This is a genomic window from Occallatibacter sp. (genome assembly GCF_036502485.1).
GTDB lineage: Bacteria > Acidobacteriota > Terriglobia > Terriglobales > Acidobacteriaceae > Telmatobacter.
This window is the reverse complement of the sequence record NZ_DASXYM010000066.1, coordinates 1-47,214: the sequence shown is the minus strand read 5'-3', so window position 1 is coordinate 47,214 and position 47,214 is coordinate 1. Positions and strand designations below refer to the sequence as shown.

Genomic DNA, 47,214 nt, shown 5'->3' with positions numbered 1-47,214 from the left:
CTTACGGGCGAGTAGCTCAATTGGATAGAGCACCGGCCTTCTAAGCCGGGGGTTGTGGGTTCAAGCCCCGCCTCGCCCACCATTGAAAACAAAAGATTGCGAGTTGCGGCAAACTTTTTCTCACACTGTCTTTCGATTGACTGTGGGGAATTTTGTGTACCCTCTCCGCCAATCCGGAGTAAAGACGACTAAATTCGATCTCCTGCGCGGGCGCTTGTTCATCGCATCCTGTCGGGCCCCATGGCTGGCGTGCGAATGGCGCTCTAGTATCTCCCTCGATATTGACCCAAAACAGCCGGCGGGAAGTTGAGAGTCCGAAACTCCATAGTTCTCTGGATAGAGACCGGGAGTCGTGGGTCTTTCCTATTCGCCTCTTGCTAATCCCCGGCTGTTGGAGGTCCTCAAGTGTCGGGGGTGCTGAGCTTCAAGTAGCCCCACTTTTGAAATGTTTCAAGGAGAGTTCTAGCTACTAGGCAGTAGCCGCTTATTTGTACCAAAGTTTTGCTCCCGGGGCAGAGGCTCGGGGGATTCTTTTCAGCGTTCAAGCTCGAGTGACCGCCCTAACGGCGCTCTCCAGAGCGCGGACAGTGGTCTCGCGCATCTCGCTTGAGTATCTGATAATCGCCATACGTCGATGGCGGTTCACGCGCCAGCAATCCATCAGTCGGCACTAGGTTAGCGACTTCGTTCAGTCCTGTGGACGAACAAAGGTAGCCGTCTTCGGATCGTAGAGTTGCAGAATTGGGGTGGGGCCGCTGAAGTAGTCCCGTCTCAAATGAACGTCGGACGACTCCTCGACCAGAAAGATGATTCCGAGGCCTTTGGATGCGGAGCCCAGCAGCGTGGATGGCGCATGGGAGCTCTTCATGACGATTCTACCGTGAAAGGTGCCGAAGCCTGTCTGGCGGTCCCCAATACCGGCGTTGGCTGCCTGAAGAAACCGGCATGCTTTATCGAGTTGGATTGAGGACTCATTCATCCAGAAGAGATGGTGCTCATCTGCCCAAACTTGGGCGCGGACTTCAATCGTTTTCCCGATGAAATCGGCTGGATGGTTCACAATATTGCAGAGAGTTGTTCGCTCCACTTTTGTATCCGCCGACTGACCATAGGTTCGGTTCCCCAGCGTTGTTGACAAAAGCACGATCATGAGTGCCTGGAACTTCACGCGACCAGTATAGGCGCGAACCTGGTCGGATTGTCAGCGTACTCTCTACATACCTTCTGTTCTCTCCGAAATCCGTGCTCTTGCACCAATTGTGTGGCATTCGGGCTCGGTGTGCACACGCTGCCCAGCACCACCAGATCAAGTCCCACATCAGCGGAATCGCTGCCCACTTGGCCGTAATGCCTGCCCACATCAAACGGAATCCAGCATCGTCCTCGCAGAAGAGAAAGAAACGAAACGATACTGATGACTAAATCATCTACTCTTTTCTTGACCTCATGTGGGCACCATGGCTACTGTAAAAGGCAACCAGCGTCGCTCCGCTCCGACGTCCTGCCCACATCACCGTATCAGGTGCCCACATCACTGGAATATGCATTGACACATCGCATTACGCACCCTCAGTGCGGGCATGCTTGGCTTTGAACCGCACGCCTCTGCGGCCAGTCGAGCTGGGCGAAGCCACCGTATTTTCACCTGAATTTCCAAGGTAAAGGTATTCTCGCAAAAATCTGTTGACAATCGCCGAGAGCACAAAATACGATTCGACTCGATTTTGAAAGCTTTCAAAATAGCCAGACTAATCGGCTGGCGCTGTAAAGAGTCGGCTACAAATTGAAGTCCAGGGTTCAATACCCGGAGGTGATGAATGCGTCGAGGCCAAGCGCTACTGATCACCATGCTGCTGCTCTTCCTCTGGTCAGGATCAGCGCAGGTGGTGATTACAAGTACAGTCCTTGGGACGGTCTCTGATTCCCAGGGAGCTCTCATATCAAACGCCAGCGTGGTGTTGCTGAATACCGACACTGGCGCACATTGGACCGCCACCAGCGGTTCCAGCGGGGGATACCAATTCTCGAATCTGATCGCGGGCCACTACCGCCTTGAAGTTACGAGGGCGGGGTTTGCCAAAGCGACTTCAACGGTGATGACACTGGAAAACGGTCAAACCCAGCGCATCAACTTCACCATGAACGTGGGCGGAACGGAAGAGGTTGTGCAAGTATCTTCCGCGGCCCCTCTCATCGACACCGAAAATGCGGACGTGGCTGGGGTGATCGAAAACAGCTTTGCACAGAATCTTCCCATCCAGGGCCGGAACTACCTGAATTACGCGCAACTTCTCCCCTCCTTTAACAGCGGTACCGGCGACTCCTCGCGCATGTCGTGGGGTCTGGCATCGGCGACCATGCCCGGCGCAATGCAGTTGAATGTGGGCGGAACCGAGTACGGCGTCGGCTACTATGTGGACGGTCTGAACAATAACGACAACTGGGTGGAGGGTCCGGTCATGAATGTGAACCAGGACACGATCCAGGAGGTCAAGGCGGAGGTGTCGAATTATTCAGCCGAATATGGGCGCGATGTGGGCCAGATGAACGTGACCACAAAGTCGGGCACCAACAGCATTCACGGAACCATATTTGATTCCTTTCAAAACGCGGGATTGAATGCGATCGACCCGTACAGCAAATACCAGGGAATTCCTCGCAGCGCCTATCATCAGAACCAGTATGGCTTCACGGTGGGCGGTCCGGTTTTCGTTCCTAAGGTGTTTGACGGTCGCAACAAGCTGTTCTTTTTCGGATCTCTGGAGCAACTTCGCAATCGAGGCCAGAGCCAGTTCACGACGTACGTTCCTACCGAGGCGGAGCGTACCGGTGATTTCAGCGCGTGGCTGCAGCGGTTCCCGGTGTCTCCGGCGCAGTGCGATGGGTCCGCCTCAGCACCGTCCAACTGCCGCTACATTATCTACGATCCGGCTTCGTACGACCCGTCAACTCAGCTCCGCCAGCCCTACGCGAACGATGTCATCACCGATCCGTCGCCTATTGCGCTGGCATATCTGTCGCACTTTCCCAAGCCGAACGGATATACGTCGCCGGCACAGGGCAATTTTGATAACTACTCCGGCACGACCACGTCGGGCCTGGACAACAACAACTATTCCCTGCGGTTTGACTACAGTCTCTCGAGCAAGGACAGCATCTATTTTCGCTGGCTGCATGACAGCGGCGCGGTCATCAACGAGGGCGGGCTGGTTCCTGAACTCTCCATGGGAGACGGGCCGGCTCACCGCGTGAACACCTATCAGGTTCATTATGTGCACGCTTTCACGTCGACCTTCAACAACGAGTTCAATATCAGCTGGACGAAGGGCTATAACCTGAGCGACAGCCAGGCACAGGCGAACAACTTCTCGAAGGCTGATTGGATCCACAGCCTCTTCCAGAACTCGTCAACAGGCATGGCTGGCTTTACTCCGTATGACAAAAGCCTGTTTGGGATTCCGAATGACGCCACCTTCAGCGTGAACCTGGGCTGGGACAGCAGTTACTTTGCGCACGGCCTGAGTGTGGGAGCCACGGAGTACTGGTACCAGTACGTTCCCATCTTCCAATTGACCGACAATGTCGAGAAGGTCTGGGGTAAGCACACCCTCAAGTTCGGCTACTACATGGCCCGCCGCCAGGAGCGCGACAACGATATAGTGCGGTCGGTCACGATTGCCGGAAATTACACCAGCAAGGGCCCGAACATCGGAGACGGCTCCGGTTTCAACACTCTGGCGGAGTTCGAAACAGGCTACGTGACGGATATGGGACAGCGCACGCCGGTGGAGAGCGGAGACGCCAGCCTGTGGTTCGGAATGCCCGAATACGCGGCATTTGTGAACGACTCGTGGCAGGTGCAGCCGTCGCTGACTCTGAGCGCGGGTCTGCGGTACGACTTGCCGATTCCGGCCTACTCTGAGAACAGCTATTGGGGAGTTCTCGATACCACCTACCCTGGCTGGCGAATGGTAATGCCCGGTCTCACGCCGGGAACAAAGTCTCACCCATTTTCGCCAGAGAAGAAGGATCTGGCTCCGCGCATTGGCGTTGCCTACCGCATGAACGAGAAGACAACTATTCGTGGAGGATATGGGCTTTTCTATGAGTCTGGTCGATTCAAATTCCTTGACCAGATGTTCTGGAATTCGCCGGGTTATGGCGGTGCGGACTACAACTCCACTTACATGGTGGATGACCCTGCTCAGACCTATTACACACTGAACGATGTATTCCCCGCGGCCACACAGGTCCCCCGTGGCGCCTGGCCAAACCCGCTCGGCACTAACGGCGGCACTCTTTGTTACCGCTGCGACACCGCAACCACTGATCAGCAAAGCTGGAAGAACTCCTACATGCAGCGATTCAGCCTCGATGTTCAGCGCGAAATTGGCAAGTCCATGGTCGCGTCGCTCGGGTACGTAGGGTCGGTCGGATCGAACCTGCCTGTCCAGTACGATCTCAACCTTCCCAAAGAGGGTGTCTACCTGAACAGCGATGCTTATTATGCGGCTCGTCCGATGACCTCCTCGGCTCCTGATCGCTGGGGAGCGATCAACACCGTGCGTAAGATCAGAAGCAACAACTATCACGCCATGGATGCGGAGCTGAGGATTCGTGAGTGGCACGCGCTCACGGGGCAACTCTCCTACACGTGGTCGAAGCAGATGGACGACTTGTTTGGCGAGAGCGGCGAGAGCGGCACGCACGCCATTGGCGGACAATGGCATCCCGAATGGTCATATGGCCCGTCTGACGCGAACCATACGCACCGCTTCACTGGAGGCCTGACCTATGGACTTCCCAGCCTCCATAAAGGCAACTTCATCCTACGCAGCGCGTTAAACTCATGGCAGTTGAGTACCATCACGACCTTCGAGTCCGGTGCGCCGGTGACGGTGTGGAACGGATACACCAGTTCCTACGACTATATGGGCGATGTTCCGAACCGCACCTGTAATGGGAATCTCTCCCGCAGCAAGCGGAGCTTCGACCACTACTTCGACACGTCCTGCTATGTCGCACCGGCGGCGAGCACGGACCCCAATCTGCTGGCGCAAGGAATCACGAACTTCGCTGTCCACCGTGGGAACGAGCGCCGCAACAGCCTGACTGGGCCGGGAATCAACAATTGGGATCTGGGGCTGCAGAAGACGCTTCCGCTCTGGAGAGAGTCGCGCCAGCTCGTGGTTCGCGCCAACGCGTTCAATGCATTCAACCACTCTCAGTGGTCTTCGATCAACACGTACGACGATCGTGAGATCAACGACCAGAGCCAGTTTGGTTGGGTAACGGGGGCACGCGCCGGGCGCCGCATCCAGATCGACATGCGCCTCGTGTTCTAAACCAATCCGCGCGGACGGATTGCTCCGTCCGCGCGGCGCTATTCTCGCTACTTGCCGGACTATCGCTTGCCCCAGGAGCTCAGGAATGTATCAACCCGAAGCCTATGTTCCTTCACTGCTGTTCATGCTATCGAGCATGATCTGCTGGGGATCGTGGGCCAACACACTCAAACTTTGCCCGCAATTCAGGTTTCAGCTCTTCTACTGGGATTACGTTCTGGGCATGATCGGAGGCGCCGTGCTTTGGGCGGTGACCCTGGGAAGCATGGGGAGCACCGGCGCCAGCGCGTTTGCCGATCTGGCGCACGCCAGCGGCGGAGCAGTCCTTTTCGCGCTGGGCGGAGGCGCCATCTTCAACGTGGCGAATCTCCTCCTGGTTGCCGCCATCGATATCGCAGGGCTCGCGGTAGCATTTCCAATCGGGATCGGTCTTGCGCTCGTGATCGGGGCAGTCAGCAACTACTTCGTCTCTCCGAACGGCAATCCGTTCCTGCTGTTCGGCGGGATCGCTCTTGTGGCTGCAGCCATCGTTCTCGATGCGATTGCATATCGCCTGCGAGAGGCGACACACCGCGCGACGAGCCGGCGGGGCATCGTAATCAGCCTGATTTCAGGTGTTCTGATGGGTACGTTCTATCCATTGGTGTCGAAATCGATGACAGGTCCGCACGCGCTTGGCCCTTATGCTGCATTGATCCTGTTCTCGCTGGGAGTTGCCGCGTGCTCCCTTCCAGCTAACTATCTGCTGATGCGCTCGCCACTCGACGCGAGTGCCCCGGCCCGCATGAACGGGTACTTCCATGCAAAGGCGTCGTGGCATCTGAGCGGCCTGCTGGGGGGAGCCATCTGGGGGACGGGCGCCATGGCCAATTTCGTAGCCTCGCGCGTTCACATCGTCGGGCCTGCCGTGTCCTATTCCATCGGGCAGGGCGCAACCATGGTTTCAGCTTGCTGGGGGGTCTTCGTATGGAAAGAGTTCGCCTCGGCGCCTCGTGTCTCGAAGGTAAGTCTTGCCTGGATGTTTCTCTTTTTCGTCATAGGACTGTTGCTCATCGCTCTCGCGCCGGTCTTTCAGGGGTAATGATTCAGCGCAGCATCAATTAAGGGGGATTGCTTGTCTCTTCATAAACCTATCGTGGTGGTGGGAAGCATCAACATTGACCTGGTTGCAACGTCGTCGCACATCCCATTTGTGGGCGAGACCATCATCGGCACAGATTTTCAGATTCATCCGGGCGGCAAAGGCGCCAACCAGGCTGTTGCTGTTGGTCGCCTGGGATACCCGGTCCATATGATTGGCAGGATCGGTAGCGATGCCTTCGGTTCACAGCTGGTCGCCAATCTGCACTCGGCGGGTGTGGACTGCAGCGGCGTCGCCATTTCAGAAGGAGCGTCGGGTGTTGCAGTGATCCTTGTTTCTGAGCAGGGCGAAAACTGCATCGTGGTCGCTCCTGGCGCGAACGCGAAGGTCACACCTCGAGACGTGGACGCGAACCTCGCAGTGATCCGGCAGGCGGGCATCGTGCTTGCTCAACTAGAAATCCCCGTCGAAACAGTTGAGCATCTTGCGGAGGTATGTGATCGGGAACGCATTCCGCTGATTCTTGATCCCGCGCCAGCCCGTCCTCTTAGTGGAAAGCTGCTTCAGAGCGTCACATGGTTGACCCCGAACGAAAGCGAAGCAGCCCTCTACTGCGGCGCGAACGGCTCTATCGAAGCTTGGGAAGATCCGGAAACCGCGGCTCAAAGGATAAAGAGTGGGGGCAGCAATGGAGTGGTGCTGAAGCTCGGCGCCCGCGGAGCATTCGTCGCCTCGACCAAGCAGAAGGGAGAGCTGGTGCCTGCATTCCAGGTGCGTGCAGTCGACACTACAGCGGCAGGTGACGCTTTCAATGGAGCCTTCGCGACAGCCCTGATGCTCGGACAGTCACCAGGCGAAAGTGCCAGGTTCGGCGCCGCCGCGGCGGCGATTTCGGTCACTCGGCCGGGTGCTCAACCTTCGATGCCGACATTCGACGAAGTGCAGGAACTGATCAACTCGCACTCGGTGCAGGCAAAGTCGGCATAAAACCGCGACCGATCGCCTTTGGTTGTCGGAGCGTTTGAGATTCACTGAACGGAGATCAACACACGTGAAGATGTTTACTGGCAAGATCAACCGGGCGCTGAGCATCGCAGCCTTCAGCATCGGTTTTGGCTTCACCTCGGCAGCCCAGGACACGCACAACGCTCCGAAGGGGCAACAGATTCCCGCGCCCAACTGCTTCACGATGAGGGGTGCGTGGGAAGGCGGCTACGTTCCGTGTACTGCAAAGAGCCATGAGGAATGGCTGAAAGACGTAACGCACTGGCGCATGGAGCGCCGCATTCGCATCGGTTATGACCCGGCGCGGTATGAGATGCAGGCGCTCAACTGGGCACAGTCGAGCTTCATCCAACCCCAGATGATGGTCCATGACCGCTACTTCTACGATCCGGTCGCGAACAAGTACACCGTCGATCGCTACGTGGATGATCTGAAGGCGCGCTATGGCGGCATCGACGCCGTGTTGGTCTGGGCCACGTACCCGAACATGGGCATCGACGATCGCAACCAGCTCGACATGGTTCGCTCCATGCCAGGCGGGATCGAGGGGCTGCGCAAGATGGTGGACGATTTTCACCGTCGGGGCGTGCGCGTGCTGTTTCCCATGATGATGTGGGACCAGGGAACGCAGCAGCCCGACAAGCCTTGGCCTGACGCGATTGCTGAACTCATGAAATCAATCGGGGCCGATGGTATCAACGGCGACACGCAAGACGGTGTCCCGCTGGCGTTTTCGGCGGCCGCCGAAAAAATCGGCCATCCCCTGGCGTTCGAGCCCGAAGGCGGACCGCACGACGAGGGCATCTCGTGGAACGTGCTCACGTGGGGTCAGTACGCGTTTCAGTTCGTACCAACGGTGGATCGCTACCGCTGGCTTGAACCTCGTCACCAGGTCAACATCCAGGGCCGCTGGGTGCGCGATAAGACCGATGACCTGCAATTCGCATTCTTCAACGGCGAAGGATGGGAAAGCTGGGAAAACGTTTGGGGCATCTGGAATGGTGTCACGCCGCGTGACGGTGAAGCGACAAGGCGCATGGCCACAATCGAGCGCGGCATCGCTCCGTTCCTCAATAGCCAGGATTGGGAACCGTTCTATCCGATGCACCTCTATGGCGTCTTTGCAAGCCGCTGGCCGCTCGGTGACCGCACCGTGTGGACAATCGTGAACCGCAACGAATATGACGTCAATGCACGCCAGATGTCGGTCCCTCACAAGGACGGTATGCGCTACTTCGATCTCTATCATGGGACAGAGATCAAGCCCGATGCCGAGAACGGCGAGGACGTGCTGTCGTTTGCAACGGAGGCACACGGCTACAGCGCCATTCTCGCGCAGCCAGGCGAGCCCGACGGTCATCTCCGTGAACTGCTCGGCAGCATGAAGCAGATGACAGCCAAGCCATTGTCGGACTACTCGCATGAATGGAAGGCGCTCCCGCAGCAGCTCGTTCAGATCCAGCCGACCGCGCCGGCATCGTCCGCGCCTGAAGGTATGGTTCGGATACCTGGCGGCGATTATCTGTTCCGGATTGAAGGCATCGAGATCGAGGGGTCGGACGATATTGGAGTCGATGTGCAATATCCATGGGAGACTTCGGCACGCCGCTTCCATGAGCATCGTATGGACATCAAACCCTTCTACATGGACAAGTACCCGGTCACCAATGCCGAGTTCAAGACGTTTCTGGACGCGACGCATTACCACCCTGCGGATGACAGGAATTTCCTGAAGGACTGGAAGAGCGGCAGCTATCCGGATGGCGCAGAGAAGAAGCCGGTAACGTGGGTGTCGATTGAAGATGCGCGGGCTTACGCCAGGTGGGCCGGCAAGCGTCTTCCGCATGAATGGGAGTGGCAGTTTGCGGCGCAGGGTACGGACCATCGCATTTTCCCATGGGGCGACTGCGACTGGCTCGCGCCTGTCATCGCCGGAGGACCGTACGCCTGCCCCTGGCAGAAGGATCCGGCTGATGCCCCGGCTCCCATCCCCGACAGGGGCAAAGTGATGGCAGCCGCAAGTGATGTCAACGCGCATCCGCACGGGGCAAGCCCCTTCGGCGTGGAAGACATGGTTGGCAACGTGTGGCAGTGGACCGATGAGTACCAGGACGACCACACTCGCGCGGCCATTGTGCGCGGCGGCAACCACTATCAGCCTCAGGGCTCGATCTGGTACTTCCCGCAGGCGTTCCGGAACGAGCAGCACGGCAAGCTTTTGCTGATGGCGCCCAGCTATGATCGCTCCGCCGGTCTTGGGTTCCGTTGCGTGAAGGACGCGCAATAGTCGAAGGAATCTCCTGAACTCATATTCAGGCATAGACACAGTCGAACCTGACGGTGTCCGTGCCTGACCTTTTTGAGATCCGCGCAATTGCTCAACGAGCAACTTAGCTGGCGTTTGCAGCAAAGCCTCGCCACACAAACAGAAAGAGATGAAGCAGTCCAGCTCGAGTTAAGTCATGCTCGCTTCGTAAAGGCGTCATCAACCGCCGCATGCGGATATGGCTTCGGCCTCCGACTCGTACACGCCGAACAATCCAAGGATGCCGCACATCTTGAACATCTTTTCCGCATACGCGCTGAGCTTGACCAGTTGAACGCTTCCGCCCATCTTCGTCGAGGTCTTCAAAGCCTTAACGATGGCCCCGATGCCGCACGAATCGATGGAGGACGAGGCTTCAAGGTCAAGAATGAGAAAGCTGCACCCATTAGCCTGGGCGGATCGGACTGCGGCTTCGAACTGGTCAACGGCCTCCCGCACCAGGCGGCCTTTCAGCCTGATCGTGCAGATGTGCCCACTCTCCCTTACGTCCATGTCCACGGCTTTACTCCATTCCCACAGGCGTTTACTATTCACACTAATCTGTTCGCAAGTTAAGCATTAACTACCTCAGAATCAGTGTTCCGACTTTTCTTGTCAATCGCTGATTCCATGGAGCGGCCTGGGACGCTTGATATCGGACATCCATAACGCGGCTCTTGAGCTCAGCGCACAGGTTCTGGCTGCTCCGAACACGGCCGCGCGCGCAGCCCTGCTGGCGGCGGCCGTGGTTGAGCAGTTGCCCGACACTGCCTGCGTCATCCATCGATTTGTCCCGGACGAAAACGGGGGAGAGTGGACTGCTCTGGCCATCGCCGGATATGCAACCCTCGAACTTGCATCGTTTCCAGCCCCCGATCGTCTCATCTCCTCGTTGCTCACGGAAGCGAGGGCGGTCATTTTTGACGGCCCGGCACTGCGCCGCGAAGACTATGCACACCTGCACATTACCCGCTCGCTGGAGTCGCTGGCCTATGTGCCTCTCCTGCACCAGGATGAGGTACTGGGAACCATAGAAATTGTTTCCTTCTCCGAGCCGCTTGCGCCGAATGAACTGGATGAGCTTGCCCCTTTTGTGCAACTCGCCGTGCCCGCCATCGTTTCCGGTGAGGAAGGAGAGCGGCAACGCCAGGAGCTTCTGGATGCGCTCCATCGCATGTCGCAGCTCTACGATCTTGAGAAGTCGCTGAACTCCACACTTGAGTTCGACGACGTGACGGCCATGACTCCGGAAAAGACTCTGCCGATGGTGGATTGTCAGGCCGTGCATCTTTGGCTGTTCGATGGCGCGGTGCTGCGGCTGGTGGCCACCAGTGGAGAAGACGCCACCGTGGACAGAGGCCTCACCCAAGCGCCGGGCGAGGGATACGTCGCGGACATGGCCGAAGCAGGAGAAGTGTTATTGATTGCCGACGCCGAGGACGAACGTCTGGCACAGAGGAACTCCGCCGCCCCAGCCGACGGCGAAATCCCTTTGGTGAGAGATGCGCTGATGGTTCCGCTGATGCAGGACGAGGCTGAGGTTGGCGTGCTCGAAGCCATCAATAAGAATGGTCGGCCATTCAATGACGACGATGAATTCTTCCTGTTGTCGATAGCGGAGACGGTTAGCAGCGCGCTCAAGAACGCGAGCCTCATGCATGCCGAGCGGAAGCTGGCAATCCTTGAAGCTCTGGTAAAGGTAAGCTCGGAAATCACCTCGACGCTGCGGCTGGATCGTCTGCTGCAGATCATCGTGAACAGCCCGCAGAATGTGCTGCCATACGAGCTGTGCGCGATCGCGCTGGACAGCCGCGGCAGGCTCCAGTTGAAGGCTGTCTCGGGCATGGCAAAGCTGCCGCTTGGCGATGCGATGGTCGACCGCGTGGAGGAATTGGTGCGCTGGCTGTCGACGCAGCCCGAAGCTCTACATCTGCGCCGGCATGAGGCGGCCGATTCAGGCCTTCCTCCCGAAGTGGGCCGCCACTTCGAAGAGACGGGCCATCGTGCGCTCTACTCCGTGCCTTTGAACGACGACCAAGGCCGGCTGGGCGTGTTGATCTTCGAAAGCAGCGAAGCGGAGTTCCTGGATGTGCCCCATATCGAGATGATCAAGATCCTTGCAGGGCAGGCGACGGTGGCCATTCGCAATGCGCTGCTTTATCGCGAAGTGCCCTTGATCAGTCTTCTGGAACCGCTGATGCAGAAGCGCGCGGCCCTGCTGCGGTCCACAGGGCGCCGACGTCTGGCATATGCGGGCATGGCCGCTGCCATAGCACTGTTCCTGATCTTTTGTCCTCTGCCAATGCGCGTCTCGGGCGTGGCCGTGATTGTGCCGCAACGCGTGATTACGGTGGCGGCGCCGGTTGATGGCAATGTGGAAAAGGTCTTCGCCCATGAGGGGCAGAGAGTATCGGCGGGCGAGATCCTTGGAACTCTGAACGATTGGCAATGGCGCGCCAGCCTCGCTGCCGCTGAGGCGAAATACCAGCAGGCCCTGCTGGCGATGGAGGACGACTTGGCGCACAGCAGTCCTCGCGCCGGCGCGGATCGTTCGAACGTCAACTATCTGCGCAGCGAAGTGGTACAGGCGCGGGCGCGCTTCGAAAGCGCGGAGCTGCGCTCGCCCATCGCAGGGATCGTCGTCACGCCGAATCTCCAGAACACGGCGGGTGAGCATCTGGACGCCGGAGCAGCGTTCGCACAGGTCCTCGACCTCAATGCCGCGGAAATTCAAATTGCCGTACCACAGCGGGACGCAGTTCTTCTGCAAGCTGGCCAGACCGCCGGTGTGAAGCTCGATAGCTACCCGCAACGCACTTGGCATGCGCCGGTGAACCTGGTAAGCCCGCAGGCAACGGCCGGCGATGGGGAACGCATGTTTTTCGCCGAGATTGCCGTCCCCAACGGAGACGCGGCATTGCACGCCGGCATGAGCGGAAGAGGGAAGATTTCGATTGGCTACCGGCCGGCAGGTTACGTGCTGCTGCGCAATCCAGCCTTGTGGGTATGGCAGACTTTGTGGAATTGGATCGGCTGGTGAGGCCTATGCGTGTTGCATGGAATCGTTCAATATTGTTGCTGATGACGCTGGCCTCGGCCACCATGCTGCTGACCAATGCCTGCGAATCGAACGCACCGGCTACCGTTGCGCCTGCGAATGGCAGCGCGCCGACCCCGTCGCCGGGAGCGCCGGCGTCATCACCCGTCCCCCCCTCAACCTCGCCCGACGAAGGGTCGTTCGTCACCACCGGCCCTCTGGTGGCAGATCAACAGGCGGACCTCGGTCCTGAGCGCGACGGCCGGATTGTCGAAATCTCCGTGCAGATTGGGGACCACGTCAAGGCGGGGCAGCTTCTGGCGCGGCTTGACGACCGCCTATTGCGCGTCGCCTGCGACGCACAGAATGCCCGCATCGCCGCCTCCCAAGCCGAAGTGCGCAATTGGAAAGCCGAGCACGAGAGTGCTCGGGCCGATCTGCGCCGCGCGGACGCTCTGCTGAAAGAAAGAATCATGAGTCAGGAAAACTGGGAGGTATCGAAATACAAGGTGGAGGAAACCGCCGCTCAGGTCGACCGCTATGAGAGCGAGCAGGCCGTCGCGGAGGCCGAACTTGCAGCCACGATCGTGCAATTGGAGCAGTCGCGCATAGTTGCTCCCTTCGCAGGAGTGGTCGGGAGAAGTTCGGCGCGCCTTGATGAGCAGGTTAAGACTGGAGCTCCCCTTTTCTGGATCACTGCGCAGGGCCCTCTGCGCGTGCTCTTCACCGTGCCTGAGACACTGATGTCGTCCTTCACCGTTGGCAAACGACTTGACCTCACAACAGCGGATTTGAGCGGCTTACGCCAGGCAGGCCGCATCTTCAGGGTTAGCCCCGTGGTGGATCCGGCCAGCGGCAGCGTACAGGTCATCGGCGCGATCGAACACCCCTCTCCCGAGCTCAAGCCGGGCATGACGATGCAGGTCCGCCTCGCACAATGAATCTCAGCGAGGTTTTTGACGCCGCCCTCCCGGAGCTACCGAAGGCGCGCCTGACGCGCACCCGGCCGCCATGCCTTGATCCGGGCCTGGTTGCTCGCGAGGACACTCTCGACGGAGAAGACATCGTCGCCGTGATTCAACGCAGCACGGACCAGTTCTACCGCTTCTCCCCGGCGCAATGGCAGCTCGTGCTCTTCTTTGACGGGGTTCGGTCATATGAGGAGATTGCTGCCGCGTTCAATGCTCAAACCGGAGCGAGCCTTAAGCCGGGCGACGTGCGCGAATTCGCTGAAAGTATGGAACAATGCGGCTTTTGGTACAAGACTCCGCAGGAGAAGAATCTCGCCTATAGTCTGAAGCTCAGCGCCGGCCGGGAGCGCCGGGCCCGCCGCAAGTCGAAGCTCAATTTCACTCACATGAACTTCTCCGGATGGGATCCGGACCGCTTTCTGACCTGGCTTGATGCCGCAGTCGGCAGGTTTGTTTTCAGCCCGTGGTGCATTCTCGCCATGGTGCTGCTCTTCGCATACGAAGCCTCCGTCTTCGTCGGCCATTGGAGTACGATCGGCCCCGACGCGAAGCTCTATTATGACTTCACGCAGAAGTCCCTGCTCGATCTGGCCGGATTCTGGTTGTTGTTCCTCGCCATCGGCTTCATTCATGAATCCGCGCACGGGCTCACATGCAAGCACTATGGCGGTGAAGTTCATGCGATGGGGCTCATGTTCATCTACATGATGCCGGCGTTCTATGTTGACACCACGGAAATGTGGACCTCCGCCAGCAAGTTGCAGCGGCTCGCCACCATCATCGCGGGCATCTGGATCGAGATGGTTGTCTGCGGAATCGCGATGATCGTCTGGTTGAATACTGCGGTGGGCGGGTGGCTGCACGATTTCGCGTACCAACTCATTCTCATCACAGGCATAGCCGTAATTCTGATCAATCTCAACCCCCTCATCAAGCTTGACGGTTATTACCTTCTCACCAACGCCATCAGTATCCCTGACCTGAAGGAACGGTCCACAGGGTTCCTAGCCGGATGGTTTCAGCGCACGGTCTTGCGGCTAAATGTGGACATGCCCGTTGTTCCTCGCCGCCGCGCTCCATTCTTCATTCTGTATGCGCTGCTCTCCGGGGCGTACAGCTACATGATCCTGTTCTTTGTCATTCGTTTCGCTTACAACGTCACATCGCACTGGCTGTCCGAATTCGCTCTCATTCCTTCAGGCGCTATGGCGTTCGCCATCTTTCGCGGGCGATTGCGTTCGATACGCGACGTGACATTGCAAACATGGCGGCAGAATCTCGGCTCTGACCGGCGCCTGCGTCCGTCTCATCTCGGTGCCGTCGTCCTGGTCGCCGCGGTTCTGTTTGTGCCCTTCTCGCGGGACCGGGAGAACGGATATTTCGTCATCGAGCCGCTGCACTCGCAGATCCTTCATGCTGCACTCGCCGGACAAGTGACTGACGTTCTGGCACATGAAGGACAACAGGTGCGCGCGGGACAGCCGCTGCTCACAATTGCCAGCCCTCTGGCGGCTTCCATGACGGAGTCGGCGATGGCGGAGACTCACGCGGCGAACTTTCAGGCCTTTGATGCCGAACTCCAACGGCGCAGCATTGGTCCGGCGTCAGCGCAGCAAGCCGCCTCCCGCCGGTACGCACAACTCGCCCAGGATGCTCAGTCGTCCCTTACCATCGCCGCGCCCGAGGATGGAATTATGCTCTCCGAGAATCCCGGAGCACTGATCGGTCAGCACGTCGCATCGGGACAGGGATTGTTGGACGTCGCGGAAGGGGCGCAGCGAGCGGTGCGGGTCTATGTTCCCGCCACCGCCCTGCAGCGGATACCGGCCGGAGCTACTGTGGCCCTGAAGCTCCCGGGAAGCTTCTCCACGGTTCACCTGACGCTTGCTCAGATCGGCGGCGAAACGGTCAGCCTTCCTGGCGGCCTTGTTCCCTCCCAGAACTACAAAGGCGTGCGACTGCCGGATTTCTATGTTGCGCGTATGCCCCTGCCGCTTAATGCCGGAAAACCAGGTTTCGGAGTGGCCGGTCCGGCGAAGATCTTTGGAATTCGGCGCAGCTTTGCGGCACGGATTTTCACGAGTGGCGTCGATTTGGTGAAGGCTCACGTCTGGTAAAGCAAAAAAGCGGCGACCGCGTTGGCGGTCGCCGCTTTTGGTAACAGAGAAAATTCCGTCCCCGTTCAAAATCGATTAAATCGAGGTCCTGGGAGCCGCATGCAGCAGTTAGTAGACCACTTTCGCGTTCAGGCTCTTGGCGTTGAGGCTTTTCGCGTTCAGGCTTTTCGCGTTGAGACTCTTCGCATTGAGGCTCTTCGTGTTCAGGCTCTTCGCGTTGAGGCTCTTCGCGTTCATCGCCCGGGCGTTCAGTGTCTTTCCCGTCAGAAGCTTCGCTGCCACCAGCTTTTCAGCTGCCTGCGGGGCTGTGTTGGCGGCGTTCTTGGTGCGGGTCGTAGAGGTGGAGGTGGTGCTGTTGCCGCTGATCAGAGACTTCTTCGCGATCGCCATTTTGTGTTCTCCCCGAATGAATTTGACTTGCGTCTACGCCCTGTATGAGAGCATGCGACATGCCAAACGGGAGGCGCGAGGCTCTGCGTTCATAAGCTTTCTTGTTTTCAGCCAGTTGCACTGACGGCCTGAGCCGCCACTGGCCCGACTTCGATTTGCGTTGGTGAAAAATTAAACCCAGATCGGTGAGTTTTTAACCCATGAATCAGCTAAAGCGAATACTTGCGGCAGAGATATTTGATGCGCTGTCCGTCGATGTTCAGCAAACGCGCGGCCGCCGCTTTGCTGCCCCCCGTCCGATTCAGCGCCGTCGTTAGCAGCGCGACTTCCAGGCTGCGAATCTCTCCGTCGAAGTCGGTGCCCTCCTTCGGAACCAGAATCGCCTCGTGCGCCGCAATGCTTTGCGCCAGTACTCTCGAAGGCAAATCATTGGCTACGATTTCCTCCCTTCGCACAGTGACCAGTAAGCGCTGAATCAGGTTCTCCAGTTCCCGAACGTTGCCCGGCCAGGTATGTTCCTCCAATGCACTCAGAGTTTCCGCGCTGATCCGCTTTACTGGCAAGCCGTTGGCGACGCAATGAACCTCGAGAAAGTAGTCGCAAAGTAGAGAAATATCCCCGGTGCGTTCCCGCAGAGGCGGTAGCTGGATCGGTACCACGTGAATGCGGTAGTAGAGATCTTCGCGAAACTTCCCTCCTCGGACCATGTCCTCAAGGGCCTCATTCGTGGCGCAGATGAGCCTGAAATCGATCTTCCGCACTATGCGCCCCCCCAGACGCTGCACCTGATGATCTTCCAGCACGCGCAGCAATTTTGTTTGCAGGGCTACTGAGAGGGTGGCGATCTCATCAAGAAACAGAGTGCCTCCGTCGGCCAGTTCGATATGTCCGGGGCGCGACTCGGTAGCTCCGGTAAATGCGCCCTTCTCGCTTCCGAACAGTTCAGACTCAATCAGGTTTTCAGGCAGCGCGGCGCAGTTCAGACGGATATAGGGTTTTTTTGCCCGAGGGCTCAGCGCCACAATAGCGCGGGCCGCGAGTTCCTTGCCTGTCCCGCTTTCGCCTCGGATCAACACATTGACGCTGCTCGAAGCCACCTGCTGAATGGAGTCATAAACAAGCCGCATGGGCTCACTGGATCCGACGAAATCCTGAAAGCGGCTTGCTTCGATTGCCAGGTGACGCATCCGCTCGCGTTCCGCTTCGCCCATCCGATAGCGAACCGTTTCCAGCAGTGTCGCCCGCAATTCGGGTACATCCACCGGATTGCGGAAGTGTGCATCCGCACCTGCTGTAAGCGCCTGTTTTTCAACGGAGCGTCTTCTGTCCCGGCTCATCGATATCAAGGTGATTCCGCTGTTCAGCCGACGCAACTGAGTCAGAACCGGTAATCCACCTAGAGGATCCTCTCCCTCGGTATCAATGTCCAGGAGAACTGCCGCCACCTGTCGGGTCCAGTGATCGAGATCGTCATAACTTCCGCGCACTGTCATTTCAAACCAGGGCGCCAGTTCTTCGTGCAGGATCTCAAGAAATTTCGGGTCCACTGTCACTACGCAAACGACAGGGAGATTCGGCTGCGATGTGGAAACAGACTGAGATTTTGGAGAATTGCGAGCCGGACCCATAAGCGGGATTTTAACGCTACTAGCCAGAAGCATCATCGACTTGACGGAAAACGGCCAAACCCCTCCTGTCAGACTCTTGCGCGCCGTTCCGTTTCCACTTGCCTGCCTGGCCACTTTTCTCCGACATGGCTGGATTTCCGTCTCCCCTCAACCAACAACTTGCCGGCGTTGACTATTGCGCTATGGCCAGCTCGAATACCCGCAAGAAGTTACCGCCTGCGATCTTGCCGATCTCATCCGCGTTGAATCCACTTTCAGCATCGCGTCCACCACGGTGTTGTAAAAGCCGGCCGTTTCATCCGCCCATACTCCGCTCCCATCGCGCCGTTTAAAAAGGGATCCTCACCCAGGGTGGAGCAAGCTATCGATTCACGACCGGTTAGCCGTTTCAGGTGGTACTGTCTGTGCCCAGTTCCAAGGCGACATCGTCGTCATGCAAAAACAAAGGACGATAGCCGGACGTGAAATCATACCTGATACTCCTGTCGAACCAGTGGCTCCGCATTTTTGAAGTGGACAGAATACATGCCGAGCCTGATGGTCGGTTACGAACTGCTCAAGAGATTCGAAAACGAGTGAGAATCGTCGGATTGGATTGCGGTCCGTCGCCGGTGAGCCCACGGCTTCTCGTAATGACACCGAGTGAAGAACATCGCCGCATCATGAACGCGTAAATGCGGGATGGTCGCCTCCAGCAGCAACTAACCAGTCACCGGAGGTCGATCATGAGGCTTGAGAACAAGGCGGCGCTGATCACTTGAGGTTACGGTAGGATGGGCCGCGCGTCAGCACGGCTGTTCGCCCGTATCCATTGCCGGTACAACCCGTAATCGCGGGGATGCGCTGGTGCCAGGTATCAACAGCGCGGGTGGCAAGGCGCACTGTGTCGGATTGGAGGTCGTCAATCCGGATCAGTGGGATGCCGCCATTTCCCAGATCAAAAGCAGGCCCGTGCGCCGCACGTGCTGCTACAACATGGGTAGCAATGCCCGTGCGGCAGCAGGGCGCCTGCTTTGGTTCAGTCCTAATACATGAACTTCAATGCAAACTGCACCTGGCGCGGGGATTGCGCCGCGAGGATATGGTTGAACGTAGGCGAACTGATGTCGCTGTCGGGCAAGCGGAAGTTGGTGCGGTTCAGGATGTCAAACAGTTCGGCGCGGAACTGCAAATGCGTCGACTCTGTCACTCTGAAATTCTTGAGAGCACCGAAGTCCCAGTCGGCGTAGCCCGGGCCAAAATTCACATTGCGGCCTTCCGTGCCAAATTGCCCCGCGTTGGCTACGGTATCGAGCCGCTGGTAAGCGCCGGCGTTTAGCCACGAGCTGACCGTGCGCGGCCCGCCGTTGGGTTTGCCCACGATATTGGGACGCTGCGCTGAGAATCCTGTGATCTCCGGCGCGCTGCCTTGCGCGGAAACGTCGTTGGAGTCGAAGACCGTGAACGGCGTGCCGCTCATCAAGGTGGCTATACCATTCAACTGCCATCCGCCGAGCGCCCGCTGGTACCAGTTCTCCGCATGATTCCAGAACGGAAGCGCCCATTCATAGCTCCCCACGAACCGGTTGCGCGCGTCGAACAGCGAGAGCCCCCGCTCCGCACCGAGATCGAACGGATTCTGGGCGAGATCGTTTTCGCCGGCCACTGGCTTTGCCGCCGATCCGGTTATGTTGAACGACGAAACATCGTCAATTGCTTTCGACCACGTGTAGGAGCCGAGGAAAGACAAGCCGTGGCTGAACCGCTTTCGCAACGACGCTTCCAGTGCATGGTAAGACGAGTTGGCGATGCCGGCGATCTCGCCGGTGGATGAGAACTTGCAAATGCTCGGCGCGTCCTTGAGCGTGCAACCGGAATAGAGCCGCCGCTGATCGGCGTTGCTGGAGTTCGAAATCGGCTGACCGTCCTCAGTTCCCGGAATGAACACTGCTGGGTTAGCTTCGATAAAACGCGGCAGGCGAGTGCCCTTGGTGCCGACGTATCCAAGTTCGAACAGCCAATCGGATGAGAATGCGCGCTGCACGTTCAGGTCCCAGTCCTGCGTGTACGGGAGCTTCAATGCCGGCGCCAGAGTCAGGTTCGTCAGTGGCGTGGAGAAAGTCCCCGGGGCCGGAGGATTGCCGTTGAACGGGTCCGCGAAGTTGGGCAGGCTCACCTGCGGCGTTCCCAGATACGGAGGTGCGCTGATCGGAGCCTGCAAAGGCCCGCCTTGTCCGGTGTAATAAGGCTCGTAGAACATCGCGTATGACGAGGTAACCAGCTGCTTGCCGTCTCCGCGAGGATCCCACGCGACGCCGACGCGCGGAGCAAGTGCCGTCTTCTCGGTCTGGATCAAGCCGCTGGGGACGCCTGGATCGCCGGGATACAACAAGCCCGTCGGCGCATCGGGAAGGACCTTGGACTGCTTCCCGGGCTCGAACAACGACAACCGATTGTGGATTTCGGTGTAGGGCGCGGGCAGTTCGTAACGCACTCCAGCATTGATTGTGAAGCGCGACGTGATCTTATACGTGTCCTGGATGTAGCCGTTTCCATTGTTGCCAAGAATCCCGCGCGCGAAATCGCCGATACCCTGCAAGAAGACGACGGGTTGCCCGGTGAGGAAGCTGGCGAATGCGTCGGTCACCGGGAATGGCACGAAAACGAAGAAGCCGTTGGTCGCGATCCCTTGCAGCACATTGATTTGCTGATGCTGGTATCCGCCGCCGAATTTCAGCTCGTGCTTGCCGTGCACCCAGGTCAGCGATCCCGAGTAATCAAAGACATTTTCGTAGGTGTTGCGCGGGCCGGTGATTGGATCGCCCACCGTGGCATAGCCGTTCACCTGGATGAAAGGAGGTCCGGCCGCGACCCCAAGACTAGGCTCGTATTGGAATCCAAAGTCTGACGGGGGCTGATGGTCTTCGCGCTCGCCAAAGAGGAACTTGTTGCGCAGGTATGAGAATCGAAGCACTGCGATGACGGCCGGCGAGAAGGTGTGCGTTTCCTGGGCGACAAGGTTCTGCGCGCGCTGATCTTCACCCACCGGGAAGCCGGGCACGCTTGCGCCTCCGGGCGATAACGGGTCGAGCTGGGACAGCTGGTAAAACATATAACTGACGCTCACCGTATCGCGAAGACCGAGATAGTGGTCGACCTTGATGCCGAACTGATCGCTGTCATTTGTTAGCGTTTGCGTCGTGGAGAGCAGGCTTGTCCCGGCGTTCGGAAGCGGAAAGAAGCTCAGCAGGTTCTTCGAAACCGAGTTGATCTGCTCCGGAGGCACGTAGTTATTCGGGTACGGCGCGTTGGCAAATACGTTGAACAGCTGGTGTTGCGGATTGTTGCAAAAGCCTTCTGTGAAGCCCTCCGTGCAAAGTTCGGAGAAGTCGCCGCCCCGTTGCTTGACTGACGGGACAGTGGTCAGCTCTGACTCGCCCTGCCGGTTGCGAAAGCCCTCATAGAAGCCGAATACGAAGGTCTTATCCTTTTTGATCGGCCCACCGATCGAGGCGCCAAACTGATTCTGCTTCAGCGGCTCCTTCTCTTGCGCGAAATAGTTGTTGGCGTCGACCGCGTCGTTGCGCAGGAATTCCCATAACGTTCCGTGCACATGATTGGTGCCCGATCGCGTGACGAGGTTCGTCGTCGACCCGAGCGCGCCCCCGAATTCGGCATTGGCGCTGTGCGTGATGATGCGGAACTCGCTGATCGCATCAACCGGCGGCTTGAGGACGAAACCGCCATCGACCCCGTTGAAGTTGTTCGCACCGTCTATGAGAAAGTTGTTTGACTCAGGCCGCTGGCCATTGACCGAATAAGCCTGTCCATTGCGTAGCGACCCGCCCGCTTCAGCCACCCCGGGTGTCAAGGGAACGACACCAGGCTGCAAGAGTCCCAATTGCGAGAAGTTGCGCCCATTCAGGGGCAGATCCTCCAGTTCCTGCTGTTCCACGACCTTGCCCATGCTGGTGACGGTTGGCTCAATCAGCTGGGCATCGGCGCTTACCAGCACCTGCTGCTTCTCTGATCCGACCGCGAGATGCGGCGAGACCGACGCCGTCTCATTCACGTTGAGTGTGACGCCATCCTGCACATATTCCTGGAAACCAGCCGACGACACCCGCAGGCTGTAGTGCCCGACCGGCAGCTCGAGGAGAACGTAGTTGCCATTGCGATCTGTGGTCGTACTGCGCGACAAGCCCGTTTCCGCCTGCCGTGCCGTTACCGAAGCGCCCTGAATAACCGCGCCGCTTGGATCTGTGACGGTTCCGCGAATGATCCCGGTGATCTGCTGCGCAGACAGACTGAGGCAAGTGAGCACCAGAAGGGCAAGCACATTGCGAACGCACTTCATATCTTTTCGACTCTCCCAGAAGACTTGGCATTCCAAACAGAGTGAGCTCTGTGTTCGCATGACACCCTCCTGACTGGATCGCCGTGACGAACGCGTCAGAGAAGATGCCACACCTTATAGGGTTCCGCGATCTAGAGAGCCCGGTGCGGAATAGCAAATGCAGGGGGTCCACCAACATTCAGGGGAAGCGATTAGGTGGCGGGCTGTTCGAAGGAACATTAATTGCTATCTGTTTGCGTTGTCCTGCATCGGCCGATGGGGGACTTGCTCAATCTTTCGATGGAGAGGTTCGATCCACGATCCACCCGGCCGGGCGGCGAATTGCGCGCGAGTCCCTGAGAGTTGAGAGGCTAAACTGCCAGAATCTTAATTCCACTGGCCGCAAACGTCCTCGCCGCTTCTTCACTCATGCCGTTATCAGTAATCAGCAGGTCGATTTCGGGCGGCGCGCACACGACTGCCGGGCTGACCCGGCCCATCTTGCTCGAGTCGGCCACCACGATCACCTGTCGCGCCCGCCGCGCCATTGCGCGGAAGACCGCTGCCTCGTCCGGTTGGATGAGGGTAGCCCCCCGCTCCGCATCGACGCCGGTTGCGCTCAAAAACAACCGATCCATCACCACCAGCGCAAGCGACTCTATTGCCGTGGGGCCAACCAGTGAGAACGCGCCTGCCCAGCGAAGCGTGCCTCCGGTGAGGGTGGCATGCAATCTCGTGCTCGAACTCAGCTCCATCCCGATATTCACCGCATTGGTGATGACATTGATGTTCTTACGATGGAGAAGCTGGCGCGCCACCAGGGCGGTTGTGGTGCCGGCTGAGAAGCCAATCGTTTCATTCTCCTGAACAAGGGCCGCGGCCGCGCGCGCGATGCGCTGCTTCTCGGTTGAGAAGCGATCTTCGCGTACCTGGAAGGAAGCGTCGAAACGAAAAGGCTCATACACCGGCCCGCCATGGTTGGCGAGCATGGCGCCGCCCAGGGTCCGATTGACAAGCCCACGCGCCTCAAGCCGAACCAGGTCACGGCGCACGCTGGCCGGAGACGTGCCAAGTGCGGATGTCAGTTCCTCAACTGAGGCTCTTCCGTGACTCAGGAGCAGACGCAGGATCTCCTTGGCGCGTTTGTCCGTGTTGATAGACATAACCCTGATGTCGCTCTCTATCTGGGGAGTTTTTCAGAACATCGTACTACACGCGGGGCTTCGCTGAGCTTCGCATGCCGATTTCGTGCAACACAGCTTTGAATGCTTGCACGTCACTCTCCTGCACCACGTAGCATCCGGAGTCGCGCACGGCGCCAGGACCGGCTCCGCCATCGTACGCCGAATTCTGCGCCTTGGAGTTGAGCGATGTATGCACCTCGCCAATGCCGGTCAGCATCGCGACTTCGTGCACGTTCCCGATGCGAATACCGCCGCCTGCCATGATCCGAATGCGACCACCCGCCTGGCCTTGCAGGGCAGCGAGGGAATCCAGATTGTTCATCGCGTCTGAGGAACCGCCCGCGGTAAGCAGCCGGTCAGCCCCGCAGGCGATCACATCTTCGAGCGCTTCAGCGTGGTTTCGCGAGGCGTCGAAAGCGCGATGAAACGTGACTTCCATGGGGCGCGCCAGTTCGATGAGTTCGGTGGTGTGCGGCCGGTCGATCATGCCCTCCTCATTCAAGAGGCCGAGAACCACGCCATTGACGCCCCAAGACCTGGCTGCGGCGATGTCACTGCGCATCACCTTCAGCTCATGCTCGGAATAGACAAACGAGCCGCCGCGAGGACGAATGATCACGAAAACGTCGATCTCGACGCATTTCCTGACGATGTCGATGAGGCCCGCGCTCGGCGTGATCCCATCTTCACTCAATGCGCTGCAGAGCTCGATCCGTTCCGCCCCTCCTCTGGCGGCAGCAATCGATGACTCGACGGAATCGACACATACTTCGAGTTTCATGACCGCTGCGCCCTCGGGAGACGGAGATGTTTAGAGAGCCTGCCGCAGCTCTCTCGGTTCAGTTCAGAAGGTGTAGTGCGCCGAAAACTGCAGATGACGTTCCGTCGAACGAATCGAATTCTGCTGCACGATCTCTCCAAAACTGCTGTTGTTGATGCCTGTGTCGGGATTCCCGTAGCTCACCATGTTGAACGCATTGAACGCATCGAACCGGAAGCCGAGATAATGCTCGTGGACAATGCGGAAGTCCTTCATCATCGACATGTCCACGTTATGGAAGCCCGGGCCGCGCACCGACCCATTACGCGATGTGCCGAAGGTGTTCTGCGCCGGGGTGCCGAAGGCGCACACGCCGTTGTCAACACCCGCGGTCGTGCACGGCTGCGCCGAAGGATCATCGCCGAACCAGTTGCTTAGTGAACGATGGCGAATGTGCAGGGGGCGATATTGATTCGCGCGCTCTACGCCGTAGCTGTTGGTATTGCTGCTCACACCTGCGGTAAGTGTCTCGGGGAAGCCGCTGTAGGACATGACCGCCGCGGCGAGCCTCCATCCTCCCACAATCTCATCCACAACGCGGTTCGTGTTTGCAAAATAGCGCTTGCCATGGCCCACCGGCAGAGCATACACGGCCGTTGCCGTGAGGTTATGCGTGATGTCGTATCCGGCAGGACCGTAGTCAGCGCCGCTGTCATAGTAGTTCTGGAATGCGCCGCTGTAGCCGTTCACGTTCAGCGCGTAATTGCCGAGGCTGTTCGTCATCGACTTGCTATAGGTGTAGTTGACGGTGTACTCGAGCCCGCCGTCAGAGACGCGCTGCCGCAGGATAGCCTGCAGTGCGTTGTAGTTCATCATGGCGCGCGACTCGGTAACCAGGAGAGGATTGGAGCAGATCTGCGTCGCCGCAGCCGTTTGGCAGCCGATGTAGGCATTGGCGTAGTAGGGCGCCGAGGTCGGATCGTCCGGAGTCCTCCACTGGTTAATGTTGCCGTAATCCTCAATGTGCTGGCCGCTCTCGCCCACATAGCCGGCCTGCAATGACAGCAGATGCGTCAGCGCATATTCGAGTGTCAGGTTGTAATTGTGGATGTACGCCGGCTGGATGTTCTGCGGGTACACGTTGTATGTGCCGCCCGCCTGTGCCGACTGCGCAAAGGCATTCTGCGTGTTCAAAGGCTGTGTGATCGAGTCGGCAGTGGGCTGCGGGATGTTCACGTTCATGGCCTGGATGAACGGAGTGATCGAAGTGAGGCGCTGGTTGGACGAGTTGCCCTCATAAAAGCTTGTGGCGCTGTATCCACCGCGCACCACAGCTCGCGAATGGAATTGATATGCGAAGCCCAGACGCGGCATGAATTGGTGGAAGTTCCAGTCGTAGCAGCCGAGGTTCTTGCACAGCCCGGCGCCTGCCGGCGCTCCGGCCGGAACCGCGTGAGCATAGATGACCTGCCCGGTGGCCTCGTCGATGTTTCCGGTTTTGTTGTTCTGCTCCACCCATGGCTGGTCCAGTTCGTACCGGAAGCCGTAGTTGATGGTGAGCTGGGGCGTCAGCTTGAAGTCATCGTTGAAGTAGATGCCGGTGCGCCATTGGCGCTGGCCCACGTTTACGCTGGCGAAGGTCACGGCGGCGCCGCTGATGCGGTCCAACACAAAATCCGCTCCGCCGTACCCGGAGTTGGCGTTCTTGCCCGTTGCGTCCTTGGTAAAGTTGCCGTTATACGTGAGCTGCCCCAGGTAGCCGTTGTTGTTGGCGGTCGGGTAATTGTTCTGGTAGTGCAGCATGGAGACGCCGAAGCTGAAGAAATGGCGGCTCTTTTGCCAGCTCAGAGCGTCAATGTAACTGTAGGTGTTATCGATGAGGCCGCCGCCATACACCGGATTGCCGCCGGCGAAGATACCGCCCGAGATGCTCTGGCCCGAATAACCAGGCAATGTTTGATTCGGGAAGTTGATGCCCACCGTCTGATTTCCGCTGGTGCCGAACTGTCCCGTTGAATCGACCGAGAAGTTCTGCGCCCATTCGGTTCTGGTGAAGCCGAGACGCAGCGAATTGATGAGGGAGGGCGAGAACGAGTGTACCCAGTTGGTGCCGCCCAGCTTGGTGGGATAGAGATTCGGCCCATTGAAGCTGATGGCCAGCACTGGGGTATTTCCGTCATAGGCCGTTGACATCGCATAGAAGCTCGACAGCTTGTTGCGCTCACTCATCTGGTAATCGACTTTGATGTCGCCCTGATTGTTGGCCTTGTAGCTGCGAGTGTGCGCCTGGTAGTTGTTCGCCGCGATACCGTCAGTGGGAGTTGCGTTCGGCTCCGGATAAAGATCCTGATGGGCCAACAGGAATTGTGCGACCGGGTTGTTGATCGGAACTCCCGTGTTGCCGACATACGGCTTGTTGTTGTTCAAGGGGTCATAGAGCTGAATGGGATTGCTCCCCGTGAGGAGTTCGGAAAAATCTCCCGAGCGCATTTTCTGCGTCAGCACACTGACCGTACCGATGCCTCCTGTGTGGTAGCGGGAGCCAAGATAATCCACAAAGAAGAAGAGCTTGTTGCGCACGATCGGACCGCCGAAGGTGCCGCCAAATTGGTCCTGCGAGTAAGGATTGGTGGAAACCACCGGCGTCTGGTTGCCGTTTTGCCAGCTGTTCGCATTCAAACGGTAGTCCTGCACATATCCATATGCCGAGCCATGAAATTGGTTAGTGCCGCTCTTGAGTACGCTCACCACACCCGCGCCGTTCACATTGCCGAACTCGGCCGGCGTGTTGGCGGTCAGCACTTTGACTTCCCCCAGAGCCGCCGGGGCAGGGCTGTAGGAGATCAGGTTGTTGAAGGTCTCGTTCATATCGATGCCTTCAAGCGTGTAGTTATTGGCCTGCGCGCGGTTTCCGTTCATGTTCACCGAGTCGCTGTAATACGTGCTGCGCTCAATGGAGTTTGTGCCTGTGTTGCCGTAGGTGCTGGCGGCACCTGGCACGTACAGCGTGAGGGCACTGAAGTCGAGGCTCTTGAGCGGGAAGTTGGAGATGGTGTTCTCCGTGAACGTGCCGGTCAAGGTGTAGTCGCTGGTGTTGAGGATCGGCGTTGCAGCCGTAACTTCGAGAGTGGTCGACTCTGCGCCGACAGATAACTTGACGTTGAAAGTGGCCGTCTGCAGGGCCTCCAGCGTGAATACCGGTATAGATGCTTTGGAAAATCCCGGAGCCGTTATAGTGGCAACGTATTGCCCGATGGGAAGGAACTCGATTCGATAAGACCCCGCGTCGTTGGTGGCAGCCGACGTTTCAACGCCGGTGCTGACGTTACGCGCGACCACATGCGCTCCGCTGACCACCGCACCGCTGGGGTCCGTGATTGTGCCGGTAATGGCGGCAGTCACAGACTGCGCCCTTGCGGAAAGCAAACTGAACAGGAGCGCCGCAGCAACTCCGGCCTTCCTGAGTAGTCTTCCTGCCATCATTTGTTTCATTGCATTGCCTCGCTGAAATTGGTTTGCATTGAGTGGGGCTCTGGAAACAGCCATAGTGGTCTACGCGAGGCAGATTACGCTGGCAAGATCTTGAATGTCCATCAAAAAGTGATTAAGATGATCATTTTTGTGCATATCTCGATCACGCCGGACGAGTGAAAGAGTGTATTAAGGTGGCATCCAGAGCCGTTTACCGCCGAAACAGGCTCCGTACAAGCCGTTCAAAACATGCGATCTGATTGCCGCAAACGTTGCAGGAATGCCGCCTCCCTCGACGGATAGGCGCTCGAATTCTGAAAAGTGATTAAAGAAATCATTTTTCCGATGCATTCGAACCTGGAAGTCATGTATATTGGGCGGCATCTTTGGAAGGCCCCGAAAGGAAATCCGCCATGACAGCAGCGTCCTCCCCCAGGACATGGCTGGCCAGACTGGCCACCATGCTCTCGTTCGCGTGCGCAACAGCGGCCCTCGCCCAAGTGGTAGTAGTGCCGCCCAACCCGCAGATCGGATCGTCCGACCCCATCAGCGCCGAACCGCCCGTTTCCCGTCCGCATACCACGCCCTGCGTGGTGCCCTTGTTCAGCAACCTCGAATTCGCGGATTTCACGCCCAAGGTCTTCAGCTACGCTCCGCCGTCCGCCTGTCCTGGACCCTGGGCCAAGGTCGTCTTCACGGCGGATTTCACCGTAACCGCAGGCCGTCAGTTCGATCGCACCGCGGCCTTTTATCTGGGACATGCCAACATCTACTACGGCACCACTGCCGAACCGCGTAAAACCCTCAGCCCTTCGTGGCACGTAGAGCGTGACTTGACGGATCTGTCCGCGATGTTCACCTCTGCCCAGACGGGCGAAGCCAACATCGGCAACTTCGTAGGCGTGTCTGGCGGCGTGACCTACAACGGCATCATCTATGCCAACGCGGCGCTCGAGTTCTATCCCGCCGGCCACGGCGTCGGGGCTCCCGTCACCCCTGACATCATCGTCCCCATCAATGGCGGCGGTGGAGATGCAGGCACGCTCAACACCACATCGGATACCATCTCGCAGACGCTGAACCTGCCCACGAATGTAGAGCGCGTCTATCTCGATGTAATCGCACAGAGCCAGTCAAACGATGAGTTCTGGTATTTCTGCGTCCCCGATGACCAGACTGCGAACCTGGAGAGTTGTGGGAACACCGCGTTCCGCGAAACGGAAATATGGATCGACGGACAGCCTGCCGGCGTCGCGCCTGTCTATCCATGGATATACACCGGCGGCATTGATCCGTATTTATGGGAACCGATTCCCGGAGTGCAGACGCTCGACTTCAAGCCCTATCGCGTCGACCTCACGCCGTTTGCCGGCGTACTCTCTGACGGCAGCACCCACACCGTCGCCGTCAGCGTCTACAACGCGAACAGCTACTTCCTGGCCACCGCCAACCTTCTCGTCTATCAGGATCACGGCAGATCGAAGGTGACGGGCGGGCTCATCCGCAACACGCTCACTATGGCTCCAACGCCCAGTGTGGACGAGGACATTACCACCGGTGCGGGGCCCACTTATACCGGCACGGTCACCGTCGGATCGAAACGTCACTTCGAGATCAGCGGGTATGCCATCACTTCCCATGGCCGTGTGGAAACAACTCTCGATCAAACCGTCGATTTCCGCAACAGGCAGAAGTTCAACGTAAACGCGAACACCGATATGCAGAACGTACAACAGTCCACCAACGTCCAATCGCGAACCTCGACACGCGGCGGCCCCAACTCAGGCATTGTGGAACAGCAGTTCTCGTACCCGCTCACCCTGGACTATTCGTTCGTCGTGAATGCAGATGGCAGCTTCAGCCAGTCCACCACGAGCGATCAACGGGACGATGTTCGCGAGGTTAACAACGCCGGATGGGGACCCGCCCTGGTGAGTGACGAAAGCAACCACGTTCGCGCTACCGACACACTCAAGTGGGACTCGAGCGGAACTCTGATCGGGCCGACGGGAAGCAAGACCACGCAAACGTACCGCCTCCACACCTCGAGAGGGCAGTGCTGGGACCGCACGATTACTGCAGCTGCTCAAGTGCTGACCGGAGTCTCCACCGGCCCCGGATGCCGCAACAGCAGTCATTAAGAATGCCGCGATAGTCGATTTGGCCGGTTGGGGGCGCGAAGGGTGCCTCCTCCGGCCCGATCGGCCTTTCCAGGCAGCACGTCGAGACCGACACACCACTCTTCCGGGATCCCGGAGTTGTTGAAGCAGCCGTGTCAGCGCCACGGTGAATCACCTTCCAAGCGCCTTCTCCATTTTTGCCGTACTGACCATAAGGCACCGGTGCGCGAAATACTAACTCGACGTGGCCGAAAGAAACCCGATTCGCGGGTCTCGGAGGAACAGGCATCGAACCTTGCGCCGAATCGCCGCACCTGCTGCGCGCGCCCGATGAACTCAACTGGCCTCCACCCGCCCCAACTGCCTCTCCCCGCATCCAAATCCTGGAGGGGAACGATTGACTTCAGCTTATTCAGACAACCGCATGGTCAGGGTGCGTGGCGCCCGCGAGCATAACCTCCGCAATGTAGATGTCGACATTCCCCGCGATGCGCTGGTGGTGTTCACGGGCGTCTCCGGTTCCGGCAAGTCTTCCTTGGCATTCGGAACCATCTATGCTGAAGCCCAGCGCCGCTACCTTGAATCCGTTTCTCCCTACGCGCGCCGCCTGTTTCATCAGCTCGCTGTTCCTTCGGTCGACTCCATTGACGGCCTGCCGCCGGCAGTGGCGCTGCAGCAGCAGCGTGGCGCTCCCACGCCGCGCTCCTCGGTAGGCTCCGTCACCACCCTCTCTAACCTGCTGCGCATGCTTTACTCGCGCGCCGGCGACTATCCCCCCAACCAGCCTTTGCTCTACGCGGAATCGTTCTCGCCCAACACTGCTGAGGGAGCCTGCCCCCAGTGCCATGGCCTCGGCCGTGTCTACACCGTAACTGAAGAATCGATGGTGCCTGACCCATCGCTCACCATCCGCGAGCGCGCCATCGCCGCATGGCCCACCGCCTGGGGTGGCCAGAACCAGCGCGACATCCTCGTCTCCCTCGGCTTCGATGTCGGCAAGCCCTGGCGTGATCTACCGAAAAAGGATCGCAACTGGATCCTGTTTACTGAAGAGCAGCCACAGGTCCCCGTGTACCCGGGCTTTACTCCCGCCGAAACGCGCACCGCCCTCAAACGCAAACTGGACCCTGGCTACATGGGCACGTTCACCAGCGCCAAAAGGCATGTCTTCTCCACCTTTGCGAACACCCACAGCGCCATGATGAAGAAGCGTGTCGCGCAATTCATGATCTCTGCTGAATGTGAGAGCTGCCATGGCAAGCGCCTGCGCCCGGAAACCCTGTCCGTCAAATTCGCCGGCTATGACATCTCCGCAATCTCATCGCTCCCCCTCAAGCGGCTCCGTGCTACCCTCGAGCCATTCAGCAAGCAGCCCAACCGCAAACACGCCGCGCATCCTGAGAAGTCGGAAGTCACCCGGCGCATCACCTCTGAAATCTCCAATCGCCTCGCCGTGCTTCTTGACCTCGGCCTCGGCTATCTCTCTCTCGAGCGCAGCACCCCCACGCTTTCCCCCGGCGAACTGCAGCGGCTGCGCCTCGCCACCCAACTGCACTCCAATCTCTTCGGCGTGATTTACGTCCTCGATGAGCCCTCCGCCGGCCTGCATCCCGCTGACACCCACGCCTTGCTCAACGCCCTTGACGGCCTTAAGAGAGCCGGCAATTCCATCTTCGTCGTGGAACATGAAATCGAAGTCGTGCGCCGCGCTGACTGGATTGTGGAGGTCGGCCCCGGCGCGGGAGTAAACGGCGGCGCGGTTCTCTACGCCGGGCCGCCCGAGGGATTGCGCAGCGTGGAGCATTCCCAGACGCGGCGCCACCTGTTCGCTTCAGAACCTCGGAAACCCGCATCCCGACGCCAGCCCAAAGCCTGGCTGCAGCTCAGAGGCGTGACCCGCAATAACCTCGATCACCTCGATGCGAACTTCCCACTGGGCGTGATGACAGCCGTCACCGGCGTCTCCGGCTCGGGAAAATCGACCCTCGTCAGCCAGGCCCTGGTCGACCTGGTCGCTGAACGATTCGGCCAAAAAATTGCGGCCGAAGAGCCGGAGACCAACGACAGCCTTGAAGACACGCCGGTCCTCACCCTGTCTGGCCGCATCGCTGAAGGCATGCAGCACATCCGCCGCTTGGTTGTCGTCGATCAGAAACCCATCGGCCGGACCCCACGCTCCAACATGGCTACGTATACCGGCCTGTTCGATCACGTCCGCAGGCTCTTTGCCTCCACATCGCTCGCCCGCTCCCGCAAATATGACGCCGGGCGCTTCTCCTTCAATGTGGCAAAAGGCCGTTGCCCCACCTGTTCTGGAGAAGGCTTCGTGTGCGTCGAGTTGCTCTTCCTCCCCAGCGTGTACAGCCCCTGCCCCACATGTCACGGCGCGCGCTTCAACGCCAAAACACTCGAAGTCCTGTATCGCAACAAGAGCATTGCTGACGTGCTCGCCATGACGGTCGATGCCGCTGCCGAATTCTTCACAGACGATGCGCCCATCGAGCGCTCGTTGAAGGTCCTGCAGGAAGTGGGCCTTGGCTACCTTCGTCTCGGCCAGGCCGCTACCGAACTCTCCGGCGGCGAAGCCCAGCGCGTAAAACTCGCCACCGAGTTGCAACGGGCCGAACACGGCAAAAGCCTCTACGTGCTTGACGAACCCACCACCGGCCTGCATCCCACCGACGTCGAGCGGCTTCAGCGCCAGTTGCAAAAGCTGGTCGACGCCGGCAATACCGTGATCGTGATCGAGCACGACATGCAGGTCATCGCGAGCTGCGACTGGATCATCGACATCGGTCCCGGCGCAGGCGACGAAGGCGGCCGCATCGTCGCGGAAGGCTCTCCCGAAGAGATACTGTCGGCTCGCGGCAGCAGAACCGTGCCTTACCTCGCCGAATATCTCCCCGGCGCCGGCCATCCCCACACCCTCTAGTCTTTTGTGTTCAGCGTGAGTAACCCTGAAGCTCCCGTGCCAAATCCTGTCGCCTTTTTCCTGGCGATAGGATGGAAGCCCGCGATCTCAAGACACCCGGAACAGGCGAGCGAAGCTCGCAATTGGTCCCACCGCAGGTGGCCATCCTCGCACGTCCGTGTCCTTGTTGCGAGGGTCGGATACCCCAACCCCACCAGCATGGCCTTCGCATTCAGCCTGTCTAGAAATTCACCTTGGCTCCGAGTTGCACCTGGCGAGGACCCACCGACGTATAACCGATGACCCCGAACTCGGGATCGTCGACCACCGTGTTCGGCGTTCCGAACACCGGATGATTAAGTGCATTTTCCGCCTCCAGCCGCAGTTCGAACCTCATCCCTTCTCGGACTTTGGCGAGCGAAAAGTCTTTGTTGATCGACAGGTTCGATGTGAAAGACCTGGGCGACCGCACCAGGCCCGTGGCCCGTGGCGCGTCGCCCAGCGCGTATGGCTCCGGCTTTACAAACACCTCAGGATTGACGAAGTATTGGTTGATCCAACTCGTCGGGCTGCCTGAGGCCTGCCCTCCGGTGCGCTTCGGCTTGCCCGTGATGTTGGGCCGCTGTCCATAGGTCGGTAGCGGGTTTACGTCCGCTAGGAACATGGCCAGCGGACGCCCGGCGGCCACGCGCCATATCCCGTTCGTCTTCCATCCGCCCACAATCGCATCCACCCAGCCGGGCGCGTGGCTGAGAAACGCCTTCCCCCGGCCCACCGGCAGATCGTAGGTATAAGTCCACTGCAGCACATGGGGAATGTCGAACGTCGAAAGACTCCGCTCGAGCCACGGTTTATTCGGATCCTGAATGCTGGTAAAACTTCCCAGCCACGTCGTGTTGTCGTCGGGAGCTGATGCGTCGTCAATCGATTTCGACCACACGTAGCTCACCAGGAACTGCAGGCCATTGGAATAACGTTTCTCAGCGGTCACCTGCAGAGCATGATAGATCGAACTCGCAATCGGCGGCGGATCCACGCTCACGCCCCACGGAAACTGCGGATAGGGAAGCTGCAGGTAGAAGGCCGGCACTTGATCGTAGTAGAGATCGCTTCCGGGATCGGTGATCGCTCCCACAAAAGGGTTGTCGACATAGTTTGTAAGTGCGTCCTTGTCGTCGCTCGATAGACTTTCCGCCTCCACCCCCAGGTGGTTAATCCAGTTAGCCCCGGAAAAATAAAGATGGGTGCCCTTCTTGCCGGCGTAAATCGCGCTGATCAACACGTTTGCGGGAATCTGCCGCTCAAACCCGAAGCTCCAGCTCTGCTCATACGGAGTATGGTTCACGTTACGCAGTGGTCCGGCCGCGCTGTAGCCCAGATCCGTGCTCAACCCGAGCGTGGATCCCGGCGGCTTCAACAATCCGCTGGGGAATGGATCGCTCAAGCGCACGTACGGTGTTGCGCCATCGTTCTTGTAAGTGAGAATGGCGCTGGTGCCTTGCTTGAAACCTCCCGACACATACGGTTGCACTCCCGTCGCCCCGGAGCGAGGCTGCGAATAGTAGATGCCATACCCGCCACGGACCACCGTGCGCGAATTAATTTGATAGGCAAAACCAAAACGCGGCTGAATGTCTCTCCAGTCGGTAGTGACGATTCTGCGATGATGCGAGTCAGCGAACACCTCGCCGCCGTACAGAATTCGCGTGAATCCCGCATTTCCAGCCACCTGGAGCGGTGACTTCACCGTCGGGTCAAACCAGTTTTGGCGGTCGTAGCGCTCCGTCCTCGGCATCGATACTTCGTAGCGCAAGCCTAAGTTGAGAGTCAGCTTGTGCGTGACCTTCCAGTTATCCTGCGCATACCAGGCATACTGCCGATCCTGCGTTGCGGGCTGATCCTGAATCTCGTAGTAGTTACTGCTCGAACGGCCCATCAGGAAGCTGGCCATCGCGTCTCCACCGCACGTCGATAAGTCGTAGAAACATCCTGACGATCCCGAAGTATCGAAGTTGAAGTTGCCGTTGGGAGCTTCGGTCTGTATGTAATTCATCTGGTGCTGCCGGCCTTCAAATCCGAACTTCACATCCTGTTCGCCCCACACCTTGTTGAGCGCCACACCTATCTGTCCCGAATCCTTCCCTTGCTTGTAATTCCCATAAGGATCGCCCCCCATGCTGGTGTAGCCGGCAGAGTAATACCCGCCGCCGATAAACATGGCCGGAACCCCTACAAATCCGTTCGAATTCAAATACGCCGGGAACCCGAGGGTACCGAGCGGGTCGGTCACTCCTCCCTCCCCGTTGTAAGCGCTCTGCCGGAACGCTCCCCGCGTGAACCCCAAAGTCGCCGCCAGAATCAACGTATTGGTAAACGTGTGCGTGTCATTCAGCGTAAACAGATTTGCGGTGCTGCGGTTAGGGCCACCTGCGCATGGATCGACAAAGTTTTTGAAGCAGTTATAAGAGGTAGACGCGCTCCACTGATGCGAATACTTCCCGCTTATCAGGTTCTTCTGACTGAAGCGGTGGTCAATCTTGACGTCGAACTGGTCGTTGGGATAGTGGCTCGCGCCGGCCGCCGACCAGTTGTTGTAGATTGTCGGATTCCCCGCCGTGGCCGAAGGCTCCGGAAACATCTGCATCATCTTTTGAGCCACCGGATCGATCAGGTTGCCGGGACCTGCCGGCGGCTGAAGCGAGGCCGGTAAGTCCGGATTCGGGCTCCCCGGACTGGAATACGCGGCGATGTTGTTATAGGGAATGAAAGCGCTCCGCACCGCTCCTGACCCATACCCCTCCACCTGCTGATAAGTTCCGCTGAAGGGATCCCAGATCTGACCCTGCGCCACCGTGCACATACCGGTGTCATCAAAGGTCCCGCCCTGCGCAGCGCACACCTCGCCAAAGTCGCCATTGCGCTCGGCGTCCGAGGGAACGCCGGCCTGGTAGGTGCCCAGATTGCTCGCCCGCGTGCCGTCGTAATCGAAAAAGAAAAATGTCTTGTTCTTGAAGATAGGTCCCCCAATCGTGCCGCCAAAGTTGTTGCGGTGCACGGAGGGAAGCGGATCTCCATTCAAATTGCCGAACCAGCTGTTGGCATCGGCAATCTTGTTGCGGATAAAGTCGTACGCGCTGCCATGAAAAGAATTGGTGCCGGAACGCGTGATCATGTTAACTACTGAAGCCCCTGAAAACCCATACTCGGCGCTGAAGTTTGACTGCTCCACGCGGAACTCATCCACCGCCTCGGATGACGGCGTATAAGTCATCTCCGTGACGCCGCCGTTCGGCTCAAAGTTGGTAATCGTTGCCCCATCCATCAGAATGTCGGCGGTAGCATTGCGGCTGCCATTGGAAACAAAGTTGGTCCCGCCGCAGCCTACGCACTGATCGTCAGCCTCCGTTACCCCCGGCGTCAGCATAGTCAAATCCATCACGTTGCGGTCGATGAGCGGAAGATCGTTGATGAATTTGCGGTCTACAACCAGGCCGGTGGTCGCATCCTCCGCGTCCAGCAACTGGGTCTGCGCGTTCACCTGGACGGTCTCGGAAGAACCAGACACCTTGAGACTCAGGTCCGCGGTCGCGTTCACGTTTACGTCCACGCGGATATCGGTGCGCACCGTCTTCTCAAAACCCGTCATCTCCGCGCTTACCGAGTACAATCCCGGAGGCACAGACCGATAGAGATAGCGCCCGGACTTATCCGAGGTGGCGTTAAAGGCGTAACCTTTATTTTGATCCGTGAGGGTGAGTTTCACCCCGGGAATCACCGCCCCGGTCGGATCCGCCACCACCCCGGTCACAGTTCCGAAGTAGCTTTGAGCCCGCGATCCAACCGCCATTCCCAGCAGGCATGCCACCAGCGCCATCCAACAGAATTGCCACGGGCCCTTTGGTTCCAGCCCGGAAAAGAAGCGTCTCCTCACGTTTCCTCCGTGTCACCAGGAACTTACCGCGGGTTCTTGCGGGTCTTCGCGGTCCGGGGCGGCTTCGAGTCCAGCCATCGCCTTCGCGCGATCTCGTCCTCTTCAAACCCACGCCAAAACAATACCTGACACTATACCCCGGAGCTTCCCCAAAGTGTTCAACGATTGTCCAGGCCTCCGTTCAATCCGGAGGAGTTGTGCTGCGCAACCGAGCCCGACCTTGCCGCGGGCACAATGGTTCAGCGCATTCCTTCAGAGACGCAACCGGATTCCCCCGCGCGTCAGCAGGGCGCTGACAGACAGAATGAATGCCGTGAACACCACACAATAAGAAACGCCCGCCCAACCGTAACCGAAGCGCGTCTCGAAATAATGAATGCCGGCCGCCGCGAGAATGTAGTACCACAAGTCCGGAAGCAGATAGGTCGTCAAGGTGTTTGAACCCGCCGGACGCGCGAAAAAAGCCCATCGCGTCTTTCCGTAGATATCGCATATCCAGTACAGCGCGGTGAAAAGCAGAACCGCAGCCCCAACACTGTAGAGACTCCACGTCGGCGTGGCCCTGATCTTGGAAATGCCAAGCGGCGTGAGCAGCCATCCAGCAACCAGTGACAGAACACCGAACGAAATCCCCAGCACTGTCTTCCGCGCCGGCGATTGCCAGCGATGCGCGCCAAGGAAGATGACCGACGTAACAATCCCGGCGAACATGATGCTCGCCATTGCGCCATTGCTGAATGGCCAAAAGTAGTAGGGAATTCGCTGCGGAAACGTAACCCATCTCGCTGCCGTAACCGCGTTCAACGTCGCCATCATCGCGAACCACGCGAAGGGAGCCCACAGCCACCGCCGTGTCGGTATGTACAGCAGAGCGACGGCCAGATACGTATAGCCGATCAGCCCAAGGATTTCAGGATAAGAAAAATGCAGCCAGCTGCCGCTCTCGCGCCACCCGGCGCGCCCCTGCGCGTGGCGGAAGATTGCGAACATGACGACAACGAGCGCAAACCCAACCACCCGCAACCAGCGATGCAGAGTGGCATAACGCGGCGACTCGCCGTATTCGTTCAGGAAGAGCGCCGCGCCCATCAGTGCGACGATAGCCCAAAGGGCAGGGGGCAGCATCATTCTGCCCGCGTCGCCCCCATCCGCATTGGCCAGAATCAACCCCAGAACCATTAGGGCTGCGGTTCGAACGGCCACGTGCATCCACAGCGCCGGCAGCGACGGGTTGCGCCGCAAGCGCCCCGCTATCGCCAGCGGCATTGACAGGCCCACAATGAAGAGGAAAAACGGGAAGACCATGTCGACGTACGTCATGGCGTCCACATCGGCCTTCATGTGGTAATTCCACCAGGGAAGTCCCTTCACTCCCGCCAGCTCGTTGACAAAAATCATCACCGTCATCGTCAGCCCACGCAGGATGTCGATGGAAGCCAGCCGCGTAGTGGCCGTACGTGTTGCGACTGATTTGATTGGAGCGTCTATTTGAGTAGTCACTTGACTCCGCTTTTCGCACCGAGCCTTTGCTTAGCCCATCAATTACAAAGCAGCATGGGGCCGAGCTTCCGTGCTATCCCTCCTATACTCCCATACCAGCGGGCCCCGCAGTCCAGGTACCCGGCCCATCCCCTTTCCGCATGCCCCTGAATCTTTCCGCTCCTCTTCGTTATCTGTATTCAGAGAGCGCGCGGCAAGTTTCACCCCGGCGCGCGGAAGAGGAATCCTCCATGGGCAAGCTCAACGGTAAAGTCGCACTCATCACCGCCGCCACCTCAGGCATGGCGCTCGCCACCGCCAAACGTTTTGTTGAAGAGGGCGCATATGTCTTCATCACCGGCCGCAACCAGCAGCGCCTCGACAAAGCCGTGAAGGAAGTCGGCGGAAACGTCACCGGCGTGCAGGCGGACTCCTCCAGACTCCCTGACCTTGACCGCCTCTACGAAACAGTGAAGAAGGAAAAAGGCAGCATCGACATCCTCTTCGCCAGCGCCGGTGAGGGCTCCTTCGCCTCCGTTGAAGAAGTGACCGAAGAACACTTCGACTCAACCTTCAATACCAATGTCCGCGGCACCCTGTTTACCGTCCAGAAGGCCCTGCCGCTGTTCAATCAAAACGGCTCCATCATCCTTAATGGATCCATCGCCGGCATCAAGGGCTTCCCCCGCTTCGGTGTCTATTCGGCCAGCAAGGCCGCAGTACGCTCCTTTGCCCGCACATGGCTCGTGGAGCTGAAAGGCCGCGGCATTCGCGTCAACGTCCTCAGCCCCGGAACCATCGACACCCCCGCACTCGAGCCCTTCGGCGACGAGGGCAGAAAAGCTCTCGCCGCGGCTATCCCCCGCGGCACCATGGGCCGTCCTGAAGAGATCGCCGGAGCGGCAACATTTCTCGCCTCCGACGATGCCAGCTTCGTCAATGGAATCGAACTCTTCGTCGACGGCGGAACAGCCCAGATCTAACGGAATCCCACCTCGCTCCCCACGCAACCCGGCTGGCCCGGATCACGCTCATGGAATGCAATCGACCAGCCAGGACCTGCCTCCGACTTGAACTCATTCAAGGACCCATCTTGTAAGGCGTCAAAAATACCGCACCCTGCTTCCACGACAATTCCGCGAAAACTCTGGAAGATGTAGTCGCTCATTACGCGCGCTTCTTCCTTACGCTTCCGGACCCGGTCATACTCACGCCCCAGGACCGGCGGACATAGTCGCCTACATGAAGCTCCTGAATTGACAGCCGATCGCTCCCATGTTGTAGCGGATAGCGCTGCACCCTGACGCGTCAGTGGCCGGCAGCCACAGTGAAACAAAACGGGCGCACCGGGTTTGTCTCGGTGCGCCCGCCCTTTTTGATCAACCAGCTACCGCGCTGCCTTCAACCCCGCGTCCACCGCCGCCTTCATCACGCCGCTCTCCGCAAACAGCTTCACCAGCCCGCCGCTCAGCGTCCGCGCACCACCGCCCGGCATCGTCGAAGGCACAACCATCCGCGCCTGCTTCAGATCCCCCGTCCCCTGCGCGTCCAGCACCATCTGCGCCAGCTTTCGCGCCATCGGCAAATCGAAGCTCTCCGCCACAAACACCAGCTTGCCTCGCGTAGTGATGGTCACCGGTCCTTCGTTCGTCGTGAACACCTGCTCCACCGTCCCGGAAGGAGCTTCCGCCGGCGTTGTTCCCTGTGCCGACACGTCTTTCTTGAGCCCCGAGTACTTCCGACCCAGCGACTCCGCATACAGCTTCGCAAAAGCCGTCGCCGCCTGCGCTGACCGCCATGATGACAAATAGAACAGCGAGATCGACTTCGTGTCCGCCTGCTGCTCCGGCGTCTTCGCGCTCAACCGCTGCCCGGCCCAGTAGATGCCTCCATCCCACGCCGGCGTGAGATTGCGCGCAGCGGACTCGCCGCCAAACAACTGTGACAGGATGTGCAGATCCAGCTCGCCCACCTGCCCAATGTCGTATGGCTTGTATTCCCTGTCCACCACGGTGTGGATGTCCGGCAGCAGCGGCACCACCGGCACCTGGGCCTTCTCAAACTCCCGCGGATTGATAATCTCCCACGTCGAGCTCGGCGGCCGGTCCAGCGCACCCGCAAATGCAGCGTCCTTACCCTTGTCCATCCACACGTCCTGCTCGAAACTCAGCCCCTCCCGGTACGGAAACAGCAGCGACTCCGAAAGCAGCAGCGGCGCCCGCGCCATCACCGGCGAGTCTGACGACCCCGCCATCTGCTGCTTGATGAACTCCACCACCTCGGGATCCTTCACCAGGCTCTTCCCCATCGGCTTCAGAATGTTGTCCATCATCACCGCCGTGGCCTGCCCCTCCGTCACCGCCTCGCGCGCCGTATCCATCTCGTCCTTGGCCAGATGGTCCACATCTTCCTTGTAGTTGGTCGATACCTCGTCCGGCGTCTGGTCGCTCCACTTCTCCAGGTTCACGTGCTGGTCCTGGAGCGCATGCGTCAGCTCGTGTGCCAGCACCGGCTTCTGCTCGTCCACGCTCACCCAGTCCAGCATGTTCACAGTTTTGGCCTTCGAGTCGTAATACGCCTCGATCTGCTCCTTCAGCAGAGCCAGCAGGAATGGCTGCAGATCGAAATCGTGATCCAGCAGACCAAACTTCTTCAGCACAATTTCGCCCCGCTGCAGCCGCTTGGCGCTCTCGTCCTCGCCAAACTTCTCCTTCAGGTAGCCCTCTACCTGGGCGCGGCTGGTCAACTGCCGCTTCACCTCTGCCTTGATCGGCAACCCTGTCTCCTCTGACGAGAACTTCATCAGCTGATCCACCAGCGCAAACAACTCCTTCGCCTGGTCGGGCGTAATGTGCGTCTCAGGCTTATTTGCGGGCTGGTCCTTCTCGTGTTCCTTCACAGGACCGCTGTCCCCCGGCTTCACCGGCGGAGCCGGCGTCTGCCCTGCGGGTGCGGTCTGCGGAGCCTCCTGGGCCGCCAGCCTTCCAGCCCCGCCCACCGCCATCGCCAGTGCCAAACCCGCAGCCAGGGCTCCCGCCAGCATCCCCTCCAGCGCGCCCTTTGCCACCGCTCCAAACTGCTTCTTCATTCGATACTCCTTACTCTATACGTGCCTGCACCCCGCCCAGCCGCACCCGCTCTGAAGGCTATAATTAGGATGCGCCGGCGCGGAGAGATCGCTACTGTTAATCCGCCCTGCCTTTATCGGAACTCCTTCATGACCGACCTCACCCTTGCCGCGACCCCAACGGCCACACCCCTTACAGCTTGGCTTGAGTCAGGGGATTCGCATCCGCGCACCGCGCCGTTTCACGCCGTCCTCTCGCCTGCTCAGTTGGACGTGCCCGAGACAGAAATAGCGGCACTTACTTCCGGCGCCGCCCTCCACGACCTGGGATGGCTCCGCCGCATTGAAGTCCGCGGCGAAGACCGCTTCCGCTGGCTCAGCGGCATGGTCACCAACACCGTCAACGACCTCGGACCCGCGCACGGCAACTACGGCCTCGTCCTCAATGCCCAGGGACGCATCCAGGGCGACCTCACCGTCTGGCGCAACAAGGATGTCGATCCGGCCTCGGACCAGGACAAGCTGGAGCTCGAAATCGCCCAGGATCAGGCCGAGCGCCTCCTCTCCCACTTCGACCACTACATCATCATGGACGACGTCGAGCTCGTCCCCCGCCAGGATGAAACCGCCATTGGACTCACCGGCCGCCGCGCCGGCGAAGTCCTCGCCCGCCTCGGCCTGCCCTCCCTCCCCGAGCCCAAAACCCACACCCGCGCCGACTTCAATGGCCTCAGCCTGCGCATCCGCCGCGGCTACGGCACCCTGTCGGACCACTACCTCATCTGGACCACTACCTCCCTGGTCCCCAAACTCTGGAAGTTCCTCATCACCGGAGGCGCCGTCCCCGTCGGCTTCGAGTCCCTCGAGAAGTTCCGCATCGCCGAGGGCATTCCCGCGTACGGCATCGACCTCGTCGAGAAAGACCTGCCCCAGGAAACCTCCCAGACTGAACGCGCCCTGCACTTCAGCAAGGGCTGCTACCTCGGGCAGGAGATCGTGGAACGTATCCGCAGCCGCGGCGCCGTCCACCGCCATCTCCGCCAGCTCGAGCTCGACGGACCCCCACCCCCCTCCGGTACGGAACTCACCCTCAACGGCGCCGCGGTCGGCCACATCACCTCCGCCGCCGAGCTTCCCCTTGCAAACGGCCCCCGCCGGCTCGCCCTCGCCATGCTCCGCGCTGAGGCTGAGCTGGCCAACAAACCGATGAACTACTCGGCCCCCGAGGCCTCCGGCACGGCTCGCCTTATGGCCGCGCCCCCCACCTTCTAAAACGAAATAAAGGTGACGAAAGTCCATGAGCGATACGCCAAAATTCGAAATCATCGATCGCCGCAAGTACAAGGCTGAAGAAGAAGAGCGCGCATCCGCTCAGCAGCCCACTGCGCCCGAGCCGGAAGCAAAAGCCGACCCTACCCCCGCCCCCGAACCCGAGAAAGCCCCGGAAAAATCCGGCGGCGGCCCGCGCCTGGTCACACCACCCCCCGCCCCTCCCGCCGCGCCCGATGACGACGAGTTCGCCGGCGCCCCCGAAGGCGCCATGCCTCCCGCGCCCACGGCTGAAGAAAGTGAGGAACAAAAGACCGCCTATGAAGGCGCCTCCCAGCGGCTTGAGGACATCGTCCGCGCTCAGAACCCTGGCGCCGGCGCCCAGCCACCCGTCACCCTCGAGCACCTCATCCAGCAGCTTTACCTGTCCTCCATGATCCAGATGGGCGCCGGTACCCAGGAAGGCCAACGCCCCCGCGTCGACATCCTCGGCGCCAAACAAACCATCGACCTCCTCGGCGTCCTCCAGGAAAAAACCGGCGGCAACCTCACCGAAGCGGAAGCCCGCATGCTCGACAGCGTCCTTTTTGAAGCCCGCATGGCCTTTCTCGAGCTCACCAGCATGATCTCCATGGCCGGCGTCGGCGCCCCACCCCCACCCCCCCTCCCCAAGCGCTGATGCCGACGGGCTCCTGGCGACCCTGGCACCCGGTGCCTCGATCGTGCGGATGCGTCCAACAAACGGATGTGCGATAGTTTCCACTGGGCGCAAGTGCTGTTGTCTGCCAAGGGATGATGAAGCCGGCCATTCAACTCGGAGCGGGAGCCGTCCTGCTGGCTGTCACCGCCGTCGCAGCGGGCCAGCAGAGCTCCTATTCGAGCCACCGTCAGCAGGCGCTGGTCCTCGAACAGCAGAAGAGTTTCGATCAAGCTGAGGCGGCCTGGCAGTCGCTGTCGCATACGTATCCATCCAATCCCGAGCCCTATGCGCGCATCGCGTTGCTCGAAGCCCGGCAGGAGCACTTCAAGGAAGCCATTCCGCTTTACAGGAAGGCGTTGGCGCTCAATCCCAAGGTCCCGGGATTACGCCTGAACCTGGCCCTCGCGCTCTTCAAGAACGGTCAGTTCAAAGAGGCGATCCCGGAGTTCTCCACGCTGCTGAAAGCTGCGCCGCCGGATGCGCCCGAAGCACAGCGCCTCACCATTCTGCTGGGCATGTCTCATTACGGGCTCGGCGAGTACACAGAGGCCATCCCTTACCTGAAACAGGGGGCTGCTCACGACGCGCAGAATCTTCCCTTGCGCCTCGCCCTGGCGCACAGTTGCTTGTGGACCAGGCAGAACCAGTGCGTGATGGATGTCTATCACGAGATTCTCGACCTCAACGCGGAATCGGCCGAAGCCGACATGCTGGCCGGCGAAGCTCTCGACGAGATGAAGGACAACGATGGGGCCACCAGAATGTTTCGCGCTGCCGTGAAGGCGAACCCCAAAGAGCCCAATGTGCACTTCGGGCTCGGCTACCTGTTGTGGACACAAAAGCAATATGCAGAGGCCTCTGCCGAATTTCAGGCGGAGCTGGCCAACGATCCGGTTCACGTCCAGTCCCTGATGTACCTGGGAGATACCCTCCTGCAATTGAACAAGGCGGAAGAAGCCCGTCCTCTGCTTGCCAGGGCAATTGAGCTGGATGCATCGCTGTGGCTGGCGAACCTTGATCTGGGCATCATCGACTCCGATGCCGGTCGCAATGAAGATGCATTGCGCGAACTGCAGGCCGCCGCAAAAGTGAAGGACGATGAAGTCAACGTGCACTGGCGGCTGGGAAGGCTTTATCGCGCCATGGGCAGGAAGGATGAGGCCAAAGTCGAATTTGACAAGGCCAGTACGCTTACAAAGGCAGTGGACGAAGACCTGTACACAAAGATTGCTAAAGGCAAGCAGCGGCCTCCTCAGGACAGCGCTCCGCCAACCCCGGTGCCCAATCCTTAACGAACCTGAGTGCGCGGCGGAACGGGCGAGTCTGGCTGCCGCGAGCCACGAGTTCGGCCAATGCCCGCTCAGGGCACACGTGCCGTGTTTCCAGCCTGTCGAGTTCCTGGTCTGACTCCACATCCGAAGCTACCGTCATGAAGCAAAACAGGCAGCGGGTGTTGTAGGTTCCATTTTCGTTTTGCGTGCGGTTGTACATAGCGCCTTCTTTCCGCAAGGGTTTCTTGATCCTATGACGGAAAGAACGCGCCCATCGTGACCCTCGTCACGATGGGCGGCTCAATCAAGCTGCGCTGGGTCACACCTGCGCGTGATAACGCCGGGTGCATGTATCGGCGTGGCTACTGCGCGGCCGCAATGGCTCCGGGGGCCTCGGCGTGGTCAGCCGGGCCTGCGATGCGGGCTTCCGAGGTGCCCCACGGAACCGGCGAGGGCTGCACCACCAGGTTCAGCGCGCCTGGAACCGCATACGGCGAGCCGGCAGCCGCCACCACCGAATCCGGCGATACCGTGAACACCCAGAGCTTTCCCGCCGACTGGCTGATCGCATAGAGGTGATCGTCCCTGTCCCAGAACATCTGGTCGACTTCTTGCCGCGTGAGCAGGCCGGTGATGGCGGTGATCGGACCGGCGCCGTTGAATTGAAACAGCTGCAGACCGTTGGTTCCGGCCACCGCGAGCAGCTTGCCGGAAGGCGACGTGTAAAGATCCGTAACCTCGCCCACAGCCACCCTCGGCATGTTCTCCGCGGTGCTTGAGGTTGTCAGCCCACCATCTTCGCTTTGCGTGTAAGTGGCCAGTTGATACGGACCACCTTCCGCTCCCGATTCCGTTCGCGATTCCGGATACATCGCGATAACAATGTGATTCATGGCGTCGGTCGCGGCCTGCCGCGGGCACCACCGCTGGGCAGGATTGCCGGCCGGAATCGGAACACGGCTGTCAATCCGAGCCAGGGAACCATCTCCCCTGCGGATGTATCCGTAGATGGATGGGTTGGACCGCCCGCAGTCCGCGCCATAGGCGTAGCTGTTGTTCGCGGCAAAGCTCAGGATAGAGCCGGTAACGCCAACCGGCGCCTGGTCCACCAGTTGCAGGCTGCCCGTCGTCTTCTCTACGGCAAAGGCCTGGTAGACCGTCTCAGAGCAATGACCGCCATAGTAGTCGACGTTGTAAACCGTGGCCCCGGTGTGGTCTAGGAACAGCGCCCCCGCGCTGTCACAGCCATTCTTCGCCTGGATCACGCTGGTGGAGGCAGCGCGCCGAAGCGTTCCCTCCCGATCGATTTGATAAGCGTGGATGTAAGTGCCGGATGCGTCTGAGCCAAACAGGTAAAGGCCATTGGTGGCTAAATAGGTCACGTTGTAGGGATAAGGCGAGCCGGATACAGCGTTGAGCCTGCCACGCGCAGTCGCGGCGAACGCATAAACCTGCGCACGGTTCGATTGGCCGGCGCTTGCGGAGACATAAACGTAGGCAGCGGGAACCGAGTCAGCGCTGTTTGCGGGCCCATCGGCCGGCCGATTGGAGGGGGCCTGTGCAGACACACTTGCGGTGCACAGGCCTGCGCACAGGCTTGTGGTAAACAGGTTGCGCATCATTGAGGGTTACTCCACGGACGCTTGAGCCAGGGTTCCGCCGAACGAAATCTTAAGGGAGCTCTTGCCGCGATTGAGTTATGGGAGGCGGAGCGGCGAGCCCAGCAATCTATCCGGATAAGATGCGAAATCTTGCAATGAGGTATGAGAAATGATGACCCGCGCAGTTACCACCGTGCCCGGCTCAGTAGGTGGTGGTCTGATTGATATGGCGCCGCAGATACCAGCACGGCGGGAACCCTTCCTGCGGATACGCAGTGAGCGAGCACGAGACGTCTCTTGAACCGACGTAATCGATCTCCTCCTTGCTGTTCTTGAGCGGAGCGGAGACGAAGTAGTTGACGGTGTATCGGGAGCGGGGCGAGCCGGTCACCTTGAATACCAGCCAGTCCACCCCAAACGTGACCACGGCAAACGCCACAAGGCCCAGCAGGATCATGCGAACCCACCGCATCATGGCCGGGATCCCTCCTGCTCAGTCATGGGCCGTAACGCTTTCAAGCTCGGCCACCACACGGGCGAACTCCTCAACAATGCGGTTCGATGGCTGCGCTTTGAAAACCCGCAGCAGCTCACGGTAATACCAGAGCTGCTCGTCGCGGCCGCGCTTGAAGCGCTCCCACACGCGTGCGCCGATCCCGCGGTGGTCGCTCAGAATGGTGCGCGCGTTGTAAAGCTTATCGGCCGCGGAGATGAGCTGCACATCGAGCGGTTCACTGCCCAGCCGCTCCACATAACCGGCCTTGCGCTCCGCCCAGGGCGCCTTCTGATTAGCGCCTTCGACAAAGCTGTCAGAAAGACCTGCGACCATGCGCGCCACCTCCGCGCCGAAGTTATGCTCGACGTCGCGCAGGCGCAGCATGCCGCCATGGTCTTCCACGGCATCGTGCAAGACAGCCGCAATAGCCATATCCTCCGTCACCGGCACGGGCGCGTGACCGTTTTCACCCATCACCAGCGACGCCACTCCCAGCAGGTGCGACATGTAAGGAATGTCGCTTCCCTTGCGCGCCTCGATATGCAGGATGCGTGCATAGTCGACGGCCTGCGTGAATCTTGAACTCAGAAAGAGAGGTCGAGCCGCCGCATTCATAAGGTCCCTTTCTCCCGCAGCCCTCATGTTACTCTTTGAAAAATACCTATATGCGTTTCCACATTCTTGCTCTCTTCACGCTGACAGCAACTTCCATTCTGTCTGCCCAAACCGCGCCGCCTGCAACTGCAGGTCTTCCCAAAGA

27 protein-coding genes and 1 tRNA gene are annotated in these 47,214 nt (G+C 59.3%); 14 read left to right on the top strand and 14 right to left on the bottom strand.

Features of this window, described 5'->3' with window-relative positions; all coding sequences use genetic code 11:
• Positions 1-5: 5 nt before the first annotated feature.
• A tRNA-Arg gene (locus tag VGL22_RS10120) sits at positions 6-82 on the top strand.
• A gap of 606 nt (positions 83-688) precedes the next feature.
• Here VGL22_RS10120 and VGL22_RS10115 read toward each other — a convergent pair.
• Complete coding sequence (locus VGL22_RS10115) at positions 689-1,087, bottom strand: hypothetical protein (RefSeq protein ID WP_465266791.1); 399 nt, start codon at positions 1,085-1,087, stop codon at positions 689-691.
• A 730-nt stretch (positions 1,088-1,817) separates the two neighbouring features.
• Here VGL22_RS10115 and VGL22_RS10110 point away from each other — a divergent pair.
• From VGL22_RS10110 to VGL22_RS10095, 4 genes are all read left to right on the top strand, one after another.
• On the top strand, positions 1,818-5,345 hold the full coding sequence (locus VGL22_RS10110) for an outer membrane beta-barrel protein (protein ID WP_465266790.1): 3,528 nt from the start codon (positions 1,818-1,820) through the stop codon (positions 5,343-5,345).
• Positions 5,346-5,430: 85 nt separating this feature from the next.
• Positions 5,431-6,426 carry an AcrB/AcrD/AcrF family protein gene (locus tag VGL22_RS10105; RefSeq protein WP_465266789.1) on the top strand — a complete coding sequence of 332 codons (996 nt, stop codon included), beginning with the start codon at positions 5,431-5,433 and terminating at the stop codon, positions 6,424-6,426.
• Between the two features lie 54 nt (positions 6,427-6,480).
• Entirely contained in the window at positions 6,481-7,413 is a 933-nt protein-coding gene (gene rbsK / locus VGL22_RS10100) for a ribokinase (RefSeq protein WP_465266788.1), read from the top strand.
• Between the two features lie 70 nt (positions 7,414-7,483).
• A complete protein-coding gene (locus tag VGL22_RS10095; protein ID WP_465266793.1) occupies positions 7,484-9,718 on the top strand; it encodes a formylglycine-generating enzyme family protein in 2,235 nt (744 codons plus the stop codon).
• A gap of 198 nt (positions 9,719-9,916) precedes the next feature.
• Here VGL22_RS10095 and VGL22_RS10090 read toward each other — a convergent pair whose 3' ends face one another.
• A complete protein-coding gene (locus VGL22_RS10090) occupies positions 9,917-10,249 on the bottom strand; it encodes an STAS domain-containing protein (protein ID WP_465266792.1) in 333 nt (110 codons plus the stop codon).
• A 136-nt stretch (positions 10,250-10,385) separates the two neighbouring features.
• Between VGL22_RS10090 and VGL22_RS10085 the strand changes: the two genes are divergently transcribed.
• Genes VGL22_RS10085 through VGL22_RS10075 form a run of 3 tightly spaced genes read left to right on the top strand, consistent with a single transcriptional unit; the run spans position 10,386 to position 15,861 of the window.
• Complete coding sequence (locus tag VGL22_RS10085; protein WP_465266787.1) at positions 10,386-12,776, top strand: GAF domain-containing protein; 2,391 nt, start codon at positions 10,386-10,388, stop codon at positions 12,774-12,776.
• 5 nt (positions 12,777-12,781) lie between these two features.
• Positions 12,782-13,714: an efflux RND transporter periplasmic adaptor subunit gene (locus tag VGL22_RS10080; RefSeq protein ID WP_465266786.1), complete on the top strand. Its 933-nt coding sequence runs from the start codon at positions 12,782-12,784 to the stop codon at positions 13,712-13,714.
• Entirely contained in the window at positions 13,711-15,861 is a 2,151-nt protein-coding gene (locus VGL22_RS10075; RefSeq protein WP_465266785.1) for a hypothetical protein, read from the top strand. Before VGL22_RS10080 ends, VGL22_RS10075 begins: the two co-directional genes overlap by 4 nt.
• Before the next feature lie 108 nt (positions 15,862-15,969).
• On the opposite strand, the gene VGL22_RS10070 is transcribed toward VGL22_RS10075, so the two are convergent.
• The 6 genes from VGL22_RS10070 to VGL22_RS10045 all read right to left on the bottom strand — a co-directional run bounded on the left by VGL22_RS10070 (position 15,970) and on the right by VGL22_RS10045 (position 27,630).
• Positions 15,970-16,251: a hypothetical protein gene (locus VGL22_RS10070; RefSeq protein WP_465266784.1), complete on the bottom strand. Its 282-nt coding sequence runs from the start codon at positions 16,249-16,251 to the stop codon at positions 15,970-15,972.
• A gap of 209 nt (positions 16,252-16,460) precedes the next feature.
• Positions 16,461-17,798, bottom strand: a complete 1,338-nt coding sequence (locus VGL22_RS10065) for a sigma 54-interacting transcriptional regulator (RefSeq protein ID WP_465266783.1) — start codon at positions 17,796-17,798, stop codon at positions 16,461-16,463.
• Between the two features lie 1,105 nt (positions 17,799-18,903).
• Positions 18,904-22,215, bottom strand: coding sequence for an outer membrane beta-barrel protein (locus tag VGL22_RS10060; RefSeq protein ID WP_465266782.1), 3,312 nt, complete (start codon positions 22,213-22,215; stop codon positions 18,904-18,906).
• Between the two features lie 350 nt (positions 22,216-22,565).
• Entirely contained in the window at positions 22,566-23,357 is a 792-nt protein-coding gene (locus tag VGL22_RS10055; protein WP_465266781.1) for a DeoR/GlpR family DNA-binding transcription regulator, read from the bottom strand.
• A 46-nt stretch (positions 23,358-23,403) separates the two neighbouring features.
• Positions 23,404-24,159 (bottom strand): copper homeostasis protein CutC, encoded by a 756-nt coding sequence (locus tag VGL22_RS10050; protein WP_465266780.1) that lies wholly within the window; start codon positions 24,157-24,159, stop codon positions 23,404-23,406.
• Positions 24,160-24,222: 63 nt separating this feature from the next.
• Positions 24,223-27,630: an outer membrane beta-barrel protein gene (locus VGL22_RS10045; RefSeq protein ID WP_465266779.1), complete on the bottom strand. Its 3,408-nt coding sequence runs from the start codon at positions 27,628-27,630 to the stop codon at positions 24,223-24,225.
• Positions 27,631-28,022: 392 nt separating this feature from the next.
• On the opposite strand from VGL22_RS10045, the gene VGL22_RS10040 reads away from it, so the two are divergent.
• Both VGL22_RS10040 and VGL22_RS10035 read left to right on the top strand, forming a co-directional pair.
• Positions 28,023-29,750, top strand: coding sequence for a peptide-N4-asparagine amidase (locus VGL22_RS10040; protein WP_465266778.1), 1,728 nt, complete (start codon positions 28,023-28,025; stop codon positions 29,748-29,750).
• Between the two features lie 376 nt (positions 29,751-30,126).
• Positions 30,127-32,661 (top strand): excinuclease ABC subunit UvrA, encoded by a 2,535-nt coding sequence (locus tag VGL22_RS10035; protein ID WP_465266777.1) that lies wholly within the window; start codon positions 30,127-30,129, stop codon positions 32,659-32,661.
• Between the two features lie 220 nt (positions 32,662-32,881).
• Here VGL22_RS10035 and VGL22_RS10030 read toward each other — a convergent pair whose 3' ends face one another.
• Entirely contained in the window at positions 32,882-36,571 is a 3,690-nt protein-coding gene (locus VGL22_RS10030; RefSeq protein ID WP_465266776.1) for a TonB-dependent receptor, read from the bottom strand.
• Between the two features lie 252 nt (positions 36,572-36,823).
• Positions 36,824-38,071 carry a DUF5009 domain-containing protein gene (locus VGL22_RS10025; protein ID WP_465266775.1) on the bottom strand — a complete coding sequence of 416 codons (1,248 nt, stop codon included), beginning with the start codon at positions 38,069-38,071 and terminating at the stop codon, positions 36,824-36,826.
• 230 nt (positions 38,072-38,301) lie between these two features.
• Between VGL22_RS10025 and VGL22_RS10020 the strand changes: the two genes are divergently transcribed.
• Positions 38,302-39,033, top strand: a complete 732-nt coding sequence (locus VGL22_RS10020) for an SDR family NAD(P)-dependent oxidoreductase (RefSeq protein WP_465266774.1) — start codon at positions 38,302-38,304, stop codon at positions 39,031-39,033.
• A gap of 404 nt (positions 39,034-39,437) precedes the next feature.
• Here VGL22_RS10020 and VGL22_RS10015 read toward each other — a convergent pair whose 3' ends face one another.
• Positions 39,438-41,138 carry a hypothetical protein gene (locus tag VGL22_RS10015; protein ID WP_465266773.1) on the bottom strand — a complete coding sequence of 567 codons (1,701 nt, stop codon included), beginning with the start codon at positions 41,136-41,138 and terminating at the stop codon, positions 39,438-39,440.
• A gap of 129 nt (positions 41,139-41,267) precedes the next feature.
• Between VGL22_RS10015 and ygfZ the strand changes: the two genes are divergently transcribed.
• From ygfZ to VGL22_RS10000, 3 genes are all read left to right on the top strand, one after another.
• Positions 41,268-42,389, top strand: coding sequence for a CAF17-like 4Fe-4S cluster assembly/insertion protein YgfZ (gene ygfZ / locus VGL22_RS10010; protein WP_465266772.1), 1,122 nt, complete (start codon positions 41,268-41,270; stop codon positions 42,387-42,389).
• 25 nt (positions 42,390-42,414) lie between these two features.
• Entirely contained in the window at positions 42,415-43,065 is a 651-nt protein-coding gene (locus VGL22_RS10005) for a DUF1844 domain-containing protein (protein WP_465266771.1), read from the top strand.
• A gap of 113 nt (positions 43,066-43,178) precedes the next feature.
• A complete protein-coding gene (locus VGL22_RS10000; RefSeq protein WP_465266770.1) occupies positions 43,179-44,378 on the top strand; it encodes a tetratricopeptide repeat protein in 1,200 nt (399 codons plus the stop codon).
• Positions 44,379-44,719: 341 nt separating this feature from the next.
• On the opposite strand, the gene VGL22_RS09995 is transcribed toward VGL22_RS10000, so the two are convergent.
• From VGL22_RS09995 to VGL22_RS09985, 3 genes are all read right to left on the bottom strand, one after another.
• Positions 44,720-45,979 (bottom strand): lactonase family protein, encoded by a 1,260-nt coding sequence (locus VGL22_RS09995; RefSeq protein ID WP_465266769.1) that lies wholly within the window; start codon positions 45,977-45,979, stop codon positions 44,720-44,722.
• Positions 45,980-46,160: 181 nt separating this feature from the next.
• A complete protein-coding gene (locus VGL22_RS09990) occupies positions 46,161-46,433 on the bottom strand; it encodes a hypothetical protein (protein ID WP_465266768.1) in 273 nt (90 codons plus the stop codon).
• An 18-nt stretch (positions 46,434-46,451) separates the two neighbouring features.
• Positions 46,452-47,069 carry an HD domain-containing protein gene (locus tag VGL22_RS09985; RefSeq protein WP_465266767.1) on the bottom strand — a complete coding sequence of 206 codons (618 nt, stop codon included), beginning with the start codon at positions 47,067-47,069 and terminating at the stop codon, positions 46,452-46,454.
• Positions 47,070-47,214 lie beyond the last annotated feature (145 nt).

Excerpts from the sequence above, each read along its gene's own strand:
- VGL22_RS10015 (WP_465266773.1), bottom strand. The coding sequence starts at position 41,138 with ATGAAGAAGCAGTTTGGAGCGGTGGCAAAGGGCGCGCTGGAGGGGATG.
- VGL22_RS10000 (WP_465266770.1), top strand. The coding sequence starts at position 43,179 with ATGATGAAGCCGGCCATTCAACTCGGAGCGGGAGCCGTCCTGCTGGCT.
- VGL22_RS09985 (WP_465266767.1), bottom strand. The coding sequence starts at position 47,069 with ATGAATGCGGCGGCTCGACCTCTCTTTCTGAGTTCAAGATTCACGCAG.
- VGL22_RS10005 (WP_465266771.1), top strand. The coding sequence starts at position 42,415 with ATGAGCGATACGCCAAAATTCGAAATCATCGATCGCCGCAAGTACAAG.
- VGL22_RS10060 (WP_465266782.1), bottom strand. The coding sequence starts at position 22,215 with ATGAAGTGCGTTCGCAATGTGCTTGCCCTTCTGGTGCTCACTTGCCTC.
- VGL22_RS10040 (WP_465266778.1), top strand. The coding sequence starts at position 28,023 with ATGACAGCAGCGTCCTCCCCCAGGACATGGCTGGCCAGACTGGCCACC.
- VGL22_RS10020 (WP_465266774.1), top strand. The coding sequence starts at position 38,302 with ATGGGCAAGCTCAACGGTAAAGTCGCACTCATCACCGCCGCCACCTCA.
- VGL22_RS10045 (WP_465266779.1), bottom strand. The coding sequence starts at position 27,630 with ATGAAACAAATGATGGCAGGAAGACTACTCAGGAAGGCCGGAGTTGCT.
- ygfZ (WP_465266772.1), top strand. The coding sequence starts at position 41,268 with ATGACCGACCTCACCCTTGCCGCGACCCCAACGGCCACACCCCTTACA.
- VGL22_RS10075 (WP_465266785.1), top strand. The coding sequence starts at position 13,711 with ATGAATCTCAGCGAGGTTTTTGACGCCGCCCTCCCGGAGCTACCGAAG.
- VGL22_RS09995 (WP_465266769.1), bottom strand. The coding sequence starts at position 45,979 with ATGATGCGCAACCTGTTTACCACAAGCCTGTGCGCAGGCCTGTGCACC.
- VGL22_RS10070 (WP_465266784.1), bottom strand. The coding sequence starts at position 16,251 with ATGGCGATCGCGAAGAAGTCTCTGATCAGCGGCAACAGCACCACCTCC.
- VGL22_RS10110 (WP_465266790.1), top strand. The coding sequence starts at position 1,818 with ATGCGTCGAGGCCAAGCGCTACTGATCACCATGCTGCTGCTCTTCCTC.
- VGL22_RS10080 (WP_465266786.1), top strand. The coding sequence starts at position 12,782 with ATGCGTGTTGCATGGAATCGTTCAATATTGTTGCTGATGACGCTGGCC.
- VGL22_RS09990 (WP_465266768.1), bottom strand. The coding sequence starts at position 46,433 with ATGATGCGGTGGGTTCGCATGATCCTGCTGGGCCTTGTGGCGTTTGCC.
- VGL22_RS10055 (WP_465266781.1), bottom strand. The coding sequence starts at position 23,357 with ATGTCTATCAACACGGACAAACGCGCCAAGGAGATCCTGCGTCTGCTC.
- VGL22_RS10105 (WP_465266789.1), top strand. The coding sequence starts at position 5,431 with ATGTATCAACCCGAAGCCTATGTTCCTTCACTGCTGTTCATGCTATCG.
- VGL22_RS10090 (WP_465266792.1), bottom strand. The coding sequence starts at position 10,249 with ATGGACGTAAGGGAGAGTGGGCACATCTGCACGATCAGGCTGAAAGGC.
- VGL22_RS10095 (WP_465266793.1), top strand. The coding sequence starts at position 7,484 with ATGTTTACTGGCAAGATCAACCGGGCGCTGAGCATCGCAGCCTTCAGC.
- VGL22_RS10050 (WP_465266780.1), bottom strand. The coding sequence starts at position 24,159 with ATGAAACTCGAAGTATGTGTCGATTCCGTCGAGTCATCGATTGCTGCC.